The sequence below is a fragment of the Sutcliffiella horikoshii genome (assembly GCF_008180725.1).
In the GTDB taxonomy this organism is placed as follows: Bacteria; Bacillota; Bacilli; order Bacillales; family Bacillaceae_I; genus Sutcliffiella_A; species Sutcliffiella_A horikoshii_B.
This window is the reverse complement of sequence record NZ_VTEV01000005.1, coordinates 173,015-230,685: the sequence shown is the minus strand read 5'-3', so window position 1 is coordinate 230,685 and position 57,671 is coordinate 173,015. Positions and strand designations below refer to the sequence as shown.

The following is a 57,671-nucleotide window of genomic DNA, read 5'->3' as shown; positions in this document are numbered from 1 at the left end:
GTTGTTCTTTTAGCTGCCACTTACTTTGGGGTGGTCAGAACTACTCAAGTAGCATGGAATTTGGGGGATATTGGACTTGGACTGATGGTATGGCTCAATCTGATTGCACTTCTCCTGCTTGCGAAACCTGCCCTTGCAGTGTTGAGGGATTATGATGAACAAAGGAAGCAAGGTGTGGATCCTGTATTTAACCCTGACAAATTGGGTATTAAAAATGCGGAATTCTGGACAGAGGAATACAAGAAAGACGATGAAAAAGCTTCATAATACATGATTAGAAAATCCCTCACAATTGCGGTGAGGGATTTTCTTCGTCTACAAGGCTAAAACTGGCGTTAATATATTTGGGGCGGGCTTACCAATCAGATAGCCTTGTCCATAATGGATTCCAATATCGCGGCAGAATTTCAATTCTTCCATTCTTTCAATTCCTTCTGCCAACACTTTGATATTCAGTTTGGTGGCAACATTAAGGACGCTTTTTAAGAAGAGTTGCTTTTCTAGTATCGTATCACAGTGGGAAACATAATCACGGTCAATTTTGACAAAGTCTGGTTGTAGCTTTTCGAGTATTTCCAAAGTAGAATATCCTGCACCAACATCATCTAGTGCCACTTGCATTCCAGATTTCTTATATGTTTTAAATATTGATTCTAAATGGTCGATATCATGAATTTTTTCTGATTCTACCACTTCAAAAACGAGCTGATCAGGTGAAATATGATTTTCTCTTACAATTTTGAAAGTATGTTGCAGGCAATATTCTGGATTGTAAATGGATGATGGCAGGAAGTTGATAAATAATTTTACGTGAGAAGGAATCTGTTGCTTACTACCTGAAACAATGGAACTTTCTCGAGCCTTTTGGTCTAAATAGTTATGTAGATTCGTTTCACGGGCGAATTCAAATAGTTTAAATGGTGGAACAGACTGCCCCTTAAAGTGTGGGCGTAACAAACACTCGTATGCAATTAGTTCATCGTTGTTCTGTAAATCTATGATTGGTTGAAAATGTGTGGTAAAGGAATTGGATGTAATTAACTCTAATAGATCATAATTTTTCACCAATTCCAACAATTGATCTGGTGGATAAAAGCCCCGTTGAGAAGAAGTTTTCACCAAAACGTCTGATTTTTTATTTTGGTTATCTATTTCTTGAAGGAGCTGCTCTAAATCTTCAAGAGATTCATAAAGGTATTCTTCTTGAATTTCCTCTCTTTTTATAAAAAGTACTCCAGAATGTTCAATCTTGTCAGGTACCCCGCAATCCGTACAGTGCATATAAATCACCCCTTCTCATATATAGGATAATTTTACTATTAATTTATTGTTCGCATAAGTTTTTAGACTGAAATGTTGAAAAAAAGGTTTGAATAGATGGAAAGTAGTAGAATTGATACATTTTTTGACGGATTGTACAAGGGATTTCTCTAATGTTGTCGAAACATAACTATACGATACAATTTGAGTGTATGGTTAGGAGCGGGCTTGTATGTTGGCGGAAAAACTACTTTTACATGTATTGATCATTTTAGCACCGGTGCTGATTTATTATGTTGTTTCCGAAAATAAAAGGTTTGGTCAATCGCCATATTTTATTGGGATCTTGCAGGGGATTTCTGCGAGTCTATGTTTACTTTTTGCGTTCTATGATTATGGCCTCTATTGGGACTTGAGATATATACCGTTGGTGCTAGCCATCCTCTATGGTGGACCAAAGGCCGGGGTTATTGTGCTCGCTGCCACTCTTGGGACAAGAACATACCTTGGAGGCGATGCTTTGGCATTTGGCTATATTAGCGGTCTTGTTGCAGCAGCCATTCCATTTTTGATGCTAAGGCGATTTAATAAAGTGCAAACGAAGAAAAAAAGAATCGGTGTTGCTGTGCTTGTAGGGTTATGGCCAAACTTTGTCATGCTAGCAATCTTAATAGCATATCTGGTCAGTTCACCAACTGTAAACGATGGACCAAATCTACTATTATACATCTTTTTATTCGGACTGATTCAAGTAGTAGGTGTCGGTTTCGCGTCTACCTTACACGAAGCGGTACTTGAACGAGAATTAATGAAACAGGAAATCAGGCGCGCGGAAAAGTTAAATACATTAGGTGAACTTGCAGCGTCCATTGCCCATGAAGTAAGAAATCCGTTAACTGTTGTAAAAGGGTTTCTTCAGCTCATGCATAGAGAGGACAAGGGGAAGAATTATCAATATATTGGACTCGTATTAAGTGAATTGGCAAGAGCGGAGTCCATCATAAATGATTACCTTAATTTTGCCAAACCAGAGTTCAAAAAAATTGAAAAAGTGGATCTGGGAGATTTATTGAATGATGTAAAAATGCTGTTAAATCCATTAGCGGTAAAAGAAGGTATTCATCTTGAAAGTTATCTGGAGAAGAATGTATATATGGAAACGGATAAAAACCAGTTTAAACAAGCACTTGTCAACATACTAAAAAACGCAATTGAAGCAACTCCTCAAGATGGCAGAGTCTATATCAAGTTGTTTTCCAATGCATCAGGTATCCAGATCCTCATAAAGGATACAGGAAAAGGCATGACCAAGGAGCAAGTGTCTCGAATCGGGACCTTATTTTATACGACGAAGGATAAGGGGACAGGTCTTGGCACCACTGTTTCGATGCGAATCATTGATACGATGAACGGGAAGGTTGTGTATTCATCCGAAATTGGGAAAGGGACAGAAGTGAAGATTTCTTTTCCGCCTGTGAGGCAAGAGGTACAGGCTAGGAAGGAATCGGTTGTGTGATATAAAAGAAGAGACTGTCCAAAACTTGGACAGTCTCTTCTTTTTATTTTTACAATTTTTCCAAAGGTTTATCAGCCGGGCCTTCTAGTACATCGCCATAGATGGAGAAGCGTGAGCCGTGGCAAGGGCAATCCCAACTTCTGTCACCGTGGTTCCATTCTACTTCACATCCAAGATGCGTGCAGGTCGTGTCGACGCAGTGCACTTCACCTTTGTCGTCTTTGTAAGCACCTGCACGGCGACCGTTGATCATCACGACTCCGCCTTCATCTAATCCAAGATCTTCTAGCTTTTTTGAAGGACGGTCGAGCTTGCCTTCAATGAGGTGTCCGGCAACATTCATGTTAGAGCTGATGAACTTTTTCAGGCTCGGATCGGCAACAAAACGAGATGGTGAGAACAAGTTTTCATAAGCGTTCTTCCTGCCAAGAATTAAATCCTGTAGGAGCAGTGCCGCTGCCGTTCCGTTTGTCATACCCCATTTCCTATAGCCTGTTGCAATGAAGATATTTGGATGCCCAGACGTAATTCGACCGATATAAGGGACTTTGTCTAACGTATACAAATCCTGTGCAGACCATCGATACATAATTTCCTTGATTCCAAGCACTTCTTCGCCGAAACTTTTCAATGCTTCGTAGTGTTTTAACGTATCTTTGCCTTGACCTGTCCGGTGGCCGTCTCCACCAATTAAGGCAACCTTTTCTCCATTAATCGTCACATAACGTAAAGACCTTGATGGCTGACCAGCACTGTAATACATACCCTCCGGTGGTTCTTTTTCTGTTTTGGCAGCAAGCACATAGGAACGCTCCGCATACATTCTTGTAAAAAAGAAACCATTGCCATCGTAGAAAGGAAAATGAGAGCCAGCAACAATATAATCACACTCAATCTTGGCTCCACTCTTCGTCACTACTGATAATCCACGGGACTCCTCCACATCTGTCGCTACTGTATGTTCATATATTTCCCCGCCCTTTTCTACAATGCCATCTACTAACACCTTCAAATATTGCAGCGGGTGAAACTGGGCCTGATTTTTCATCACGACGACAGATTTAGACTCAATCGAAAAAGGAATGTCATAAGTTAAATCACCATCGATTCCCAGCTTTTGATAAGCCTCGAATTCTTTTCTTACTTTTTGGTCATCCTGCTCTGTTTGAGAATAAATATAGGCATTCTGTTCACTAAAGTCACATTGAATCCGTTTAAGGTCCACAAGGTCTCTGATAAAATGAAGCCCTTCCTGGTTTGCTTGGTAATAAAGTTTTGCTTTTTCCTGACCTAAATGCTGTAGGAACTCATCATAAATCAGACCGTGTTGAGCAGTCACTTTCGCTGTTGTATGGCCGGTTGTGCCGTTAAGGATTTGATCTGCATCAATAAGAATGACCTTTAGGCCTTCCTGAGCAAGCTGATAGGCTGTCGTTATTCCTGTAATGCCGCCTCCCACTATACATACATTCGTTTTTTTATTTTCGTTTAATGTAGGAAAAGAGGGAAGTGATGCTGAGTCCCGCCAATAGGCTTCTGGCCCTTTTGGAAGTTCGTTGAAATTTGATTGATCCATTACGTATTTCCTCCTCAGTGGGATAAAGATATACATAATTTTTCCAAAAGTAAGGAAAACATGTATCTTTTTAGCGGAAATGACAAGGATATTTCTATTGGAACCTCTAAGGAAAAAGGGTAGAATGGAGAATAGCGTAAAACCCCGTATGAGGGTCATAAAGGAGAAAAAAATGTCTACAACTTTTATAAATACATTACAACCTTTTATACAAAACATTTGGGAGAATAGTGAATTTGTCGCTGCAACTCCTGTTCAAGAGCAGGCAATTCCAGTCATTCTAGAGGGAAAAGACCTTCTTGTCGAGTCACCGACAGGTACAGGTAAAACGTTAGCGTACTTATTGCCTATCATTGAGCGTATTGATTTATCTAAACAGCATCCACAAGCGCTGATTGTGGCACCTTCCAAAGAACTTGCCATGCAGATATTAGAACAAATCCAGAAATGGACAGAAGGAAGCGAAATTACTGGCGCATCCTTCATCGGCGGAGCCAATGTGAAACGCCAAATTGAAAAGCTGAAAAAACGACCGCACATCCTCGTTGGAACACCTGGCCGACTGCAGGAGTTAATTCAAATGAAGAAAATTAAGATGCATGAAGTGCAGACCATTGTCATGGATGAAGCGGATCAGTTGTTTGTACCGGAACACAAAAAGACCATTGAAAATATCATTAAATCTTCTATGCAAGAGAGGCAGCTACTATTGTTCTCGGCTACATTAAAAGAGGAGACTGAAAAGCAGGCAGTGGATCTGTTGAAAGAACCTCTAGTTATCAAGGTTACCAAGGCTGACTTGCCGCCAGCTCGAGTAGAGCATTTGTACACAGTGGTAGATCAGCGAGATAAAGCAAACGTCCTGGCTAATTTGCTTCGTGAGCCCGGGATTAAAGCATTGGCATTTGTACGTGATATTGGAAACCTTGCTGTATTAACGGAAAAACTCATTTATAAACAGTTGAATGTCGGATTCTTGCATTCTGAATCCTCCAAACAAGAGCGTGAGAATGCCATGAAAAACTTCAGAAAAGATGAGTATCCGGTTCTGCTTGCAACAGATGTGGCAGCAAGAGGTCTTGATATTAAAGAATTAAGTCATGTTATCCATTACGACCTACCTGAAGAAGTGGAAAGTTATGTTCACCGTTCCGGAAGAACAGGCCGTCAAGGAGCAGAAGGAACTGTTATTTCCATTGTTAGTGAGCGTGAAGAGCGGAGACTAAAGCAGTTTGCACGTGAGCTTGGCTTGATACTTGAAAAGAGAGTGGTGTTCGGCGGAAAGCTTGTTGGTGAAGACCAACTGAAGCCAGGGAAGTCTGGTTCTGGTGGGGGACGCGGCAAAGCTGGAAGTGCGAAAAAATCTGTTGGGAAGAAGGCCAATGGCACGAAGGGATCTTTTGGACAACAGAAAACAAGTGCCAAAGCTGGAGTTGTCAGCGGTTCTTCCAAAGGCGGACAGAATGCTAAACCGAAGAAGCAAGGTTTAAAGAAACAAGGTAAGAAAAAATAAATATAGGATTCGATGTTACATGGACCATTCCGATTTAGGGATGGTTTTTGTTGTTTTAGGAGACTGGGGATTCCGTTCTTCCCACTTTCTGAGGTCTTTGTGGCGTATGAAGAATTGCTGTTTTTTTAGGAAAATGCTGATATTTTTGGTGTAAAAATTTAGTTCGGACATTTACCTTCTCTCTTCGGACAATTGACGACGGGAAAATGAGGGGGTTCGGACAATTCAACTGGGTAGTTCGGTCAACTTTTACTATGGGTTCGGTCATTCAATTTTTTGGTTCGGTCAAATTATGAAAAACTTCGGTCAACAATTCCAAATCTTTGGTCAACTTTCCAAAAACTCCGGTCAACTTTTAAAAATCTTCGGACAATTTAAAAATCACCAGCTAAAACGACCTACTAGAAGCAGCATATTTAAACAAGTGTCAAATCAATTACCATAACGCTTCCGCCCCCGGGTAGCAATCCCCTTTATCTTACCTGTACCTTGTCCTCTGAATGTGTTCTACCCAGAACCTTTAAGACGAGCTGGAATAATATGTATATTGGAAGGAGTGTAATCTATGGTAAGAATATCTTGGTCAGCTGGTCATGGTTTTAATACGCCTGGAAAAAGGACACCTGACGGAATGCGAGAATGGGAATTTAATAGTGCGGTAGTGGTAGAAGCAATAAAATTGCTTGAACAATATCAAGAAGTCTTGCAATTAAGACTTGATGATCCAACTGGAGAAAGAGATGTGCCTCTTCAAGAAAGGTCGAATCGTTCTAATAGTTGGGATGCTGATGTGCATATTGATGTCCATGCAAATGCTTTTGGCAATGGTGGATGGAATGACGTCAACGGAATTGAGACATTTGTATATACAACAAGACCTCCTATGGATGTTACGTTGGCGACAAACGTCCAGAAAAGGTTGATCGCCAATACTAAAAGGCCAGATAGGGGGGTGAAAGCAGAAAATTTTCACATGTTAAGAGAAACTACAGCAGTCTCTATACTAGTTGAATGCGGCTTCATGACGAACAGGGAAGAAGCAGCACTACTGAAGTCAGCTGCTTACAGAAAACTTTGTGCCCAATCTATTATTGAAGGCGTAGTAGAAACGTATAGCTTAAAATTGAAGGAGGAAGACTTTGTGTTAGAAAGAGCCATTGTAATTAATAGTTTTGCAGATTTTCCAGTAGCTGAATTGTTAGCTAATTTTGTAAAAGCGCCTATCTACACTAGAAGGGTAGCGGAGAGTGGTAATTTCGCAAAAGAATTATTAGTAGTGGGTGGTAACGCGAATGGAATACAAGCTGACCGCATTACCTTGCTAGCGGGAAGAGATCGTTTTGAAACAGCCGCTAGAGTAAAAGAGTATATTGGTTAAAATAAAGTAGTATAAGGGAGGTGGTCCGTGTACGGCTGATACAGGACCACTTTTTCCATATTTAATACAACTCCCTACTCCACTCTCCCTTTAAACTTCAACGCCTCAAAGCCCCGAAATACAATATTATTTCTTCTAACCGGTTCTTCAAGTATTTCTACATCATGTACGCGTTGGAGAAGTACCTCCAATGCTATGACAGCTTCTAGTCTTGCAAGTGGGGCTCCTAAGCAAAAGTGAGGTCCCGATGCAAAGGAAAGGTGCTTTACATTTTCTCTCGATACATTAAAAACATCAGGATACTCATGAATGTTAGGGTCACGGTTGGCTGCACCTAGAGCAATAAGTGCCGTCTGTGCCTTTTTTAGTTGTTGTCCGCCATATTCCATATCCTCTCCTACCCACCTTGAGGTAAGCAGGACCGGTGGATCATAACGCAGAATCTCTTCAACCGCATTTCCAATCAAGGAAGGGTTTTCTAAAAGCTTTTTCATTTCATCTACGTGCGTAAGTAACAGATGGTATCCGTTTGTAATTAGATTAACGGTTGTTTCATGACCAGCAATTAATAGCAACAAACAAGTCGCAACAAGTTCGTCTTCGTTTAACTTATCTCCAGAGTCGGAAACAGCAATGAGTCCGCTCAATAAGTCTTCTCCTGGACTCACCCGTTTAGCCGCAATCAGGTTTCGCATGTAACGGTCTGCCTCCTCTAGGTATGGGGCAACCGCTTCTAAATCAGCTTGGGTTGTATTAAAATCAATGAATTTTACGAATGAATCAGACCAGACGCGGAATCGCTCGCGATCCTCTTTTGGTACTCCGATTAACTCTGTGATGACCATGACGGGTAGGGAATATGCAAAGTCACGAATTAGTTCATGTTCCACCTTGCCTTTTCTTGCATCCAAAAGATAGTTTGCCATCTCTACAATAGTTGGTCGCAGGCGCTCGGTCATCCTGGGAGTGAAAGCTTTATTGACCAGCCCGCGGAGCCTGGTATGGTTTGGTGCATCTCGGAAAAGCATCATGTTCCGATTGAGCATCACAACTGGCAGTAATGTTTGTGGGATAGGTGGCATTTGCTCGTCTGGCACAATGTTTCTTATTTCTTTAATAAACCTCGAATCTTTTAAAACAGACTCTACTTCCTTGTATCCAGTTATCAACCATCCATTCACATTGAAGAATGAAACCCACTGGATAGGATTGATATCATGTGCTTGTTTGAACATTTCATATGGGTTGTCAATAAATGTTTTTACCGACTCTGTTTGTACACTCATTAAAGTACCTCCCTAGAATAACTACAAGGCCACTGAAGAAATCTTTGAATTTAGATATTGTTTAGACGCCGCTGTGGATTTCCGCAAATGGCTTCGTTTATCCTTTGGGCGCTGCTTGAGCCTCAGCGGCTTTGCCTGCGGGGTCTCATCCTAGCACTATCTCCCTAAGGAGTCTTCGCCTTTTGCTTTAATCCACAGCGCGAGAATACAAAATACTATATGATATTAGTATTCTAGTGGCCTTGATAACTTCTCCACATTAACCATTCGCTAAAAAGCGGGGAAATCCTTGATGAAAATACAAAAAAGGAAAAAGTTTCTACCTTTTTTCTCCAGAAATACCGACCTCATTTGACACTTATCTAGCAATCTATTGTAAAATGGTGTAATAACTATGATGAGTTAATTACCTAGAGTGATGGAGGCTTATATTGAATGTTTTGTCACAAATGTGGTAGGAAAGTGACGTCCGATGCAAATTTTTGCTTTAATTGTGGAGCGAATTTGAAGGATGAAGTGGAGCAAAATGAAGAGCAATGGTTAGAAGGTAGAGGAAAAAATAAGAAAAAGCGTTTTACATATATGCCATTTTTACCTCCCATTATTAGTTTAGTGTTAATCGCTGGAACCATTGGGTGGTATTACAATCATGAACAAAGTGTCAATGCAGAAGTGCTTGCCATAAAAAAAGAAGCAGAAGACTTGGCCGTGCAAGGGGAATATGACAAGGCAAAGGAAGAGTTGGCCGGTGCCATGGCATTAAGACCATCTTATCATGTGTTAAGAAACAACTTAGAAGTGGTCAAAATTGCGGAAGAGGTTAACGGGGAGTTAGAGGAAGTTAAAGAGCAGATCAAGACGAAGAAATTTGAAGATGCCGAAAAAAACCTGACAAGGCTCCGTGAGAAAATTACTAGGTTGGATGGACCATTGATTCAGCCATTAAAAGAAGATGTGTCTGAAAAGGATGTCATGATTAAAGTAGGAAAAATAAATAATGAACTCGATCAGCTAAAAACGGTGGATGATCTTTCAAGAAAGCTTGCCGTTATTTCTTCCATCCCCTCAGAAGAAGGGAAAGCGGTTAAAGAGCAGATATTAAACCGCATCGTACAAATTACTGTGGAGGATGCGGAAGAGAAAATCGAGCAAAAGCAATTTACCAATGCGATGACTCTAGCTGACAGAGGGCTTCAATATGCGGTGAATGACAAGCGTCTACTATCTTTGAAAGAAAAAATCGAGCAGTCCCGTCAAGAGTTTGAACAGGCGGAATTTGATCGAATAGAAAAGGCTATGGAAGCTGCAGCGAAAGAAGATTTGAAAAATAAAAACGCAGCCCTGGAAATTGTCAACTTTAAGGCAGAAGAGGATGAAGTCGGAGGGATGACCGTCACTGGAGAAGTAAAGAATATCGTGTCAGCAACTGTGTCCTCCATTACCGTCTACTATAATATTTTAAGCAAAGATAAAACTGTTTTAGACACAGGCTTTACTACCGTTTACCCATTCAAATTGGAGCCAGGTAAAAAAGGTAAATTTGAAGACTATTATTATGGTGTATTTGAAGATGTGACAGTGGAAATAGAGAACATCACATGGGTTGTAGAAGAGTAGAACGTTACCGAAACAGCCAAACAAAAAGTAGGTGTAGGAATGAATGTAAGATGGTTCATCAGTATCATCATGACAATAATTTTGATTAGTGGAGGGCTACTTGGGTATTTTCATATAAAAAATACTGTCCCCGCTCAATTAACGGCTCCGTCTAAATTATATCTAGAGTCGGAAGTAGTAGAAAAAGAGAATGTTCCCCAGGCATTAAAGGAAATAATTTTTGAATCTCAAAAGTTGGTTGTGAAGATTGAATTACCCGACGGATCGTTTGGATCAGGATTTTTATACAATAACAAAGGCGATGTTATTACCAATGCACATGTCGTAGCAAATGCAAAAGACGTGAAAGTATCCTCTGCAGATTCTAAGGAACTGACAGGAGAAGTAATAGGGATTAGTATCGATACGGATATTGCTGTAGTGCGCGTTCCTGAGCTTGAAGGCACTAAACCATTCAAACTTGCAGAAACTAGAAAAGCAGAACTAGGCGATGATGTTATCGCTTTAGGAAGTCCTTTAGGTCTGCAAAATACAGTCACAACAGGGATTATTAGTGGTGTCGGCCGGGAGTTTGAAATTGATTCATTCAAGTATGAGGATGTTTTTCAAATTTCTGCACCAATTGCTCCTGGAAATAGTGGCGGACCGCTTATTGATACAAAAACAGGGGAAGTGGTAGGAATCAACTCCGCTACGATGGATCAAGGCGTTATTGGCTTCAGCATTCCTTTAGTTAATGTCATGCCGATGGTAGAAAGCTGGTCAGAGTCTCCAATGGAATCACTGCCAAGGATTGGAGCCAACACAACTGGCAATAGTGCGGGAGAAACATCAACTAATGTTGATATTGCAGAATACCTTGTCAATTATTTTTACGAAAGCATCAACTATCGAGACTATGTGACAGCCTACTCGTTGCTAGGAAGCAGTTGGCAATCTAAAACGGCGTATGAGGATTTTCGTGCCGGGTATTTGGATTTCTTAACCATTGAAGTTGATGATTTGCTTTCTAAACAGAATGGCAACAACGTGGAAGTTATCACGGTCATTACGGCCCAAGAACGTTCGGAAAAAGGAGTATCTTACAAAAAATTTAAGGTTACCTTTGAATTGGGACTTGAGAATGATCAGATGAAAATCCTCTCAGAGAAGCGGGAGAGTATGGAATAGAAAAATAGAAAGGCCAAGCGATTTATGCTTTGGCCTTTTTGATTACTCATTTTGACTTAGAATTCCCGATTATCCGTCTTGCGCCTACCAGTCTTGTTCTCCAATAAGGATCCAAAGAGGCAATTGCCACTTTCTTTTCTACCCTGGATGTGTGTAAGATGGAATTATTCCCAATGAAGATTGCAACATGACCGATCTTGTTTAGTCCTTTCAATTTTGCACGTTTGGAAGTGGTGAAGAACAGAAGATCTCCGCGCCTGACAGAAGAGAGTGGGACAGTTTTTCCTAAAAGATACTGTTGTCTAGAAGTTCTCGGCAAAATAATGCCATGTGCACCATATACATATTGAACAAAGGAACTGCAATCAAATCTGTCCGTCTCCCCGGTATGCGCACCAAAAACATATGGCGTACCAAGTAAATCCATGCCACTTTTAATAATTCGTCTTGCCTTTTGTAGGGACATATTAAATACTCCTTCTTTCATCATCTGCTATATTAATAGATGAAAGATGATAGAGGTTTGCTTGGACAATCTGGAAGATTTTTTATATTGGAGGTAGGAATATGAGTGTAAAAGATAGATTCCTGGATTATCTAGGTGTAAAGGAAAAAGAAACGAGTCTTGAATTTTTAAATGAATTGATTGCAGCTCACCAGACCAAGGTAAGATGGGAAACATGGACAAAGTTCCTTGATTTTGAGGAAAGGAAGCAGGAGGATTTTTATCTGCCAAGTATGGAGGAATATGTAGACAGAGTCATAAAGACGGGAACTGGTGGTACTTGCTGGACATTGGCAATTGGTTTTCATTATTTGCTGAAGGAGCTTGGATTTAAAGTAAATTACTTGTATATGACGCCTGGTCATCTCTGTTTACAGGTAGAGCTGGATCAGCCCTATTATGTGGATGTTGGTTACTGTGCTCCGTTTTTTGAGGCGTTTCCATTGCATACCTCATTTGAAGTGTGTACGGATATGGAAACCTTCCGTTATCAGGTAAACGGGGATGAGGCGTTGGTAGAGCGTACCCCAGGCCCCACAAAATCGTTAGGATTAAAGCCTGTTACATTTGATGATGTGAAGGGTCCTTTGCTAGACTCCCATAATTGGGAAGAGGGGTTTTCTTTTCATAGCCTGAGGATGTTTGGTTATATTGATGGGGTCCCTTATCAGTTGCGTGAAAATTCCATTCGACGATTTAAGGATCAAACACATGTGGAAGAAGAATTGACCGACGAGCAGATGCGTTATTGGATAGAAGAAAAGTTTGGTGCAGATTACGGTGTATACTTGCGAGCGAAGGAGATATACCGAAAGCGTAAGGGATAGGGAAGCTCACGGTATTTTTATGGTGGTGGAGCAAGTCTAAAGGAAAATGTTTTTCTCTTTGGACTCGCTTAAGGAATGACTCCCACTCCGGTTGAAAACGAGGAGACATTGTCCTCATAGAAGGCGAATGACTCCCGCACAGAGCGAAAACGAGGAGACATTGTCCTCATAGAAGGCGAATGACTCCCGCTGAGAGTGAAAACGAGGAAACATTGTCCTCATAGAAGGCGAATGACTCCCGCTGCGAGTGAAAACAAAGGAACATTGTCCTTATAGAGGGCGAATGCCCCCCGCACAGAGTGAAAACGAGGAAACATTGTCCTCATAGAAGGCGAATGACTCCCGCACAGAGTGAAAACGAGGAAACATTGTCCTCATAGAAGGCGAATGACTCCCGCACARAGTGAAAACGAGGAAACATTGTCCTCATAGAAGGCGAATGACTCCCGCACAGAGTGAAAACAAAGAAACATTGTCCTCATAGAAGGCTAATGACTCCCGCACAGAGTGAAAACGAGGAAACATTGTCCTCATAGAAGGCGAATGACTCCCGCCGCGAGTGAAAACGAGGAGACATTGTCCTCATAGAAGGCGAATGACTCCCGCACAGAGTGAAAACGAGGAAACATTGTCCTCATAGAAGGCGAATGCCCCCCGCACAGAGTGAAAACGAGGAAACATTGTCCTCATAGAAGGCGAATGACTCCCGCACAGAGCGAAAACGAGGAGACATTGTCCTCATAGATTACGAATGACTCCCGCCACGGACGAAAATAAGGAAGCATGGTCCTCATTCACCGATAACCCCATCATATAAAAATGTAACTAATCTTTCTTACCTACCTTACCTCCAAGCAACGTCATTACCAAAATCACGGCAGCCAGGGCATACGCAACATATGCGACATTGCTATAGTCTGCCATATTCTTAACACCGATTCCAATAAATGCCCATACGAACACAAGCGGATAAATCCAGTCTTCTTGAGAAATTCGGAACCAAACTGCTAAAAGCGTGGCAACAACGAGCATGATGACCGTCCATGTCACATCTGATAATCCAAATCCATCCCAACCCTTTTCAACCAAAACATAACTGATATTGGCAATGGTTGCGACACTAATCCAGCCAAGATAAATGGAGAACGTTGCAAAATCCAGCTTGCCTGGGTTAGATGCGCGCATTTTCGTATATAGTGCGATAAGTGTTAGCAATAAGCTAATCATCACAACCACCGTTGTCACCCAGAATCCGTAATGCCACAAAACCACCCAGGCACTATTTAATAAGCAACTTAAGACAAAAAGGCCACTGGTGTTCACGTATATCGGCAGGTCCCTGCGTGATTTCGGAAACTGACGAATTATCCAAATACCAAGCAACAGATAAATCAAACCCCAAATAGAGAATACATAGCCTGCCGGTTGAAATAGTACGGTGATACGGTTGGCGATATCGCCTGTAGTAAGCCCATTAAGCGGGAGGGCATTAGCAAGATAATTTACAACTATGACCAATATTAATGCTGCGATGTTCAATAAAAGTCTCCACATCCGAAACACTCCTTTCTTCTCTCTACTATTACTATTCCTTTTGTCGAACATACATAACCATCCTGATATGCCTGGGATAAAGAATAAGTAGAAGGACTCACAACATTCCAGCCATATTTTCACAACTTGTCTCATAAAATATGAAATGGATTTTTAAGAGTGAGAGTTGGAGAGGGGACAATTTTGGCTATGAATAAATTTTTCAAAGGGACACTCCTTCTGGCAATCGCCGCCTTTCTAGGAGAAAGTATAGAATTTATCGTAAATATGGTATTGGCAAAAAACCTTGGAGAAGAAGGTATGGGGCTTTATATGTCTGTCCTGCCAGTTATTTTTCTGGTAGTGGTCATCTCGAGTTTGGAGTTGCCTATATCTATCTCCAAATATGTCGCTGCCAAAGAAGAGAAGTATCATCAAAGCATGCTTCATCATGCCATGAGACTGACCATTGTTTTTACCATGATGGTGCTGTTTGTTGCAGTTATCATCTTGCCATTTGTTCCGGTATTTCAGCACTATCATCCACTTGTAAAATGGTTGATTCTGATTTTGATACCGGTCATTTCCTTCTCTTCTATCGCGAGAGGATACTTTATGGGCCTTCAGCATATGGGTAAAATTGCAATCTCTAACTTTCTAAGAAAAATCATGCAACTTAGTCTACTTGTTCTTGTATATCACTTCTTCCATTTTACGTTGGAGGTATCCATCCTGATTGCCCTTTGCACACTGGTGGCGACAGAGCTGATTGTCTGTTTGTATCTTCTATATATGTACAGGCTCCAGTATATCGAATTAAAAACGAAGGCTGCCGCCCGAATTGATGGAAGAACAGTGAGGAAGAGCTTGCTTGAGGTTTCCATTCCTACAACAGGGATGAGACTTTTCCATGCGGTAACCAATGCGATTCAACCTTTTCTTATTAAAATAGCACTTGTAAAAGCAGGACTCACCCATACAATTGCTCTCGAGGAGTTTGGGCTTCTTGCAGGGGTGGCACTGACCATTGGCTTTTTTCCTGGATTTATTACCCACTCTTTGTTGATAGTCCTTATTCCCACAGTGTCTGAGGCCCATGCGAATGATGATTATAGGAAGATGCAGAGGCTGTTAAAGCAAGTGATGATCATCACCTTTTTTTATGGCATCCCTATTGTGATGGTCTTTTATCACTTTGCTATCCCGCTGACCAATGTCTTTTTTGAAAATTCCCATGCTGCATCTTATGTGCAACTATTATGGCCTTTCTTTCTCTTTCATTTGTTTGTTTCGCCACTACAGGCATATTTGATAGGTTTAGGGTTAATTAAGGATGCTTTTTTACACTCCATCTGGTCAACATGTATTTCATTTATACTTATGTTTCTTCTCGGTTCACTTCCTAGTCTGCAAATGAACGGGGTGATCCTTGGCATGAATACGGGGATGGTGCTTTTAACGTTGATGCATTATTTTACTGTTTGTAGCAAAATCCATGTCACGCTATGGTTGAAACGGATTGATTCTCCCTCTGTTTAAGGAAGCCACTGAAAGAATCTTTTTTTAAGATATTATTTAGACAACCGCTGTTGATTTCCGCAAATGGCTTCGCTTTCCTAGGGGCGGTGCTTGAGCCTCCTCGCTCTGCTGTGGGGTGTCTCAAGCTACCGCTATTTCCCTTAGGACAAGGAAGGCTCCGGCAGCGATACATCGCACGAAGAAAATGCGTAGCATTTTCGAGGAGTCTTCGCCTTTTGCTCCAATCAACAGCTAGAATTCACTAATTACATAATATTTAAGTTTTTCAGTGGCTTGCGTATAAGCGAAAAGAAATGTTTAAACAAACGTTTGTTTCACGTGAAAAGAATTAATCCGCTTTCAATTGTGCAACTTCTTTTTTATGTGTTTACATGCTTGGTCATGGTCTTTATAATCCCAACTAGACTGTAAAATACTAGAGGGAGGCTGATCGTTATGAACAAACACTTGAAAACACTCTTATTCTTGCACGTAGGTCCTCTTTTTGTTGCGATACATGTACACTTTTTTCTCTCTCCTAATAGCTTGGCAACAGGGGGAGTAAGTGGACTTTCTATTATATTAAACGATGTGTTCCCGATGGTTTCTATCGGTGTGTTAATGTTGATCGTCAATTTACTTTTATTTGTTGTGGGTTTTTTACTGCTTGGATTCGGATTTGGAGCAAAAACGATTTATACGAGTGTCATGCTGTCTGTAATGGTATGGCTCTTAGGGGCTCTTTTTCCTATTAGCGGGCCTATTAGTGAGGACATTTTAATTCAATTAATTATAGGGCAATGCATTGCGGCTCTTGGAATGGCGCTTGTATTCAATCAGCGTGCTTCCACAGGAGGAACTGATATTATTGCATTGATTTTAAATAAGTATTTTTCGGTTGATATGGGCCGCGGCGTCCTGTTAGCAGATATCTTTATTGCCTTGTCTTCCATCTTGGTTTTCGGACCGGAAGTAGGGATGTATGCTGTTTTCGGTGTCATTCTAAATGGCTTGGTTATTGACTACGTACTTCAGCAGGTGAACGAAATGCGTGAAGTGGTCATCATAAGTAGTGAAAGTGATCAGATTCGCTCCTATATCGTGGGGCAGTTGGGCCGTGGGGCAACCATACACTATGCAAAAGGTGCTTTTACCTCTGATGAAAAAGAAGTAATTACTACCATCTTGAACAAAAAAGACTTCTCTAAATTGAAAAAGTTCATCGGTGCAACGGACGAACAAGCGTTTATCACCGTCCATAATATGAAAGAAATATTAGGACAGAACTTTAAACAATTGGTGACGAAGTGAGTTTTGGGGACAGCCCCCTCGACCCATTTGCGGGTGAGGAGCCTGTCCCTATTTATTACCAGCACCCAAAAGTTTCATTTCCTATGCCAAAAAGCTACAATAGGAGAAGGGAAATTTAGTTGAGGTGGACATATTGTTAGAAAAAAAGGAAGTTCTTACAAAAAAAGCAGAGGAATTCATCCTGCAATGTTATCAGGAATTGGGAAAATCTGAGGACGAAATGAATTCCAGGTTGCAACTGATAAAAGATGAAATAGACCTATATGGATATTATGAACATACATATGAAGAGTTATCACATGGTGCAAAAATGGCTTGGCGCAATAGCAATCGTTGCATAGGCAGGCTATTCTGGAATTCGTTACATGTAATAGACCGTCGACACTTAGAGGACGAAGCGGATATTGCAGAAGCGTTGATGCATCACATTGAATTTGCCACAAACAATGGGAAAATAAAGCCTACGATCACTGTTTTTCGTCAGCAAAAAGAAGAAGGTAAACAGGTGCGTATATGGAATCATCAACTCTTGCGATACGCTGGATATGAGAATGACTACGGAATTATCGGGGACCCTGCTTCCATTGATTTCACGAGAAAATGTCAGGGACTAGGATGGGAAGGGGCAAAGACTCACTTTGATATATTGCCATTAATTGTGCAGGTGGATGGAGCGGAGCCGCAACTATTTACCATACCAGATGACATTGTGCTTGAAGTGCCGATTGTGCATCCTACTATGCCCGCGTTTGATGATTTGGGTTTAAAATGGTATGGAACTCCATTAATTTCCGATATGCGATTAGAAATAGGAGGCATTCACTATACTGCTGCCCCATTTAACGGCTGGTATATGGAAACAGAGATCGGTGCGAGAAATTTTGCCGATGCTGATAGATACAATATGCTCCCAAAAGTTGCTTCCCTTATGGAGCTTGAAATGAGTACGAATGCGACGATGTGGAAGGATAAGGCGCTGATAGAGTTGAATCTAGCGGTGGTCCACTCCTTTAAGGAAAAGGGCGTCAGCATTGTCGATCATCATACGGCAGCGATGCAGTTTAAGCATTTTGAAGAGAAGGAAGCGGAGAGCTGCCGACATGTAACAGGAGAATGGGCATGGTTGATTCCACCGGTGTCACCTGCTGCCACACATATCTTCCATAAGTCGTATGATAATAAAATCGTGTTGCCCAATTATTTTTATCAAGATAAGTTGTATTGAATTTGGCCTCAAGTTTAACGTGATTTCTAGCTGTTGATTAGAGCAAATGGCGAAGACTCCAGCGGGGGAGAAACGGTAGGTTGAGACCCCGCAACGAAGTGAGGAGGCTCAAGCGCCGTCCCGCGGAAAGCGCAGCCATTTGCGGAAAGGAACAGCGGCGTATGGCAAAAAAACTAAAATCCTTAACACACAAAAAACCGAGCCCTGAGATAGGAGCTCGGTTTTGTTGTATTTTTAAAATTAAGTAGCGGCCTTTTGCAGCTTATGAATAACAGTCAATGATTTCCCGGTACCGATCGCAACAGACTCCAATGGGTTTGGTGCAACATACACAGGCACAACGATCTCATTACTTAACCATTCCTGCATGCCGTTCAACAGAGCTCCGCCACCAGTGATAATAACCCCTCTGTCAACAATGTCCCCACTTAGTTCAGGAGGGCAATCTTCGAGCGTTGCACGGATAGCTTCAAGGATGTGCAATAAAGATTCTTTGATTGCTTTTTGAATTTCAGTAGAATGCAATTCGATTGTTTTTGGTAGACCTGTTACAAGGTCACGACCGCGGATTTCCATTGTGATTTCTTCATGGTCCACTAGTGCATAACCAATCGTCATTTTGATTTGCTCAGCTGTACGCTCACCAATCAACAGGTTGTAGTTTTTGCGTACGTGATGCACGATATCGTCATCAAACTGGTCTCCACCTACACGGATAGAGTTACAAGAAACTACGCCACCGTAGGAGATGATGGCAACTTCCGTTGTACCGCCTCCGATGTCTACTACCACGTTAGCCACAGGCTCGTCTACCGGTAAGTCTGCACCGATTGCAGCTGCTACAGGTTCTTCAATCAAATGTACATGTTTAGCTCCACAGTTTTTTACCGCGTCTTGAATCGCACGACGCTCAACAGACGTAGAGCCAGATGGTGTACATACAACCACACTTGGCTTACGGATGGAGAAGCCCATCGCTTTGCCCGCTTTTTTCATGATTTGCTTTAACATGCTTGTCGTGATGTCGAAATCTGCGATAACGCCATCCTTCAATGGTCGAACTGCTACGATTCTTCCTGGAGTCTTCCCAATCATGTTTTTTGCTTCTGTACCAACAGCAAGCACGGCCTTTGTTTCTAAATCAATTGCTACAACGGACGGTTCATTGAACACAATCCCTTTACTTTTACTATAAACCAGCGTATTCGCTGTACCTAAGTCGATCCCAATTTCAGTTGTTGAAAACATAATCCATTCACCCAATCTTTTAGTTAGTTAGTTTAGGTCTCTTATATACTTTCTACGAAGAATGTCGTTTTGTGGGGGTGAAATAACTAGAATAATATGGTAATATATTTAGGGGGAATGTAAGGAGTAAATACACTATCAAACTATTAGAAACTCATGGATTTTACTGGATAGTTATGTTATATTCTAGAAAAAAACGGGGATATACTGCCTATGATTTTTCGTAATGAGCAAAAAGAAATAGAAGAAATAGAAGACGATCGCTTTTGGGATATTAATCCTAGAACGGTTACTTTTTTCTTAATGGCGTTGGCCCTAATTGTGGGGGGCATCACTTTTCTAAGCTTTTATGATGGGATGAAAGTGAAGAGTCAGGAAGAAGTAGCGAATTATGTAAATGAAATGAATCAACTTTTGTTAAAAAGTAAACATTATACCGATTCTGTGGAAGACTCCCTGAAGAATGGTACCGTATCTGATTTTGCCAAAGAAGACGAAAAGGAATTTCGTTCCCTTATGGTTACTGCAAGTAAATTGTCTGTTCCACTAAAGTGGAAAGAGCATCAAGAAGCAGCAGCAGGGCTAATAACTGCGAGGTATATGTTTTTCTATCAATATCAGCAGAATGTTAGGCTTGGGGAAGAAGACATTGAGGAAAAGTTGTCTGAACTTGAAAAGCTTGAAAAGGTAGAAAAAGAAGTGCTTCTTTCTTCGTTTGATGCTTCAGGTATTACTTATCGTGAATCTGAAGAAGGAAAGATCACCTTCTCCATTAAAACCTATTAAAAAACCTGAAGTTCTCTCTTTTATAGAGGCGCTTCAGGTTTCTTTTAATTCCGTGTAGACAACCAGGCGTTCTTGATGGTTGTTTGTTTTACGATCATATAGACCTGTGCAAGTAATCAAGTTTAATCGTTGCTTGTTTGTTGGTCCAAATATGGTCCGAATCGGTGCTTGATTGTACGGATAAGCTTCCTTGCCAGTTACCACAAAGGTTAAGGTTTGGTTACCATCTTCCACAATAATCTCATCACCAATCTCCAAATCTTTCAAATAGAAAAAAATGGCGGGGCCAGTGTAGTCGTCAACGTGTGCAGCCAACACTGCATTTCCTTTTGCACCAGGTTTTGTTCCAGGTTCAAACCAAGCGACAGTTTCTCCATCTTCAGGAACAGCCATCGCACCTGATTCATCGAGCCCGTATGGTTTCACATTGGCATCAACATTGATGGCAGGAATGGTGAGCCTAGTAGGAATGATGCCTTTGGGAGGAATAGTCATTTCTGGTTTGTTAGAGTTAGCTTGATTTTTATCATCAGGTTTGTTGTCATTTTCATCTACTTGTGAAGCTATTTCTTCCGCCGGAGCTTTGACTGACTCCGGCGGAAGATTTGTATCAGCTTCATTTTGTGTAATAGGTGTACATGCTGTGGTGAAGATTAGTAGGCTTCCCAACAGACCTATTAGTTTCTTATTATTTTTGTGCCGCAAAGCGACGCACTCCAACAGCCGCTGCTCCAACTACTAGAAGGCCAGCAATTAAAGCCCAAGAGTTGATTCCGTTAGATTGTGAAGCACCACCCATACCTGTTTGAGGCATTTCGCTTGGCATCATCGTGTTATCTTCTAATAATAGTACTTCAATGCTGTCTACTGTGTTGATTGCATATACAGAGTAAACTTTATTTTCCTCAAGCATTGTACCAGACAAGTCTAATACTTGCTCTCCACCATCAGCAGTACGAACTTCCAAATCATACGTTCCAGCATCCAATGTCATGTAATCTGTTACTGCTTTAAATTCAGCACCAGAGAAAACGTCATCTCCACCAATTAATCCAACATTTACTGCAGGTGCATCAGGTGAGAAGTGACCTACACGAATTTTTGATTGACCTTCAGCTACCATGTTGTCATCAGTAGTAACGGATAATTCAAGGTTTTCCACTGTGTTGATTGCTGCAACAGTATAAGACATTCCAGCTTCAACTGTTAAATCAGTAGCGATAACCGGATCTGCTTCGCCCATCGTTCCAGCTGCATAGATTTCAACTTTGTGCGTTCCTGCTGGCAGGTTCATATAATCAGTAGCTGCTTTGAATTCTGCATTTTCCACTGTTGCTTCGCCATTTACATAAACATCAACTGCTGGAGCATCAGGTGAAGCGTGAATGATACGAACCATTGCGTGGTCATCTGCACTTGCAAAGCTTCCTAATACCGAGAATGCCAAAATACTTGCGATACCTGCAATCAATAAACGTAACTTTTTCAATCAAATCTCTCCCTTTTGTATAATTTATGTACAGGTGATGTGCATCTCCTGTATAACTACTATATACCACAATACTTTGAATTAAAACTAATAATATGCTCTTGAATGTGCTCAAGTGAAAAATGAATTTGTTTTATGCGTTAAGACTGCGGGTATTACAACACTATAAAAACAAGGAGGCGATAGAATGAGTAAACTATTTAAAAGAGTATTTATTGCAGTGTTACCGATATTGGTGAAAGAAGGATTCCGTTATTATAAAGAAAGAAAAAGCACGTCCACCAGCACAAAAAGTGCGTAAGGATATGGTGTTTGAAAGGAGGAAATTCCGTTGGACAAGTTTATATACTATGTAACAATGGAAACGGGTCAAATTCACCGGGAACCATTTGACGAACAGGTTAAATATTATGAAGTCCTTGCAACGCAGGAAGAAATTCATGAGATTGAAAGACTTTTTGAGGAACTGCATAGGACAGAATATAGTCCAGATGCATTTAAAAGCCCGTTAAATGAAAAAAGCACGCAAGAGCATCGGGACAAGCAACAATTAATCCTCGATAAAATTATCGTAGCCATTTATGAACTGGGTACGGACGTGACAAAAGAAGAGATTCGAACGATGAATGGAATGAACCAGCGTGTTTAATTGGGCGCTGGTTTTTTTATGGGGGTAGAGTGTGAGATTGGTAGCATCTAACCATAAATAAGAACAATATGGAATAAATAATTTGGAATAAAGACCTATTTTTGGCTATACCTCGGGCTTTCCGTTGAAAGTGGCGTGCGACCGCGTTAGACTAGTAAAAAAGCAGTGTTAGGAGTATTCCTATGATGAATAAACAAAAACAGATCAGTATGTATCCTGCAGTGGCAGTGATCATCTTTGATGAACAAAAAAGAATCTTATTGCAAAAGCGAGCAGATGTGGGGTTATGGACTATTCCAGCCGGGCATGTTGAGCCGGGTGAGACAGTGGAGGAAGCGGCTGTGCGCGAAGTGTATCAAGATACAGGACTGGTGGTCGATCCGTACCGCCTGATTGGAGTCTACTCTGACCCAGAATCACAAACCTTCGAATACCCGGATGGGCGCTTAGTCCAGTTTGTTACATCCTATTTTGAAGCCGAAATTACGGGAGGGACTACAACTAAGAAGGACCCTTCATTAATAGAGCTAGAATTCTTTGCCCCAAACAAATTGCCGCATGACCTGTTGCCCATGCATCCAAGATGGCTCGTCGATGCATTTTCAGATCGACCTGAGGCGTTTGTAAGGTGAAGACAGAATAGAAATAAAGGAAAATTTGGAGTAACTGTTAAGTATTCGACGCTAACTTAAAAAATCCTTGAGGGGTCTGACCCCCTCAAGGATTTTTTTCAATATCTTTCTACTTATATATATCAATCAATCTAAAATCAATCTTCGAACCATTAATGCACATTTGTTAGAAACGTCAGGAAGAAGAGCGCCGCAATCACGTAAAGTGGGGCGGAGACTTCTTTTGCTTTGCCTAGTACCAGCTTCATTAGCGGGTAGGCGATGAATCCGAATGCAATTCCGTCTGCGATAGAGTAAGAGAATGGGATCATTACAATTACTAGAAATGCAGGGAAACCTTCTGATAAGTCTTGGAAGTCGATTTGCTTTACTGATTGAAGCATCAGTACACCAATGATCATCAAGATTGGCGCGATCGCACTGCCAGGAATTATTTTAATGAAGGGAATTGCAAAAATGGAAAGCAAAAATAGGCTTCCTGTCGTTATTGCTGTTACACCGGTTCTTCCGCCAGCCGCAATACCTGCTGCCGTTTCTACTGTTGAAACGGTAGGGCTGGTACCGAAAAGTCCACTTGTTAAGATAGAAATTCCGTTCGCCTGGAAGGAACGTTTGAACTTTTCGGGGCGGTTAATCATTCCAAGGTGCCCGTTGATAAGCCCGATGTTCTCAAACAGGAGAACCATCGTTAAAGAGAAGACAGCCACTAAAAATGTGAACTCTCCAATCTTTGCAAATGAAACGGCACCAAATAAGGAAAGATAGCTATCCATCGGTAAAGCACTTCCTCCAACATCAGAAAAGCTTACCACTCCTAATACAGCTGCAATAATGGTACCAGCAACAATACTAATTAAAAAGTTGGCTGGGACATTTCGCATAAATAACGTAACGGCTAAAATAACAGTCAGAATTGTGGCAACCACATAAGGATTAGAAACATCTCCTAGTGATAATAGGGAGTTTTCACCCTTAACGATAAGACCGCCTTTTTCTAAACCGATCAGGGTTAAAAATAATCCCAACCCAACCGTAATCGCATGCTTTAAAGAGCTTGGAATCGCCTCGAGTAGCACTTGTGCAAGTTTTGTAAACGAGATAATCGTTACTATCACACCAGAAACTACTACAACGCCCAATGCTTCTTGCCAGGTTAATCCCATAGAGTGAACCAGCGTATAGGTAAACATAGCGTTGATTCCCATACCAGGAACGAGGATGATCGGCGCATTTGCCCAAAACCCCATCAGCCAACAGCCCACTACACAAGTGAGGATAGTGGCGATGATTCCGGCTTCCATCGGAATACCTGCTTCTGCAAGAATCGTTGCATTAACAGCAATAATGTACACAATGGTAAAGAAAGAGATCATTCCGGCCATCATTTCACGTTTTAAAGTCGTCTCATGACCAGCCAAATCAAATGAATTCTTCATCCATTGAAGCATATAAAAACACCTTATTCAGTTTCCCTCTCCCACCCGGCCGCACAGGACCCACAAACATGTATTATAACGCGCAAACACCCTTCCGACAATAGTAAATTTTGTTGGGGGTTGTTAGAATGTTCAGAAAAAATACACACTCTTTTGGATGGAAATGGGGTAAACTGGTAGTAATGAAATGGAAAAGGGTGAGTGCGGTGGACTTTTTTCGACTAACAGATGAAAAAATCAAAAAAGCTTATGAAGATGGAGAATTTGAAAACCTGCCAGGATACGGAAAACGTTTGGAGCTTGAGGATTTATCGAATGTACCTCCAGAAATGAGAATGGCCTACAAAATGATGAAAAATGCAGGAATGATGGAAGAACAACAAGTGCGGACAGAAATTGAATATTTGGAGGACCTTATTGATGGTGCAAATAGTGAAGCGGAGGAAGCTCGTTTGAACCAAAGATTGACTGAAAAACAGCTTCGGCTTCAGCAACTCATCCAAAAGAAGAAAAAAGAAGCCAATTCAGCCGTTTTTAAAGATTATCAATCACAAATCATGAGAAAATTCGATTAAAGTATAACGTAATTGGCCGGCTAGACCTTTAGTATCAGGAATAGCCGGCTTTTCTGTGAAGAGTTTCTGGTTGAAGCTGAAGAGGTCCTAGAAGTTTAGCCTAATACCACCCCATCTGGTATATCGCTATTGATTAATATATCTAATTCCTTAACACGTTGGACATGATAGCTGGAGTTTTCTAACAAAAATGAATCTAAATAAGCCGGATGGCACATCACCTCGACAGTTGTTTCGTCTGCCACATAATGAGGGAGTCTTTCAAAATAATTTGGCTCGATAGAATCTCCATAAAAGTCCAGTAAGCATATGTCGGTAAAAGATTTTATTTTAGGTAGTGTAAATAAACCATTTGCTCTAACAGGAAGATTATATTGTTTGGCAAGTTTTTGTATGACCGGAAGCAGTTGAGGCAATGTGTGAACATGATGGTGACTGTCCAGATGAGTGGGATGGAGGCCACTAGCTAGAAACTTTTTGATTTGGGCATCCCATTCCCGTTCCACTTCTTTCAGCTTCCACGGAATTTCACCTGTATTACTATTAACAGCAGATAACCGCAAAAAGGCACCCTTTTCATCAACTAGTGAAGGCACATCCTGATTAATTGGGTAGCCTCCGGTTAGAACGAGATGGATGCCTACCCCTAATGCCGGATGAGCCTTTGCCAGTTCAATGGCATGCTCAGTGCCAGGCATGTTCATCATCATGGTAGTAGAGGTGACAATTCCATATAAATGGCTGTCCAAGATTCCATAGTTCACACCTTGGCATAAACCAAAATCATCTGCATTTACAATCAATCTGATCATAAACTGCTCCCATCTTTGAAAAAGTTAGGTAAAAAATCTTTATGTGCCACAAGCATTTCATCTAAAATTTGTTTGGCGAGCTTATCAGACCCAATAAGAGGGTTGATGGTCAACGCAAGGAGTGCTTGGTTATAGTCACCATTGATAGCAGCTTCAATGGTTATCCGTTCAAATGATTTGATCGTATGCACTAATCCTTGAACTGCAATAGGAAGTTCGCCTACCGCTAATGGCTTCGGTCCATCTTTAGTAATGACACAGCTCACCTCCACGGCAGAATCTGCAGGAATTCCCATAATAGCTCCATTGTTCTTTGTGTTTACCGGTTGGATGTCGCGTTTATCTGTATAAATGGAATGAATGAGGCGACATGCTGCGTCGCTATAATAGGCGCCACCTCTTTGCTCCAGTTGTGGTGGCTTAACAGAAAGGTCAGGATCTTTGTATAGTTCAAACAAGGAAGTTTCCAATGATTTGACGACGTCTGCGCGTGTACCAACATTTTTGCTTGCTTCCCAATCCTTTTCCAGCATGTCTCTTGTTTTGTAATAATAGGTATGATATGGACAAGGGAAGAGGTTAAGTGCTTTCAAAAACGCAGGTTCCCAGCCTAATGCATGGATATTTTTCATTACAATGGAGTCCTTGCTTTCAATCAGCAATGACAACAAATTTTCCTTTACACTGATGCCATCCACAAAAACATCTAAGCCATAAACAAGGTGATTAAGGCCGGCAAAATCAATACGAAGGCGGCTGGCATCAACACCGAGAACCTGTGCGGCACCCATCTCCATTCCGATTGGAACATTGCACAATCCTACAACCTTTTGAATGCGGGAATGACGCAGAACAGCTTCTGTTATCATTCCCGCAGGATTGGTAAAATTGATGAGCCAGGCATCGGGGCAAAGGGTTTCCATCTCCTTGCAAATTTCCAGGATGACGGGAATGGTGCGAAGGGCTTTGAAAAAGCCTCCTGCACCATTAGTTTCTTGGCCAAGTACGCCATATTTCATTGGAATACGTTCATCCTTTGCTCTGGCCTCAAGCATCCCTACACGGATTTGTGTAGTGACAAAATCAGCATCTTTTAAGGCTTCCTTACGATTTAAAGTTAGATGAACTTTTATTGGTAACTTTGCTTTTTCCACCATTCGTTTTGCCAAACTGCCGACTATCTCTAGCTTTTCTTTCCCTTCCGCTATATCTACAAGCCAGATTTCTTCTACAGGTAATTCGTGGTATCGTTTGATGAACCCTTCCATTAATTCAGGGGTATAGCTGGAACCGCCCCCAATGGTAACAATCTTCAATCCTTTTTTCTTCATCGACTCCAACCCTTCTTAGTTGAGCTTCTGATATAGTGCGATGAATTCCTGTGTTAAGTCTTTTACAGTGAGTGCATTCATCAAATGGTCCTGGGCGTGGACAAGTAAAACTGGAATATCATACTTATCGCCTTTTGCCTCCGCTTGAATCAAATCTGTTTGAAAACGATGAGCTTTCAGAAATTCCCCATCCGCAGCCTCGATCAGCTCAGATGCTTTGTGGAATTCGCCTTTTTTTGCTTTCTGTAGTGCTTCCATAGCAAGACTACGAGCGTTGCCACTGTGTAATATCAGTTGAAACGACAGGTCATATAATTGCTCTTTTTTCATAATGATATCTCCTTATATCACTTATTTAGTCTCCTCTAATTTTCTATCCTCCGCTCTACCATTGAAGTAAACGAATGGCAGGTAGATCAGGATGGAAATGGCTAGATTTACAAGGGCAAGTACAGCACCGGAAATGTGACCTCCAGTCGCAAGATATCCTCCTATTCCCGCTGGAGTAACCCATGGAATACTTGCGGTGACAACCGGATGTACCAATCCCAGACTTATTGCACTATAGGCGACGATTGTCATAACTACAGGAGCCAAAATAAAGGGAATCAACCAGATGGGATTTAATACAATCGGAAGTCCAAATAGAATTGGTTCATTGATTTGGAAAACTCCAGGTGGTGTACCTAAGGCAAGAAGTTGCTTATGACGTCTTCTTGCTGTAAGAAACATAGCAATAATCAAGCCTAATGTCGCACCAGCTCCTCCTAAATACACGAAAGCGTCCAAGAATGGACCTGCCAATACAGCATATTGATCTAATTCTGTAACACCCGCTGCATATAAATCGGTATTTTTTGTTCCCGTGGAAGTGAAGAGTGGGGTCGTGATTCCACCAAGGATATTTGTTCCATGTAAGCCGACCGCCCAGAAAATATGAACTAAAAAGACGATGAGTACTGCGAAAAAGGGAGTGTCTACTGCATTTGTAAGGGGAGAAACTAAGACGGTGTTTAGCCAATCATTTAAAGGATCGCCATCAGTAAAAATTCGGAACAGTAGTCCGATAATTCCGAACGCTAAGATAGTTAGGATTCCAGGAATCAGTTTTGCAAATGCTCCGGAAACAGCAGGTGGAACACCATCAGGTAGCTTGATTCGGAAAGCTTTTACACGAGTGAATCTGATGAAAACTTCTGTGGACAATAATGCGACAATGATTCCTGTAAATAGAGAGGTGGAGTTGAAATAACCGAAATGGATAAAGCCCCAAGCACCTTCTGTCTCAGGAACCTTTCCAATTTGAGGGACAAATATAAAGAAACAAGCTGCAGCGATAAGCATCGCTTCAAAACCGTCATCCCCGTATGATTTTGCTAATTTGTGAGCGATTCCAAAAACAGCAAAAATGGTCATAAATGCAAAGGTTCCCCACCAGATATCCCCTCCTAGGGTGGTCCATGTAGGCCCGAAAATGGCCTCCATCATTCTTCCGTATGGCTTAATAATAGAACCAAGATTGTTTAGTAGAACAGCGAACGACCCTATCATCGTAATGGCGATCATTCCGATTAATGCGTCCCTTACCGCGAGAAGATGACGATTGTTCCCGAGTTTATAAGCAGAAGGCACAATATATTTTTCTAAGAAGTTTCTCATCTATGAATCCCCCTTTATGAGTGCAATAGCTTGGTTTAATACTTCCTGTCCATTACATAATCCGTAATGCATTGGATTAATCGCTTCAACAGGAATTCTTCCTCCCACATCTTTTTGAAATTGCGTAATCAAAAACCTGACTTGAGGTCCAACAAGCAATACATCTGCCTGATTTATATAATTTTTCACCTCTGAACTTCCTACAGCCCAAATCTTGCAATCTATCCCTTGATCAGCAGCGCTTTTTTCCATCTTCGTTACAAGTAAACTTGTTGACATTCCAGCAGAACAGCATAATAGGATATTCATCTTCCCCCTCCTTATCAATTAATAGTGCAAGTATTTTACTAACTCTAGCTCCTTTCTGGTAATATTTGAAAATGTTTTTGGTGCTAAAACTTTGTAGTAATAAATATATGTGGTAGTAAGACAAATATTATTTGTCATGACAAATTATTTTTTGGAGGGCGATGAAAATGACTGCAAAAGAAGATAGTACCTTACATACAAAAGTAAAGCAGATGATTTTAGAAAAAATTAAATCAGGGGAGTATAAATCAGATTCAAAACTACCGACCGAAGCAGAATTTTGTAATGCATTCAAGGTAAGCAGGACTACGGTCAGAACGGCGCTTCAGCAACTGGCCGCGGAAGGATATGTGTATAAACAGCAAGGAAGTGGAACTTTTGTATCCGGGAAAAAGGTAAAACAAAAGCTCACTTCCACTGTGGAAAATTTTTCAGAACAAATTACATTACAAGGGAAAAATCCGTCTATTAAAGTATTAAGTCTAGAAGTTGTTCCTGCGGATGTTTTCTTGGAAGAAGTATTTGATTTAAAGGCTGGTGATCCTGTAAATAAACTGGAGAGAATACGGAGTGTCAATGGGGAACCTCTTCAATATGAAGTTGCCTTCTTGCCTTGGAAAAAGACCCCTGGACTGAATATAGAAGCATGCGAAAATTCTCTTTATAATGTGCTGCAAAAAGAACATGGACATTTCATAAAAAAAACAGTGGAAAACCTTGAAATAGTGGCAGCTTCAAAAGAAGTTCAAAAAAAACTAGAGATACCAGCCGGCTCCCCTTGCTTTTCATTGGAAACCTACGCTTATCTTGAAGATAGTACGGTAATAGAATATTCTAAGACCATTTTTAGAGGAGATATGGCCAACTTTGTAATAGAAAGGAATTATTGAAGCACTATTCTTATTTTACAAGGGGATTACAACAGCGTTACACTTTCAATTCTCATCAAATTCTCATCCCACCAACACCAATATTTAGGTAGTATAAAAGAGAGACTCAAAATTAGGCAATTCGTCTAAAATAAATCATAGAACCCACACTTAAAGTGGAGGTGCAACCATGTGCAAAGTACTTATAATAGAAGACGAAAAAAATCTTGCTCGCTTTATTGAGTTGGAATTACAATATGAAGGTTTTGAAGTTGCCACATCCTATGATGGGAGAGAGGGACTTGATCTCGCATTAAAAGAAGAGTGGGATATAATCTTGCTAGATCTGATGCTACCTGGACTTAGTGGGATGGAAGTTTGTCGGAGAATACGTGCAGCCAAAGAAACCCCTATCATTATGTTGACTGCAAGGGATAGTGTGATGGACAAGGTATCAGGTCTTGATAGTGGTGCCGATGACTATATGTCCAAACCATTTGCTATTGAGGAGCTACTCGCAAGAATTCGTGCACTTTTCCGCCGTATGGATGGAAAGAAGGAAGATGCACATAATATCCTGTCATTTAGAGAGCTGAAAGTAGACCTGGATGCAAGAACCGTCACGAGGGCGGAAGAACAGATTGAACTGACAAAAAGGGAATTCGACCTACTTGTGGTGTTCATAACCAATATTAACAGGGTGCTTACAAGGGAACTATTGTTAGATAAAGTATGGGAGTTAGGCTCGTACGCTGAAACTAATGTTGTAGATGTCTATGTCCGTTATTTGCGCAATAAGATTGATAAACCAAACGAAGAGAGCTATATCCAAACAGTGCGAGGGACAGGTTACGTGATGAGAAAATGACTAAATTGCAAAGATATATAAAGCAACTGCCAATCAGGTGGAAAATTACTATTTGGTCATCATTAGTTTTATTCGTCCTTTTTGTAGCCTATAACTCTGTACAATATTATGTAATGAGAACATGGATGATTGAACAAGAGGAACGAAATATCCAGGAAAAGATGAAAGAAATACAAGCATATTTCTCTGAACAACCATTTTTTGTAGGAAGGTCTGAGATAGTAAATAGCAGCGGTTTCATAGAGAAAGTAAATGAAACAAATGAACTTATCCGTGTCATCGACAGAGAGGGAACGCTGCTGGTTGCAGTTGCAACAAATCTCCCGCGAGAATTACTTATCACTCCAGTAGAAAGCAAAAACCTTGAGCATGTGAAGGTAAATGGAAAACATTATCTCATTCATCGAAAACCTGTGATTACCAATGGATTTATTGGGTACATAGAAATAATAAGAGACTTAAAGAATTATGAGCGGCTTCGAGGGTTGATTTTTCTAGTCACCTGGTCTGCTGGTGCTGGAGCCATCCTTTTGAGCGGAGTGGGCGGGATGCTTATTGCCAAACAACTCCTGGCCCCGATCCAAGCACTAACGGATACAATGAAACGAATTAAGATGCGCGGCTTTAAAGAACGGGTGCCGCAAGATAAAAACCAAAAGGATGAAATAGCAGATCTGTCCAATGTTTTCAATGAAATGATGAATGATGTAGAAATTTCTTTCCAAAAACAAAAACAATTTGTAGAGGATGCCTCCCATGAACTTCGTACTCCAATATCTATCTTAGAGGGACATCTGAAATTGCTTAACCGTTGGGGGAAGAATGATCCTGAGGTGTTGGAAGAGTCACTAAAGGCTTCACAACAGGAAGTAGAACGGCTCAAAATGCTTGTCTATGAGTTGCTGGAACTCACTAGACTTGAATCAGACAGATTGGAATTAGCAGAGGACTTCATACAGCCTGTCCATGTCGTAGAAGAAGTTGTGAAAAAATTCACCTTACTCTACCCTTCTCTCTCATTTAAGTATGAGAATAACTTATTAAGTGGTATGAAAGTAGCCATAGCAGAAAGGCATTTGGAACAGGTTCTCATCATTTTACTTGATAACGCGGTGAAATATTCTAAAGGTTCAACAACTGTTGAGATTGTTACAGAACAAATTGAAGACCAATTTACATTATCCATAAAAGATTATGGCATTGGAATTCCAAAAGATGATCTAGAAAAAGTTTTTGATCGTTTTTATAGAGTAGATAAAGCACGGAGCAGAGAAAAAGGTGGTCAAGGACTTGGACTCTCCATCGCAAAACGAATGGTGACAAATTACAATGGTACCATTATAGCGGATAGTGTAGAAGGAGAATGGACGATGATTACTGTTAAGTTAAATGGTGTACTAGAAGAAACACAACAAGAGTAACACAACTGAATTTTCTCATCATATTCTCATTTTTCTTTAAGATTACTTTCATCCTAATAGGGTTAAATAAAAGTAGATAAAAATTGATGAGGTGAAGCGAGTATGGGTTATTATGACGATCATGTAACTCAAAAGAGAACTAGGAAAGAAAAAAGCTTCGGAAAAGTAGTGTTTGCGGCAGTTACAGGTGGAGTTGTAGGTGCGCTTGGAATTGTAGCCATGTTACCTGTCCTTTTGGACTGGGGATTTTACATGGATAACAACGAGACCGGTGCAGCTGAATCAACACCAATGAGTGTAGAAACCAACTCGGTAGTACAAACAGACCAAGTGGAATACGAAAAGATACAAACAAACATCACAAATGCGGTAGAAAACGTTTCTGAAGCTGTAGTTGGGGTAGTTAATATACAAAGTGGAGGAAATTCCTTGTTTGACCCACGTGGTGGACAGGGAGATCAAGAGGCTGGAACCGGCTCGGGTGTTGTTTACAAGAAGGAAAACGGTAAAGCTTATATTGTAACTAACGCACATGTTATTGACGGAGCATCAAAAGTGGAAGTGAGCTTGGTGGATGGAACAAGAGTGGAAGCTGAAGTAGTTGGCAGCGACGCATTGACAGATTTGGCCGTCTTGACGGTAGATGATGCAAACATCAAACAAGTTGCAACTTTCGGTGACTCTGATGCAATCACTCTGGGTGAACCAGTCATTGCTATTGGTAACCCTCTAGGACTTGAATTTTTTGGATCTGTAACACAAGGAATCATTAGTGGAAAAGAGCGGATTATTCCCGTTGACATAGATCAAAATGGTCAGCCTGACTGGGAAGCGGATGTTATCCAAACCGATGCAGCCATAAATCCTGGGAACAGTGGTGGAGCACTTGTTAACCTTCGTGGGGAAGTTATTGGAATCAACTCCATGAAAATTGCTCAATCAAGAGTAGAAGGAATAGGATTTGCCATCCCTATTCGTGCAGTTCAACCAATCATCGAAGATTTAGAGAAGCATAAAGAAGTGCAAAGACCATTTATGGGAGTAGGCTTAGCTTCCCTATCTGATGTCCCTCTTGAAGCACAAAGGTCTACTTTAAAGCTTCCTGAAGAAGTGAAAAGTGGAATCGTCGTTACAGGAGTAGAACCAACTTCTCCGGCGGATAAGGCTGGTCTTAAACAATACGATGTAATCGTTAAATTAGATGACCAAGAAATTAAGGACGCACTTGGTTTAAGAAAATTCCTTTATAGTCAAAAGAATATCGGCGATACGATGAAAGTTACTTATTATCGTGACGGCAAGTTGGAAGAAACAGAAATGAAACTAGTCAAGCAAATGTTCTAGTGTAGAACATAGATTAAAAATGTATGTGTGAAAGTCCAAAAATCTAATGAATAGAGGGATTGAAACATGCAAAAAACTGTAGAAAAAGCCAAAAAAGGAATCGACGTCAGGAAGATTGTCGATAAGTACAAAGCTAAAGGTATTAAGGTAGAAGTAGTAAAACCAAGGTTAGATCTCATTAAAGGTTTAAGCCCACAATAACCATATATTCTCCCCCCTTAAATATATATAGGCGACCGTTATCAAGATTGGTAACTGGTCGCCTTTTGTGATGTTTATCATTATTGAAAAAGGCTCTGTTAAACACACCGCTGTTGATTTACGCACTAGGCTTCGCTTTCCTAGGGGCGTTTGGGGAGCCTCCTCGGCTTGCGCCTCCGGGGTCTCCCCTAAACGCTATCTCCCTCAGGAGTCTTCGCCTATTGCTCCAATCAACAGCTAGGTTGCTGCAAAAACCAACAGTATGCTTTAACAGAGCCTTGAAAAAAGAAATATTAATGAGGTCAAACTAAAAAACCGGACATTTGTCACGGTTTTGTAAGGGAAATCTATTTATTTGGTAATTAGTTCTTGAACCATGTATTTTTGATAGATATGAATGATTTCTTCATCATCCATTCCTAGAACTTCTTCGCGCAGGTGGCCTTTGTTAGTTAATGTTTGTTCTACACTTTCACGTTCCATGTCCGTTAAAAAGTATCTCTTTGAAACTATCATCTTCTAGCACCTCGTTTGTTTTTTAGTATTTAATGATAGTATTCCCAGTTTAGTAGAATAATATACATGAAAACCTAAAAAAAACGAAAAAATTATAAAATCTCCTTAAACGCCGCTGTTGATTTCCGCAAATGGCTTCGCTTTCCTAGGGGCGCTGCTGGAGCCTCATCGGCTTACGCCTGCGGTGTCTCAAGCTACCGCTATCTCCCTCAGGAGTCTTCGCCTTTTGCTTCAATCAACAGCTATAAATTATTTAGAACAGCAGGGGTTTCGCGTCTTTCACTTCAACAAACAAGCAACAAGATGGATGTTAATAGTTCAAATTTATTGTTTTTCTATATATTCAAATAGGAATGATTGGCCGTTTCGGTAGAATCTTGGGTCGTAGATGCCCAGTTTTTCTTCATCATCGACAATTACTACAAATGGAGACCATTCGTATAAGGTTTTTGCTTCTGGAACTTCGGCAAATAGTGTGTCCAGGTCGGCTTCTTCTGCGGATTTTAATGTGTATTGCAATTTAGGTTTTGTGAAAAGTGCATCATCAAAGATTTCCACGGTATGTTCATTTTTACCTATGACAGAAAAATGCCAAGGGAGGAAACTTGCAGACAATGCGACTTGTTCGTATTTGTCTTCATATTGCTTGTACAACAGATATCCCTGGCTAGTTTGTAAGGTAATATGAGCAATTATTAGAACCCACACCAAGCGATAAAGTTGATGTCTTTCCTTATTCCAAAGCTTTTTGGCAAAAAAGGCGATAGCAATAATTATCCAGATGACAAAATCTACGATTGGGATGGTGCCAAAGGTTACTCTTATGGTAGAGAAGGGCTCTAGGTATCCTGTTCCCCAAGCATTAAATAAGTCTGATGTGTTATGGATGAAAACAGCAATAAGCGGGACCCAGAGAAAACGCCAATCTTTTCTTTTTAAAAACCAGATACTAATTAGAAAGAAAAGCAATGCCCAAATCGGAACCATAAACAATGAGTGGGTAATGCCCCTGTGCCACATTTGATACATGCCTTCTGTATCCCAGAAGCTGGAGATGACATCACTGTCCGGAATTTGGCTTGCCCCAACAGCTGAGACAAACATTGCTATTTTCGTTTTTTTGTCATCTTGGCGCTTGTCGACTGCGCCGTATATGGTCATCCCAAAAAGTGTATGGGTAATCGTATCCAAAGTAAGCCACCTCATCGTATGTCTATTCCTTATTTATTTTACCTTATTAAGTCCAAATAAAAAAAGAAACAACCTTCTGGAGGCTGCTTCATTTTGCATTTATGGATTCATTTTCTTCTGTCGGATCTGGAGGCAGAGGATCAATTTCGATGGCGTCTTTTTTGTTAAGTCCTTGTGAGACATTATAGAGAAAGATGCCCATCAATAAAAATAATAATAAGACAAATCCTATGGTTGCTGCGTATAGAAAAACCATGCTTATCCCCCCTCTGTACACTTATATGCACAAGGAAGGGGGGCTAGTACTATGTTTAATTAAAGGTTGAATGTTGAAATGTAAGTTTTTAGCTGTTGATTGGAGCAAATGGCGAAGACTCCTGAGGGAGATAGTGCTAGGTGGAGACCCCGCAGGCGTAGCCGAGGAGGCTCCAGCAGCGCCCCTAGGAAAGCGAAGCCGTTTTGCGGAAATCAACAGCGGTGTTTAACAAAGTATTTAACATAAAAAACACCTACCGAAGTAAGTGTTTTAGAAATCAAGTTATTGTTTACGCAGGTTGCCTAGTTCTTCGGCGATTGCTTGCATTTCGTTCGGGCTGAATGATGGTTTTCTCATGACAAGTTCATAAATATCTTTTAACTCTTCATACATTTCTTCATCAAAATGGGAAGGCTTAATGGCGCCAAGGTTTAATACTTTTAATTTCCCTTTGATGGCTTCAATCATATATTCTACATTTTCGGTTGATTTTTCTGTTAAGTTCATCTGAACCGTCCTTTCGTTCCATAGCTTTTCCTTATTTTATCATGAATGGAGAAAAAACAGTATCTTCTTCTGGAAACTGGGGTATTAAACCAGTACAAGATTCGTGAAAGTTTCGAAATATGTTTATAATAAAGGTATGATTGACGGAAGATGTATGTAAGAGAAAAACTAATGGATAGGAGAGAGATTATTATGGGGAACAGAAATAAATTAGTGGATGGTATGTTAATTGGGGCGCTTATCGGTGGGGCCATTTCTTTATTAGATAAAAATACAAGAACTACAGTCATACATAATGGCAAGTGTGTTGGTTCAAAATTAAAGTATGCGATGCAGCATCCACAGGAAATTGCTGATTCAGTACGACATCAAATTGAATCTGTGAAAACAACAGTGGAAGATGTATCAAAAGATATTGATTATCTTCGTTCTAAAGTGAATGAGTTAAAAGAAACGACACCTCAGATGCTTGAGATAGTAACGGAAACAAAAGAAGTGATTGCCAAGCATTTAGATTCGGCAGAGCGAAAAAATAAAAACTTGTCGTAAGGTGGACTTGCTCACAATAGAATAGAGTAAATGATATGTGCTGGAGGAGAGTGAATGGGAATATTACGTTTTGGAAAACAGCTGTTTCATCGCCTAGATCGGAATGAAGCATTGGGAATGTCAGCAGAGTTAGCGTATTTTTTCTTATTATCTCTTTTTCCGTTTCTTATTTTTTTACTCACCTTAATTGCTTATGTGCCGATTACACAGGATGATGTGTTGGGAATGATTCATCAATATGCTCCTGGGGACACGATGCTTCTTATTGAATCGAATGTTGTCCGAATACTAAATGAACAACGCGGGGATCTATTGTCATTTGGTATCATTGCTACTATCTGGTTTGCTTCCAATGGAATCAATGCGGTTGTTCGGGCATTCAATAGGGCATTTGATGTGAATGAAAACAGGCATTTCTTTATAGTAAGAGGCACAGCGATTTTATTAACCCTTGCAATGGTATTTGTCATTATTGTGGCGTTATTATTGCCTGTTTTTGGTAGAGAGATCGGTTTGTTTATTTTTTCTTCCTACGGTCTGTCAGAAGAATTTATCACCATTTGGAATACCATTAGGTGGGGAGTAAGTTTTGTCATTTTGTTTTTTGTTTTAACTTGTTTGTATTTGGCTGCACCGAACATCCGTCTCCATTTAAAGGATGTGTTGGCAGGTTCTTTTTTTGCAACAATCGGGTGGATGTCTGTGTCGGTGTTGTTTTCCTATTATGTGAGCAACTTTGGGAACTATACAGCGATGTATGGGAGTCTTGGAGGAATCATTGTTTTGCTTGTATGGTTTTACCTTTCAGGTCTGATGATTATCATTGGTGGAGAAATCAATGCAATTTTGCTGCAATGGAAGAAAAGCTTTGTGCGATAAAAATTCCCAGACAAATTTTTCACTCAAAGGGGAAATCTATTGTTGAAAGACACTCTAACCAAATCGGAGGGACCTTTCATGACAAAGCATACGAAAAAAGATGGCGGTACAAAACAAAACTCTAAGCACAAACCGAAGAATAAAACTTCAGGAAGTGCGAACGGGCAAAACGGGTATCACTAGATAGCAAAAAGCAGCGGGGACTGGCCTCGCTGCTTTTTTATCGTGAATTTATCGTAATAATCTTAACCCATTTAGGATAACTAGTATGGTACTGCCTTCATGGCCTATGACACCGAATGGAAGGTCAATGAATTGAAGGAAATTGGAACTGATTAAAAGCATAATAACGGTGATAGAGAATATGACATTTTGTTTAATGATTTTGTTCATTCTTTTGGATAGTTTTATGGCTTCCGCAATTTTCACTAAATCATTTTTCATCAGTACCACATCAGCAGTTTCCAATGCTACATCTGTGCCTTCTCCCATTGCTATCCCCACATTGGCTGTTGCGAGTGCCGGAGCATCATTTATCCCGTCACCAACCATGCCGACCATGTTATATTCCTCTTTTAAATTTTTTACAGTTTCTACTTTTGTCTCTGGCAAGCATTCCGCTACAAATTTTCCAATAGCAGCCTGATCTGCAATGGCTGCCGCTGTGCGTTCGCTGTCACCAGTAATCATAATGGTCTGAACCTGAAGAGTTTGAAGTTGCTTGATAGCTTCTACGGTTTCCTTGCGAATAACATCTTTTAAAGCCAGAATGCCGACAATTCCAGTTTCATCTTTTACATAAACGACTGTTTTTCCTTCATTGGTGAAGGATTCTGCAATCCCATTCCCAAACAATTTTGCAGTATCTATCCCAACATAATCTGCCTTGCCGACAAGATATTCCTTTTCATGTAAGTTTCCTTTTACTCCCCAGCCTGCTTTATCGTCCAAATGATCCGGACGTATTAGCGGTTTAGTGCAATTTTTTCGGGCATATGCTGTGATTGCCTGTGCCAGCGGATGGTTAGAATAGCTTTCAATGGAACCGACAATATATAAGAATTCGTCTTCTGTTATATTTTCACGGACTACCACGTCTGTTACTTCAGGCTTTCCTTTCGTAAGCGTCCCAGTTTTATCAAAAGCGATGGCTTGCAGATGGCTTAGATTCTCCAGGTGCACGCCGCCTTTAAACAAGATTCCTTTGCGCGCCCCATTCGAGATGGCCGACAAAGTTGCAGGCATAATGGAAGCAACTAATGCACAAGGAGATGCAACAACAAGTAAAATCATCGCCCGGTAAAAGGTTTCGTTCCAGCTCCATCCGAGAAGAAAATGGGGGAGAACCATCATGACGGCTACGACCCCGAGGACAATTTTCACATACGGTCCTTCAAACCGTTCCAAAAATTGTTGAGAAGGAGATTTTTCACTTTGAGCGTTTTGGACAAGGTTGATAATTTTTTGGAACAACGTTTCTGTAGAAAGTTTGGTGACCCCCACCACTATTGAGCCGTTAACGTTCATGGTTCCTGCATAAACCCCATCGCCTTGTTTTTTCTCCAGAGGGATCGATTCGCCTGTGATGGCAGCTTCATCTATCGCAGATTCTCCTCTGACAATGTTTCCGTCTGTTGGAATGCGTTCACCAGGTTTAACAAGTACGTATTCCCCTTTGGCAAGCTCGGAAATATGCACTCGCTCTTCCTTGTCATCCACTATTCTTAATGCTTCCTCAGGCTGAATGTCCATGAGGGCGGAAATTTCTTTTTGACTCCGGTTCATTGTGTATGTTTCTAAAGCGCCACTTAATGCGAAAATAAAGATAAGAATGGCGCCCTCCATCCAATATCCGATGATTGCAGCACCAATGGCTGCGATGATCATCAGCATTTCTACATTCAGTTCTTTTTCTTCAATGGTATCTTGTATGCCTTCTTTTGCTTTAAAGTACCCACCAATTAAAAACGAAAGAATGAAAATAGGGACAGCAGCAGTTTGGATATCAAACTTTAGTAGAATCCAACCTGTAAAAATTAGTATCCCTGAAATTATGGCGAAAATTAGTTCTATATGAGTGGTGAACCTATTGAGAACGGATTCTCTCTGTAGACTTTCTGTCATTTCTTTCATATTAACCAACCTCCTAATTGAGAAAAATAATCAACATCATTAAGCTTATTAAACGATGAAAGCTGCCATCTATGTGATAGCAGCAACACTTACAAAGAGTATTTTCTACTGAGAGTAATTATCAATAAATTATATTAATTATTATCTAGTTATTATTATAGATTAATACAGTGGAGATTGCCAGTATTTTTTCTTTTCCAAGACTATACAGTATGTATGATGTAAATCTTGTGTGTATAATGTAGCTTGGAGAGAAGGTGAATGGCCGTGAAAGCTGAAAAATTTTTTACAAGCAAGCTTGGTATCATTGTAGCAGCGATGTTTGCGACATTTCTGTGGGGCAGTGCATTTCCTGCCATTAAACTAAGTTATACGGCTTTAGATATAGGGGCGAGTGATTATGATAAGCAGCTTTTATTTGCTGGCTATCGATTTTTCCTTGCTGGTGTTATGATCTTTATATTTTTTACCCTATTGAACCAACCGCTTAAACTGAGAAGAGCGACTATCATTCCATTGGCACAACTAGGATTAGTCCAGACATTCTTGCAATATTTATTGTTCTACTTTGGCTTAAGTTATTCAACGGGAATGCAGGGAGCGGTAATTGCTGGAACGGCTTCGTTTTTTCAAATACTGTTTGCTCATTTTTTATATGCCGATGATTCCTTGTCTGTCAGGAAATGGCTTGGCATAGTATTGGGGTTTGGCGGGGTGTTGGTGGTAAATTTGCCAAAAGCCGGTGCGGGTGTTCAATTTGGGATAGGAGAGTTACTTCTGTTGCTGGCGATGATGGCTTCTGCTTATGGAAACATTATGGCAAAAGAACGCGCGGCATCCATGAATGTATCCTATCTAACGGCGTATCAAATGTTGTTCGGGTCAGTAGGATTAATTGTCGTCGGTGGAGTAAGCGCAGGGTTTCTTCCATTTGTCTTTGATGGGTATACGCTGTTGCTTGTGGTGTATCTTGCATTTCTATCGGCAGCAGGCTTTATACTGTGGAACAACGTTATGAAATATAACAAGGTTGGCAAAGTGTCGATGTATCTGTTCCTAGTACCAGTGTTTGGTGTAATGCTATCTGGTTTGTTTTTAGGAGAAGTTATGCACTATACCATTTTGATTGGCTTAATGCTTGTGGTTGTAGGAATCATTATTGTCAATGGACAGAAAAAAGCAAAAGTAACACAAAAAGAAAAACTGCAACCTTCCGCTTGATGTGGAAGGCTTGCAGTTTTTTTGTTTGTATGAGGCTTTCGATTTAGAGACTTTGATGAATCATCATTTGCTCGTAAACATTATTGTATAAATGCTCGATGTCGGCATCTGTCATAAAAGCCAGTGACTCACGATCTGCCTTCTTCATCACTTCAATAAAATTAATCATGTTTTTGCGTTCCTGTCTGCTCATGTTCTTTTCTCCTCCTTTGTATTAGTACAGTGTATGTTCGATTGATATTATTATATAACAGAATATTTAGAAATGGAACAACTTTTTGAAAGTTTTTTGAAAAAAAGGGTCAGACCCCTTTATGTCGCGGTAATAGGGTGATGTGACAAAGGAAAATGGTGTTATAAGGAGTGTATTCCAGAAGTTAGTAGTATGGTAGGATTAAACATTAGATAGAGTTTTTTAATTCAGGAGGATAATATATGGTGAATGTTACAACGGAGATTATCATTAACTGTTCGAAGATGCAGGTGGCGGACTATGCGGCAAATCCGGATCATGCGCCGGTTTGGTATGATAATATCGACTCATCCGATTGGAGGACACCCAAACCTTTGCAGTTAGGTTCGCAAATTGCGTTTCGAGCAAAATTTCTTGGCAAGGAGCTCGCGTATATATATGAAATTGTTGAATTCCTACCAGGCGAAAAATTAACAATGAAAACAGCACAAGGTCCCTTCCCAATGGAAACAACTTATACATGGACTGCAATAAACACCAATACAACTAAAATGACACTTCAAAACAAAGGAGAGCCAAAGGGCTTTTCCAAATTGTTTTCACCTGTAATGGCAACCATGATGAAAAAGGCAAACGAGAAAGATTTGATGAAAATAAAGGATATCTTGGAAAACCAATAAAGTTTATGCAGAAAAAAGGTGACTAATAATGTTTTTCAAAAAGACATGTTATTTTTGTAAGAAAAAAGTAAGAACCTATTTCGTTTATAAAGAAAAGAACAAAAAGGTATATTGCTGTTCCCTTTGCAAAACTTATGCGGATAGGAGAGCTTTTGTACCATATTAATAATTGCATAAAAAAGTTGATATATTTTTAAAAAGAAGCGGACTCCGTAAGGGTTCCGCTTCTTTCTTTTAATGATTTATCCTTTAACCGCAACCAATCCACGATCTCCAAACGAATACGTTAACAAGAATATCACAAACAGCAAAAAGCTGATGATGTGGAAAAAGCTGATGTCAGAAAAGAACTGGATAAACAATCCGCCAAAGAAAGGCCCACCCAAACTTCCGATACTAAAGGCAATTCCGCACATTAGGTTACCAGTAGGGAGAAGGTTCTTCGGCATAAGGTCTGTCATATAGCTGATGCCAAGAGAGAAGGTGGATCCCACAAGCATCCCTGCAATAAAAATACATACTGCTAAAGCAATGAAAGTCCCTTCCAAAAAGCTTGCAGTGACAAAACTTAAGCACCCGAGTGAAAGAATAACCAGTAAGATATTCCGACGACCAAATTTGTCGCTCAATATTCCAAGGGGCAACTGAAAAACGATTCCACCGATTGCAAAGGAAGCAAGTAATACAGAAACACTTCCAACCTCAATCCCAGTACGCAAAGCGTATATAGGAAAACTACCGTTCAGAGAAGCTTCCAAGAAGCCATAGCCTAGAGGTGGCAGGAAGGCAATCCATCCATATTTCCAGGCTTTACGGAAGCGTTTGATGGTTTCAAAGAAAGAGTTTACTCCAAGCTCCTGTTCAGGATGTTCATTTTTCAGAAAGAAGAGAAATACCCAACCTATCAAACAAAGAATGGAGGATACAATAAAAGGAAGTGCCTGGTTGATCTCCACCAAAGGAGTCATTAAAGGCCCAGTTGCAAAACCAATTCCAAAAAACACCCCGTATAGAGAAATATTTCGACCTCGTACATTTTCAGCCGAAAACGATGTAATCCAAGTTTGAGTTGCAAAGTGCAAGGCATGGTCCCCAATTCCAATCAGCAACCGCAAAATAAACCAGAACCAAAAGCTCTGCCATAGTGGAAAAAGTGCGAGAGACACAACAACTAGAAAGCCGCCGACCAATATTACTGGACGGTAGCCATATTTACGTAAAGGTTGTTCCATAAAAGGGGATGCAAGTAATATTCCAATATATAAGGCTGTGGCGTTTAGTCCATTTAAAGTCGAGGATACGCCACTATTTTCAAATATGACAGCAATTAAAGGTAACAGCATTCCTTGGCTAAAGCCGGAAACTGCTACAATGGATACAAGGATCCAAAAACGGAAACGATTCATAAGATGCAACCTCGAAATGTTAGTATTTTCACCACCCCTAATTCTACATAACTTATTACGATTTTGGAATGGATAATATGTAGCAGACAAAAAACTGGCAAGGTTATTTGTAGATTTGCTATTCTAAATGTAAGAAGGAGATGAAAGCCAAATGGAATTCAAAATGAGAGAAGTCGGATTTAAGACGAATCTAGAATACGGAGAGTTACATGTTGCCGGAGATGAGCAATACGGTTTCCGTCCGTATCAGTTAATGGTATCTTCCATCGCAGTTTGCAGTGGCGGCGTTCTAAAGAGTATTCTGAAAAAGAAGCGCATGGAAATTGAGGATATCACGATTAATGCAGAGGTTACACGTAATGAAAAAGAAGCGAACCGAATTGAGAAAATACATATTCATTACACAATAAAGGGGCAAGACCTGGTAGAGAGCAAAATTGAGTCCGCCATTGAGCTTGCCAGCAAGAACTGTCCGATGGTTCAATCTGTTAAGGGCAGCATGGAAATTGAAGAGTCATTTGAATTGGTTTAACACATTTGGGAGTACTATCCATTAGGTTGGATGGTGCTTTTTTAGGTTGTGGAATTAGGGTTTGCACTTACTAGAAGTGGTTTTAGTTAATTGGTCTGTTTTAATTAGGGTAGACATCCGAAGTTCTTAAAATGCAGCTAATTTAGTAGAAAAATTAGCAAAAACACTACTTTTATTGACCTCCAAATTGTTTCGGTCATTCTGGTCCCTGTTTCGGACACTTTCCTTGTATATTAGCAGGAGTTCGGACATTTGATAGTAGGTGTTCGGTCAATTTTTGTACACCTTTGGACATTCAAAAATTTCGTTCGGCCATTTAACGTCAATCTTCGGTCAACTTCGCCAAATCTTTGGTCAAAATTGGGGAAACTTCGGTCAAAAATCCGAAATCTTCGGACATTTAGACTTACGAAACAAATATATGGCACTAAAAACCCCACTAAAAACCCCACCAAACACTTTACCACATGACTTTTCATAAACTAACTAACATCTTAAAAAAGGAAAGTTTTATAAAATATAGAATTTAAACAGACAAGGGTGCAAAAACAATGATAATTCTAAAATCGACTCGGGAAATTGAAGCAATGGCAAAGGCTGGCACACTATTGGCTGCCTGTCACAGACAATTGGCGAAAATGATTAAACCCGGAATAACCACCATGGAAATTGATAAGTATGTAGACGCATTTTTAAAAAAGAATGGTGCCAAATCCGAACAATACGGTTACAGGGGATACCAGTTTGCTACTTGTGCCTCCATTAATGATGAGATTTGTCACGGATTCCCGAGGGAGACATCTCTAAATAAAGGAGACCTTGTCACCATTGATATGGTAGTCAATCTCCATGGGGCACTCGCTGATTCTGCCTGGACCTATGCAGTCGGTGAAGTAAGTGATGCAGCACAAAAACTGATGGATGTAACAAAAAAATCCTTATATCTAGGAATTGAACAGGCGGTTATCGGCAACCGGCTTGGAGATATCGGTCATGCAATCCAAACGTATGTAGAAAAAGAAGGGTATTCAGTAGTCCGTGATTTTACAGGACACGGCATTGGCAAAAGCATTCATGAAGAGCCGCAAGTTTTCCACTTTGGTTTGCCTGGGCGTGGTGTCCGTCTGAAGGAAGGGATGGTCATCACCATTGAACCGATGGTAAACGAAGGCACCTGGCACAGTAAGATGGATGATAATAGATGGACGGCTAGGACAGTAGATGGAAAACTCTCTGCCCAATATGAACATACTATCGCAATCACAAAGAATGGGCCGATTATATTGACTGAGCAATAGGAAGAGGAGGTGAAACTGATTAATAGAATAATGGACTTAACGGCCTATGAGTGGATAAAAGAAAATACCGTAAGTGTTAATTTTGAAAATTGGAATGGGGGTAGAGTCTGCAATTTGATTCCGAATGGCTATACCCATTATTGCAAAATCATGAATTCGACCTTTTATCGAGACCAAAGTATCAAAGATGAGAAACTTTTCTGGAGTCAGTTCCATCTACTTGACCATGAAATAGAGATCGATTTAGGGGAAGGAATTACTCTAAAGGAGCTCGCAACAAAGTACAATATCTCATATGACAAAAAAATTAGCAGCAAGGCGATTGAAAGAAAGCTTGGTGGCTGTCCAAGATATTTAATTTATCCTGATGAAGGTCGTATCAATCTAGATGTGCTTAAGGAAATGACCAAGGTTATGGCACCCTTCACGAAAAATGAAACATGCTATTTCTTTTATCATATCCTGAAACTAATTGGCAGGATCCCCGAAGTTGAAGTGGAAAACGGGCATCTGTATGCTGGTCAACTCAGCGATATATTCACTATTTACAACAAAGGGGAAATGGACGGCTTAGCATCCCCCACCTATTGGTGGCCAGAAGATCGCAGCTGGTGCATGTCAACCGACTATGATCTTGATTTCACGATTTTCGGAGGAAGTAAACAAATATACGATGCATTAATGTCCAATGATAAGTTGGAATGTATAGAAGTGGACTTAGAAACACGAGTTGATAATTTCTAACAATAGAGACCACTCTCCCCGAGTGGTCTTTTTAGAACCATTTTTGAAATTAAATTTCAATATTGAAAATAATTGTTGACACTAAAAATCAGAAAATTTATACTAATATTAATAAAAGTGTTAGGGGATTAACAATGATTATAGGCATTGACGGGGGAGGCACCAAAACTACCGGAGTGGCTGTAGACGAGGATGGAAAGATCCTTGCAATAAAAACGGTAGGTCCCTCTAACCCGAATAGTTCGCCGGAAGAAACAGTTCGTCATGAAATCAAAGAGTTGTTTTCTGTTTTAACAAAAGAGAAAGCGCTTACAGAAGAAGATGTGGTTTTTGCCGGTATATCAGGTGTAGAAAGTGGCGGAAAAAAAGAGTGGTTCATCGAGTTGTTAAAAGAATTCGCAGGTCCTTATGCCAAAATTTTTGTTGATAACGATGCTGTGACAGCACTATATTCGGAAACAAAAGGTCAACCAGGAATCGTGTGTATCAGTGGAACAGGTTCTATCGTCTATGGAATTAACGCCATGCTCGAACGTGACCGTGTTGGTGGCTGGGGGTACCTGATTGGCGATGGGTATAGTGGATTTGCTCTAGGGAAAAAAACGTTGGATCATATTTTCTCTCTATATGATCAAGGCGAGTCACCGGGAGAAATGACCGATAAAATACTCAACCAATTTAAAGTAGAGACGGTCCCTGAATTGGTACCTGTTGTGTATGAGATGGGGAAAACACGTGACAGAGTAGCTGCCATTGCTAAAATCGTGATAGAGCTTTCCTGTATAGGGGATGAAAAAGCGATTGGATTCTTACATGAAGCAGCAGACTCTATGATGAAAGACATTACTTTATTATTTCACAAATTATACGGGCGGGAAGGTGAGCATACGCAAATTCCTATCGTCTTAACAGGCGGAATTAATCAACATTCCAAAGAGATTATTACTTATTTGCTAGAAAAAGGATTGAAAGAGCGTTCGCCGTTTTCTTTCAAGCTGGCAGCCCAACATCCTGTGGCAGGTGCAATATACGCTGCTCATAAGGCAATGGGGAAAGACATCACTCCAATCTTTATAAAAAGGTTGGAAGCAGAGTTAACAAAATGGATGAAAACGGATGTAAAAGGATGATAGAAAATGAATGGTGGACTATTACGGTTACGTGAAGCATTATCAACAATCAATCCCGCGGAGAGAAATGCCGCAACTTTCATACTCGAACACCCTGAAGAAGTTTGTACCTTATCAGTGAAAGAATTGGCTGACAAGAGTAATTCCAGCCAAGCAGCCATCATCAGGCTTTGTAAGAAAATTGGTCTGGAAGGGTACAAAGAATTAAAACTTCGTATCGCAGGAGATGTTACAAGCATCTCATCCAACAACCTAGAAGCCTATCATGAATTTAAATATAATGCAGATATTCCGACATTTATGAAGACCATTACCGAAAACAATATTAAGTCTTTACGTGACACGTTGGAACTACTTGATAAAGAGGAAGTAACCAAAGCCGTTCAGATGTTACATACAGCACATCGGATAGACTTCTACGGAGTGGCTGCATCACAGTTGATTGCACAGGATGCTCAACAGAAGTTTATGCGAATTAATAAGCTTTGTACAGCGTACAGTGATTCCCACCTGCAACTTACATCTGCTACAACCATGACAAAAGGGGACGTAGCTGTTGGGATATCTTATTCAGGAGAGACAACACAGACGATTGAGGCAATAAGGGAAGCGAAGAAGGCTGGGGCATTGACAATCGCTATTACGAAATATGGTATGAATTCTTTGAAGGAGCTTTCTGATATTTCTTTATCCATCTCTTCCATGGAATCTTCCATTCGAAGTGCGGCTACTTCTTCTAGAATCTCGCAATTGAATGTAATAGACATTCTATTCACGGCAGTAGCAGCGATTGACTTCGAGCAATCGGTAGAATATCTGAAAAAATCAAGAGAGACAATCAAAAACACTTACAGATAATAAGAGATACATAAAAAAGGTGATGGTGATGATGGGATTAGAAAATTTACAAGATTTAGTGACTGAACAACAAAACTTGAAAACATTGAAGATTGATCGCAAGTCTACTGAAGAAATCCTTGGAGTCATCAATGAGGAAGACCAAACAGTACCACTTCATATAAAAAGGGAAATCCCAAGCATTGCTGCAGTGGTAGATCAAGTGGTGAAATCCTTTGAAATGGGCGGGAGGCTCATATATGTTGGCGCAGGAACGTCGGGTAGAATCGGAATCTTGGATGCCTCCGAGTGTCCCCCGACTTTTGGCACCCCTTCAGAAATGGTGAAGGCAATCATTGCTGGTGGGGAATCGGCAATTTTTAAAGCAGTGGAGGGTGCTGAAGATAGTGAAGAACTTGGAGCATCCGACATGCATAGTAACGGGGTAAGGCTTCATGATGTGGTTATAGGCATCACGGCGAGTGGAAGAGCTCCTTATGTAATAGGTGCCCTAAAGGAAGCAAAAAAGCTTGGTGCCAATACGGTTTCATTCACTTGCACAAAGGATTCCGCCCTTAATAAAGTAGCAGATTACAAGATTAATATAGAGGTTGGCCCAGAAGTTATCACAGGTTCTACAAGAATGAAAGCTGGTACCACGCAGAAGCTGGTTCTGAATATGATCACAACCACTTCGATGGTGAAACTGGGGAAAGTATACAATAACTTAATGGTGGATGTTCAACCATTAAATAAAAAACTGGTAGATCGTGCAAAAAGGATAATCCAAAACGTGACTGGCTGCACATTTGATGAAGCTAGTGAGCTCTTTGATCAATCAGAAGGCAATCCGAAAATCGCTATTATCATTTTTACCTGCCAAGTCGACAAGGATAAGGCGGCTGAATTACTGAAAGACGCAAATGGATTCGTTTATAAGGCTATTAAGGCTTATAATAAATAAAATTATCAAGGGGGAATTGGTTGTGAAAAGGGGTTTAAGTTTATTGATGGTCATGTTGCTTGTAGCTGCCGTGGTTCTTGGCTGCTCCAACAATTCATCGACTTCATCAGATGGAAAAGACGTTGTAACAGTTTGGACATATCCTGTTCATGCAGAATATGAAGCGGAACTAGAAGAGCTAATTGCTTCATTTGAAAAAGAAAACGAAGATATTAAAGTAGAATATGAAGTGCTAAGCTGGGCGGAAGGTCCACAGAAGTTTGATATAGCTTTGAACTCTGGTAATCCACCGGATGTTTATTTTGGAAAACCACAAGGTAAATATGTGGATTCCGGTTTAATTGTAAACCTTAATGACAAATTGAATGTTTCTCAAGAGGATTATAATGAAGTTGCTTTGGACTATATGAAAATTGAAGACAATCTTTATGGATTGCCAATCTACATGTTCTTACATGTATGGGGTGGAAACAAACAAATGTTAGAAGCAGCTGGCGTTGATTATGAAAAGATTCAACAAGAAGGCTGGACGTGGGATGAGTTTGAAGAACTAGCATCTAAAGGTGTTGGGAAGAAAGACTCTGGTGAAGATACTTACGGATTTGTATTTCAAGGCAACAATGAAGAGCTTCTTGTTCATTTAGCGATGAACAATGGTCTTCCAAGCCGTTATAATGAGGATGGAACGACTTGGAATGACGATAAAATCTTAGACACAATGAAGTATATTACTAACTTAGTTGATTCTGGCATTATGCCAAAAGAAACGGCAGCAGTTGATCCTGCAAAACGTATGGAGCTTTTCTATAACCACCAAGCAATGTTCTTTGGTCGAGCTATTCCTTATTTTGATCCGGTAGTAGAAGCTCATAATGAAGAAATCAAAGCAGGGAAAATTGAAGGGGAAGAAGTAGATTTCGTTTTATTACCAATCCCACATAACGAAGGGGAAGAGCAAGTATCATTTGGTGGATCTGAAGGATACATGTTATTCACTCAAAAGAATGCGAAAGAAGAACACTTGAATAATAGCGTAAAAGTATTAGAGCATCTAACAAGTGCAGAAGCTGGTAAAGCAGCAGCGGCATTGGCGTTGCCACAAGTTCATAAAGATGCGGAAGGCAAGTTTGAAATGCCATTAGCTCCTTATAATGAAACGGCAGCAGAAGTTTTAGCTTCTAAAGTTTTACCACCTGCAAACGCAAATGCTGAAATGGCAGCAAAAGATGATCGCTTCCGTACAGAGGTAGTCATCCCAACATTCCAAGGTCTACTAAGCGGTGAAGTGACACCTGAAGAGGCATTAGAAACGTTCAAGACCAAGGGTGAGGAAATCTTTAAGTAAGGAAGAAGGAATAGAGGAGGGGGTAACGCTCTTCCTTTTTTATTTTTAAGGAGGTGTAGACATGTCAGCGAAGCCAGCAGTAGCCGCAACTACCAACAAATTTAATTTCTCCCAGTTTATAAAAGATTATGGATGGTGTTATGCCTTCATAGCTGTTCCTATCATTCTCTTTTTAATGTTTACACTCTTTCCAGTAGGTTACGCCTTTATTATGAGTTTTCAAAACTATCATGTATTAGGCTCCACTTGGGTAGGGTTGGAAAACTATCAAACGATGGTAAACGATGATATCTTCTGGAAAGCGATGTGGAACACATTCATATTTACAGTCGGTACCGTACCTGTGAATGTTGCCATCACTCTATTTTTGGCAGTGTTAATCTTTCCTCGTGCAAAAAAAGCTCAAACCTTCTTCAAAGCATCGTTATATCTTCCAACGGTAGCTTCAGGGGTAACCATTGCATTAGTATGGTTCTGGATTTATGATCCAACCACTGCAGGACTATTTAATATGTTTCTAGGTCTTTTTGGTATCGATAACATCATGTGGCTCGGTCAGAGTAGTACAGCACTATTTTCTATCATGCTAATGTCTTATCTGACAGGACATGGCGCCGGTATTATTCTTTACCTTGCAGCACTTGGAGGAATTCCTAAATCGCTTTATGAGGCAGCAGACATCGACCATGCATCTGAGTGGTCCAAATTTCGAAATATCACTTGGCCATTACTGAAGCCTACCACTTTATACCTTTTAGTAACGGGAATCATCATGAGTTTCCAAGTGTTCATGAGCATCTATCTTATGACGCAAGGTGGTCCAAACTTTGCGACAACGACCATTGCCTATTTAATTTACACACATGCTTTTGAGTATTATAAATTCGGCTTGGCGGCGGCGGAATCATTTGTGCTTGGAGCAGTCATTATTGTGGCTTCTGTCATCCAATTTAAAGTGATGTCATCTGATGTAGAGTTTTAGGAAAGGAGGAAACATCTTTTGGAAACGACAACGGTAAGCAATCAACATTATGCGGAAATCGCTTTGAAAAAAGAAAAAGCAAGAAATCGTAAAAAGAAGATTTATAGTGTAATCAGTTATAGCATTCTTATTTTATGGGTTATTATCACGATCATCCCGTTATACTGGATGTTAATATCCTCCTTTCGGGATACCACTGTCAGTGTCTCTTTTAAGCCTGAATGGTTTCCTTCTGAAGTGACACTTGCGACGTATGTTCGGTTTTTGACAGAAACGGATGCATTACGTTGGTTATTTAATAGTATTTTCGTATCATCCGTGTTAACGATAACTAATGTTATTTTCTCTTCTCTAGCAGGTTATGCATTTGCAAAACTGCGATTCCCGGGGAGAAACACTATTTTCTGGTTACTTCTTGGTACGATGATGATTCCAGCACAGGTTACATTAATTCCTGTTTATATCATGATTGTAAACGTATTCGGGCTAGTAGATACATATTTAGCCATTATGCTCCCGATGTTTACAGTAGTGGGCAACATCTTTTTGATGAAACAATACATGTCTACACTTCCTACCACTCTCATTCAAGCAGCCCGTATTGATGGGTGCAGTGAGATTGGCATATTCAGAAAGATTATCTTGCCGATATCAAAGCCCGGTGTTGCTGTGTTAGCAATCTTCACGTTTGTCTCTACATGGAATGAATTCTTTTGGCCGTTCCTTGTTACGCAATCGAGTTCCATGAGAACCATACAAGTTGGTTTGGCTAGCTTTAAATTCCAAGATGCAACAGACTATGGAGCAATGATGGCAGGCTCTATGCTTGCGGCCCTGCCAATGTTCATATTGTTCTTTGCATTACAACGTTACTTCCTACAAGGAATTACAATAGGTGCAGTGAAAGGATAGGTGGAAGAAATGGCAAGTATCATTATGGAAAACATCACAAAAACCTTCGTAGACGAAAAGCGTGGCGGAACCTTCACTGCTGTTAATGATGCCAGCTTTGAAATAAAAGATAAAGAATTTCTTGTATTTGTAGGACCTTCAGGTTGTGGAAAGACGACTTCATTAAGAATGATAGCAGGTCTAGAAAGACAAACTTCAGGAAACATTTACATTGGAGATAAAGTAGTAAACAATATGCATCCAAAAGACAGAGATATCGCGATGGTGTTCCAGGATTATGCGCTATATCCGCATATGACCATCGAACAGAACCTAGAATTTGGATTGAAAAACATGAAGGTTTCCAAAGAAGAAATTAAAAAGAAAGTTCAATATGCTTCTAGAATTCTTGGGCTTGATGAGATGCTTGATAGAAAACCAAAAGAATTGAGTGGAGGACAACGACAACGTGTGGCTGTAGGTAGAGCCATCGTCCGCGACCCGAAAGTGTTCCTTTTTGATGAACCTTTATCTAACTTGGATGCTAAGTTACGTGTGCAAATGCGTATTGAACTGGCAGAATTGCATCAGAGATTAGGCGCGACAATTGTATATGTAACGCATGATCAAGTGGAAGCAATGACACTTGGAGAACGAATTGTTGTCATGAATAAAGGGGAAGTCCAACAGATCGCTTCACCGAGAGAACTGTACCGTAACCCCGCAAACATGTTTGTTGCAGGATTCATCGGATCTCCTCCAATGAACTTTTTCGATGCTGTGCTTGAAACGGCCTCTACCTTAAGAATTGGTGATATTACCTTCACTATTCCAGAAGGACTTGTAAAACAATATTCAGATTATGTTGGAAAGAAAGTAATCCTTGGTTTAAGACCGGAAGATATATATGATGAAGAGTTTGCGTTTACCGTTCCAACCAACAATAAAGCGGCCATAAAGGTTAAGGCGATGGAACATTTAGGTGGAGAAAACCTTGTGTACTTCTCGATTGGAGACCGAATGATTACAGCGAAAGTACATGGGGAGAGTTTTGTTCGTCCTGGAGAAGCTAAAAATTATGTATTCAACCTAGATAAAATGCATCTGTTTGATCCAGCAACAGAGAAAAGAATATTTTAATAGAAATTACCACAACGAAAAGAGTTTAAAGGAGAGAGTACAATGGATGGATTAACACAAATTATAAGAGTCACAGGGAGAGAATATTACAAGCATATAGTTTCTATGGTCATGATCAGCCTTATAATGGTGACGGTACTTAGTCCATCCTTCTTTCTTATTAAACTACCTTTTTCCATTGTATACGTCATGATCGTTATGGGGCCGCTGTTTGTTGGTGCAGCCTGGGCAGTTCAACAGCTATTACTTGATAGAAGTACATCTGTGATCAAGAGTTTCTTTCAGGGGGTAAAAAGATACTTACTTCCAAGTATCGGCTATAGCTTGTTTTTATCCTTTTTCGTCATCATTATTGCAGCTTCATGGTGGCATTATAATCAAGTGGGTGGAACCTTTGCCTTTGCATTAGCGTGCTTTCAGACTTATTTCTGCGGTATGGTTTTCTTAAGTCAGATCTATACGGTTCCTTTATTGGTGAAATTTAAATATTCATTAAAAGATAGTATTTTCACCAGTGTGAAGCTTTTGGTGAAGAATCCTTTGTACACCATTCTATCGTTCTTTCAAATCTTATCGGTATTTGCTTTATTGTTATTAACCGTCGTGGGACTTTTTTTGATTTTCCCAGCCCTTGCGACACTTTTTAATAACATCGTGACAAGCTCTGTCATTGCTACGGAAGAAAACATCGATAGTTGGGAAGCGGCAAATATTTAGGAGGGGAACATGGCCAAAGTATTATATGGAATTGACCGTTTTGTAGAAGAAAAATCAGATGCGTGGAACGGGAAAAGACTTGCGCTGGTTACAAATCAAACAGGAATCACGTCTGATTTCCGCTCTACGATAGATGTTTTAAATGAAATGGAAGGAATATACCTTCATAAACTATTTGCATGTGAACATGGAGTAAGAGGAGATGTTCAGGCAGGTGTGCATGTAGAAGATTTTATAGATGAAAAGACAGCATTGCCTGTTTTTAGCTTATATGGTTCATCCAAAAAGGTATCTACAGAGTTGTTGGAGGATGTAGATGCCATTTTTTTTGATATTCAAGATGTTGGAGTAAGATTTTATACATACTTGGCTACCGTTAAGTACATCATGGAGGCTTGTCATAAAAATGGGACGGCATTTGTCGTCTTGGACCGTCCAAATCCCATTGCTCCCTTAATGTCAGGAAATATCCTTCAGTCGGAGTTTATATCCTTTGTCGGCCCCCATTCCTTGCCAATATGCCTTGGATTGACGATTGGGGAATATGCAAGGCTGATTCAAAAGGAATTATTCCCCGAGGTCGAATTGCATGTGTATGAAGTGAAGAACTGGGACCGGAAGATGTGGGGAGATCAATGGCAACAGCATTGGATTCCGCCATCCCCAAACATTCCGCACTTCTCCACCACGTTGGCCTATCCCATCACATGCTTTATCGAAGGGTCGAACCTATCAGAAGGAAGAGGAACGACCAAACCGTTTGAGTGGATAGGCGCGCCATGGTTTAAGCCGGAAGAGATGATTAAGCATTTCTCAGATAAGAATATCGATGGTGTAGAGCTTATTCCCGCTTATTTTACACCAAATATGAGCAAGCATGTAGGTGAGCTTTGTAAGGGAGTTCAACTCTTGATTACGGATCGGGACTCTTTTGAAGTTTCCAAAGCAGCATATGAGTTTTTGCATTCTATCTTTTCCGTTCATGAAGAGGCAGCGTGGTTAGAACCTTTTAAAGAAGGCATGCACCCTTTTGCCGACCTATTATGGGGAACGGAAAAAGTAAGGGCGGGAATCGACACCCGTTTGCCATATGCAGTAGTAGCACAAAGCTGGAACAAAGGGTTAGATGGCTGGAAGAAGCGAATAGATTCCATATTACTATATGACTGATAGAGGAGGACTTGGAATGAAGAAAATTCACGAGATGACATTGCAGGAAAAAGTGGGTCAATTGTTTGTTGCGGGATTTCAGGGTACTTCGCCTTCTGAGGAAATAGTGGAATTAATAAAAGACTATCATATTAGCGGAGTCATATATTTTGCACGAAATGTGGCTGAGCCTGAACAGGTTCATGCGCTTTCCAAAGGGTTGCAGAAAGTTGCAAAGGATGCGGGAGCAGTTCCACTGTTCATTTCTATTGATCAGGAGGGAGGAATGGTTGCCCGTATAACAGAGGGTGTTACGTTAAGCCCCGGGAACATGGCACTAGGCGCAGGACGTGATGAGGAAGTCGTTCATCAGCTAGGAAAAGTAGTGGGGGCGGAACTCCGCATGTTGGGGATAAACATGAATTATGCGCCGTGCATCGATGTGAACAACAACCCATTGAATCCTGTTATCGGGGTGCGGTCTTATGGTGAGAGTGCTGAGTTTGTTGCAAAGATGGGCGTTCAAGCGGTAAAAGGATTGCAGGATGCCAATGTATCAGCTGTTGTAAAACACTTCCCGGGTCACGGGGATACTAGTGTTGACTCCCATTTGGACCTTCCTGTAGTCAATCATGACATTAAGAGATTGAAAGAATTAGAATTGGTACCATTTTATAAAGCCTTTAAGCATGGAGTGGATGCTGTCATGGTTGCGCACGTCGCCTTTCCTTCCATCGATCCAGAGAAAGTTCCTTCTACGCTGTCTCGTCCTGTTGTAACAGATTTGTTGAGAAAGGAAATGGGTTTTAACGGAGTCATCATGACAGATTGCATGGAAATGAATGCAATTATTGATTATTATGGCATGGAAGAAGCTGCTATCCTGGCAGTCGAAGCAGGAATCGATCAAGTCTTGATCAGTCATACATTTGAGCGCCAGACAAGAGCGATAGAAGCGGTAATAAAAGCAGTAGAAACTGGCCGGATCTCCTTGCAGCATATTGAGGAAGCGGTGGAGAGAATTCTTAAATTGAAGGAAATACGTAAGCTCAAAGAAGACATTCCTGAATGGACAAAGATTAGTAGTGAAATTGGATCTAGTAAACATATAGAGATTGCGCAAAAGGCTAGTGAAGCAAGTATCACCCTGGTGAGAGAAAGTGATGGACTACTTCCACTTCGTTCTGAAGAAAAGATTCTCCTCATTTCTGTAGATCCTTATGTCACTTCAGGAGCAGATGAAACCTTATATTCTAACGTTACGATTGGTAGTTACTTAGAGGAAAAGCTTCCAAATTTAACAGAATTCATCATTTCTGTCTCTCCTGAGGAAGAAGAGGTGGATAGATTAGTAATTGCAGCTTCAGATGTGGATAAAATATTTGTGGCAACTTACCAGGCTATCCAACACGATTCTCAGGCAAAGCTTGTCCAAAGACTTGTAAACGAATTTGTGGATAAAGTAGGAGTCATCGCTTTACGGAGTCCATATGATGTGGAAAAATTCACAGAGGTTTCCACCTATATTCTTACGTATGAAAGCAGAAAGCTTGCCCTTCAATCGGTTGGCAAATTCCTATTGGGAGAGATAGAAGCAAAAGGCAAACTGCCCATCACCCTTGGAAAAGCTCAGGTAAATTAATCATGCTTACCAAATTATTAAACGTTACAAGTAAATCAGAACGGATGGGAATTGGCATTATGTCTGGAACGTCTGTAGATGGCGTCGATGTTGCTATCATATCTGTAAAGGGGAGCGGTGAAGAGCTTAGTTATAAACAACTTGCCTTTGATACTGTGGATATTCCTCAAAACTTAAGAAAGAAGATTTTTGAACAGTTTAGCCCTGCTGAGAGTTCTGTGGATAAACTGTGCAGTCTTAATTTTGAACTCGGGCAGCTATTCTCCACAGCTGCCCATACAGTTGTGGAAAAAGCAGGTTTGCGCAGGGAGGATATTGACTTCATTGGATCTCATGGTCAAACAATTTATCATATACCTGTGGATCAGCATGATATGGGTTTAGTAAAATCGACCATGCAGATAGGAGAAGCATCCGTTCTGGCAGAGATGTTTCAGTGTCCTGTCGTTTCTGATTTCAGGGTACGCGATATGGCGGTCGGTGGAGAAGGTGCACCATTGGTTCCATATGTTGATTATCTGCTTTTTCGGTCTGATACCGAGAATATTGCCTTGCAAAACATTGGAGGTATTGGCAATGTAACCTATTTGCCCAAAGGTGGCTCTGCCTCTGATGTGATTGCATTTGATACTGGGCCGGGGAATATGATTATGGATGAGGCGATGAATATCCTAACTCAGGGGAAATCTCTTTTCGATAAAAATGGCGAGATGGCTGCGAAAGGAATTGTCCAGCATGAGATTTTGAAAGAATTGATGGCTCATCCTTACTTTACGTTGCCTGTACCGAAAAGTACGGGTAGAGAGTTGTTTGGGGCTTCTTATACGAGGATGCTAATCGATAAAATGCTTGGTGTGGGACTTACTTCAGCTGACATTTTGGCAACCGTCACGATGTTTACTGCT

General features: G+C 40.5%; 58 protein-coding genes (2 of these 58 running past the window's edge). 37 read left to right on the top strand and 21 right to left on the bottom strand.

From position 1 onward, the window contains the following. Positions 1-267, top strand: partial view of an alanine/glycine:cation symporter family protein gene (locus FZC76_RS13440; RefSeq protein ID WP_148989038.1) — the final stretch only. The gene continues 1,197 nt to the left of window position 1, outside the view; 267 of the gene's 1,464 nt are visible here — the last part of the coding sequence; its start codon lies off the left edge, out of view; it ends in the stop codon at positions 265-267. Between the two features lie 48 nt (positions 268-315). Here the strand turns inward: FZC76_RS13440 and FZC76_RS13435 are convergent, their stop codons facing one another. Beyond that, positions 316-1,281 carry an EAL domain-containing protein gene (locus FZC76_RS13435; protein ID WP_148988687.1) on the bottom strand — a complete coding sequence of 322 codons (966 nt, stop codon included), beginning with the start codon at positions 1,279-1,281 and terminating at the stop codon, positions 316-318. A gap of 211 nt (positions 1,282-1,492) precedes the next feature. Here FZC76_RS13435 and FZC76_RS13430 point away from each other — a divergent pair, with 211 nt between their 5' ends. Further along, complete coding sequence (locus tag FZC76_RS13430; RefSeq protein ID WP_148988686.1) at positions 1,493-2,776, top strand: ATP-binding protein; 1,284 nt, start codon at positions 1,493-1,495, stop codon at positions 2,774-2,776. Positions 2,777-2,825: 49 nt separating this feature from the next. On the opposite strand, the gene FZC76_RS13425 is transcribed toward FZC76_RS13430, so the two are convergent. Continuing rightward, positions 2,826-4,352, bottom strand: a complete 1,527-nt coding sequence (locus FZC76_RS13425; RefSeq protein ID WP_148988685.1) for an FAD-dependent oxidoreductase — start codon at positions 4,350-4,352, stop codon at positions 2,826-2,828. A 172-nt stretch (positions 4,353-4,524) separates the two neighbouring features. Here FZC76_RS13425 and FZC76_RS13420 point away from each other — a divergent pair, with 172 nt between their 5' ends. Together FZC76_RS13420 and FZC76_RS13415 are read left to right on the top strand one after the other, a co-directional pair. Continuing rightward, on the top strand, positions 4,525-5,865 hold the full coding sequence (locus tag FZC76_RS13420; RefSeq protein WP_148988684.1) for a DEAD/DEAH box helicase: 1,341 nt from the start codon (positions 4,525-4,527) through the stop codon (positions 5,863-5,865). Between the two features lie 565 nt (positions 5,866-6,430). Continuing rightward, positions 6,431-7,243, top strand: coding sequence for an N-acetylmuramoyl-L-alanine amidase (locus tag FZC76_RS13415; RefSeq protein ID WP_148988683.1), 813 nt, complete (start codon positions 6,431-6,433; stop codon positions 7,241-7,243). A gap of 74 nt (positions 7,244-7,317) precedes the next feature. Here the strand turns inward: FZC76_RS13415 and FZC76_RS13410 are convergent, their stop codons facing one another. Then, positions 7,318-8,529 (bottom strand): cytochrome P450, encoded by a 1,212-nt coding sequence (locus tag FZC76_RS13410; protein WP_148988682.1) that lies wholly within the window; start codon positions 8,527-8,529, stop codon positions 7,318-7,320. Positions 8,530-8,964: 435 nt separating this feature from the next. Between FZC76_RS13410 and FZC76_RS13405 the strand changes: the two genes are divergently transcribed. Then, a complete protein-coding gene (locus FZC76_RS13405; protein WP_148988681.1) occupies positions 8,965-10,146 on the top strand; it encodes an FxLYD domain-containing protein in 1,182 nt (393 codons plus the stop codon). Between the two features lie 39 nt (positions 10,147-10,185). After that, a complete protein-coding gene (locus FZC76_RS13400; RefSeq protein WP_148988680.1) occupies positions 10,186-11,316 on the top strand; it encodes a S1C family serine protease in 1,131 nt (376 codons plus the stop codon). Between the two features lie 46 nt (positions 11,317-11,362). Here FZC76_RS13400 and FZC76_RS13395 read toward each other — a convergent pair whose 3' ends face one another. Then, on the bottom strand, positions 11,363-11,782 hold the full coding sequence (locus FZC76_RS13395; protein WP_187442070.1) for a C40 family peptidase: 420 nt from the start codon (positions 11,780-11,782) through the stop codon (positions 11,363-11,365). A gap of 101 nt (positions 11,783-11,883) precedes the next feature. Here FZC76_RS13395 and FZC76_RS13390 point away from each other — a divergent pair, with 101 nt between their 5' ends. Then, complete coding sequence (locus FZC76_RS13390) at positions 11,884-12,648, top strand: arylamine N-acetyltransferase (RefSeq protein WP_148988678.1); 765 nt, start codon at positions 11,884-11,886, stop codon at positions 12,646-12,648. Between the two features lie 825 nt (positions 12,649-13,473). Here FZC76_RS13390 and FZC76_RS13385 read toward each other — a convergent pair. After that, the gene (locus FZC76_RS13385) at positions 13,474-14,202 is read right to left on the bottom strand and encodes a TspO/MBR family protein (RefSeq protein ID WP_148988677.1); all 729 of its coding nucleotides are present in this window, start codon (positions 14,200-14,202) and stop codon (positions 13,474-13,476) included. A gap of 189 nt (positions 14,203-14,391) precedes the next feature. On the opposite strand from FZC76_RS13385, the gene FZC76_RS13380 reads away from it, so the two are divergent. From FZC76_RS13380 to FZC76_RS13370, 3 genes are all read left to right on the top strand, one after another. Next, entirely contained in the window at positions 14,392-15,720 is a 1,329-nt protein-coding gene (locus FZC76_RS13380; protein ID WP_148988676.1) for a polysaccharide biosynthesis protein, read from the top strand. A 435-nt stretch (positions 15,721-16,155) separates the two neighbouring features. Further along, entirely contained in the window at positions 16,156-17,010 is an 855-nt protein-coding gene (locus FZC76_RS13375) for a YitT family protein (protein WP_148988675.1), read from the top strand. Between the two features lie 133 nt (positions 17,011-17,143). Next, positions 17,144-18,235: a nitric oxide synthase oxygenase gene (locus tag FZC76_RS13370; protein ID WP_148988674.1), complete on the top strand. Its 1,092-nt coding sequence runs from the start codon at positions 17,144-17,146 to the stop codon at positions 18,233-18,235. 240 nt (positions 18,236-18,475) lie between these two features. Here FZC76_RS13370 and mreBH read toward each other — a convergent pair whose 3' ends face one another. Beyond that, positions 18,476-19,483 (bottom strand): rod-share determining protein MreBH, encoded by a 1,008-nt coding sequence (mreBH, locus tag FZC76_RS13365; protein WP_060664306.1) that lies wholly within the window; start codon positions 19,481-19,483, stop codon positions 18,476-18,478. A gap of 213 nt (positions 19,484-19,696) precedes the next feature. Between mreBH and FZC76_RS13360 the strand changes: the two genes are divergently transcribed. Further along, positions 19,697-20,269, top strand: a complete 573-nt coding sequence (locus FZC76_RS13360) for a hypothetical protein (RefSeq protein WP_148988673.1) — start codon at positions 19,697-19,699, stop codon at positions 20,267-20,269. A 33-nt stretch (positions 20,270-20,302) separates the two neighbouring features. Here the strand turns inward: FZC76_RS13360 and FZC76_RS13355 are convergent, their stop codons facing one another. After that, positions 20,303-20,974: a class F sortase gene (locus tag FZC76_RS13355; RefSeq protein WP_148988672.1), complete on the bottom strand. Its 672-nt coding sequence runs from the start codon at positions 20,972-20,974 to the stop codon at positions 20,303-20,305. Then, positions 20,958-21,758, bottom strand: a complete 801-nt coding sequence (locus FZC76_RS13350; RefSeq protein ID WP_148988671.1) for a DUF4397 domain-containing protein — start codon at positions 21,756-21,758, stop codon at positions 20,958-20,960. The genes FZC76_RS13355 and FZC76_RS13350 overlap by 17 nt, the downstream gene beginning before the upstream one ends. A 331-nt stretch (positions 21,759-22,089) precedes the next feature. On the opposite strand from FZC76_RS13350, the gene FZC76_RS13345 reads away from it, so the two are divergent. Beyond that, positions 22,090-22,407, top strand: a complete 318-nt coding sequence (locus FZC76_RS13345) for a hypothetical protein (RefSeq protein ID WP_148988670.1) — start codon at positions 22,090-22,092, stop codon at positions 22,405-22,407. 182 nt (positions 22,408-22,589) lie between these two features. After that, positions 22,590-23,039 (top strand): NUDIX domain-containing protein, encoded by a 450-nt coding sequence (locus FZC76_RS13340; RefSeq protein ID WP_262372601.1) that lies wholly within the window; start codon positions 22,590-22,592, stop codon positions 23,037-23,039. Between the two features lie 152 nt (positions 23,040-23,191). Here FZC76_RS13340 and FZC76_RS13335 read toward each other — a convergent pair whose 3' ends face one another. Next, positions 23,192-24,487 (bottom strand): NCS2 family permease, encoded by a 1,296-nt coding sequence (locus FZC76_RS13335; protein WP_148988669.1) that lies wholly within the window; start codon positions 24,485-24,487, stop codon positions 23,192-23,194. Positions 24,488-24,603: 116 nt separating this feature from the next. On the opposite strand from FZC76_RS13335, the gene FZC76_RS13330 reads away from it, so the two are divergent. After that, entirely contained in the window at positions 24,604-25,050 is a 447-nt protein-coding gene (locus FZC76_RS13330) for a DnaJ family domain-containing protein (RefSeq protein ID WP_262372600.1), read from the top strand. Positions 25,051-25,145: 95 nt separating this feature from the next. Here the strand turns inward: FZC76_RS13330 and chbG are convergent, their stop codons facing one another. Genes chbG through FZC76_RS13305 form a run of 5 tightly spaced genes read right to left on the bottom strand, consistent with a single transcriptional unit; the run spans position 25,146 to position 29,161 of the window. Next, a complete protein-coding gene (gene chbG / locus FZC76_RS13325) occupies positions 25,146-25,862 on the bottom strand; it encodes a chitin disaccharide deacetylase (protein WP_148988668.1) in 717 nt (238 codons plus the stop codon). Further along, the gene (locus tag FZC76_RS13320) at positions 25,859-27,193 is read right to left on the bottom strand and encodes a 6-phospho-beta-glucosidase (protein WP_148988667.1); all 1,335 of its coding nucleotides are present in this window, start codon (positions 27,191-27,193) and stop codon (positions 25,859-25,861) included. The genes chbG and FZC76_RS13320 overlap by 4 nt, the downstream gene beginning before the upstream one ends. 15 nt (positions 27,194-27,208) lie before the next feature. Beyond that, positions 27,209-27,523: a PTS lactose/cellobiose transporter subunit IIA gene (locus tag FZC76_RS13315; RefSeq protein ID WP_148988666.1), complete on the bottom strand. Its 315-nt coding sequence runs from the start codon at positions 27,521-27,523 to the stop codon at positions 27,209-27,211. Positions 27,524-27,544: 21 nt separating this feature from the next. Further along, on the bottom strand, positions 27,545-28,852 hold the full coding sequence (locus FZC76_RS13310) for a PTS sugar transporter subunit IIC (RefSeq protein ID WP_148988665.1): 1,308 nt from the start codon (positions 28,850-28,852) through the stop codon (positions 27,545-27,547). Beyond that, positions 28,853-29,161, bottom strand: a complete 309-nt coding sequence (locus FZC76_RS13305; protein ID WP_148988664.1) for a PTS sugar transporter subunit IIB — start codon at positions 29,159-29,161, stop codon at positions 28,853-28,855. 167 nt (positions 29,162-29,328) lie between these two features. On the opposite strand from FZC76_RS13305, the gene FZC76_RS13300 reads away from it, so the two are divergent. From FZC76_RS13300 to FZC76_RS23485, 5 genes are all read left to right on the top strand, one after another. Next, entirely contained in the window at positions 29,329-30,051 is a 723-nt protein-coding gene (locus tag FZC76_RS13300; RefSeq protein ID WP_262372597.1) for a GntR family transcriptional regulator, read from the top strand. A 169-nt stretch (positions 30,052-30,220) separates the two neighbouring features. Beyond that, positions 30,221-30,898 carry a response regulator transcription factor gene (locus FZC76_RS13295; protein ID WP_148988662.1) on the top strand — a complete coding sequence of 226 codons (678 nt, stop codon included), beginning with the start codon at positions 30,221-30,223 and terminating at the stop codon, positions 30,896-30,898. Next, the gene (locus tag FZC76_RS13290) at positions 30,895-32,319 is read left to right on the top strand and encodes a sensor histidine kinase (protein WP_148988661.1); all 1,425 of its coding nucleotides are present in this window, start codon (positions 30,895-30,897) and stop codon (positions 32,317-32,319) included. Before FZC76_RS13295 ends, FZC76_RS13290 begins: the two co-directional genes overlap by 4 nt. A gap of 102 nt (positions 32,320-32,421) precedes the next feature. Continuing rightward, on the top strand, positions 32,422-33,663 hold the full coding sequence (locus tag FZC76_RS13285; RefSeq protein WP_148988660.1) for a S1C family serine protease: 1,242 nt from the start codon (positions 32,422-32,424) through the stop codon (positions 33,661-33,663). 66 nt (positions 33,664-33,729) lie between these two features. Further along, positions 33,730-33,864 carry a hypothetical protein gene (locus FZC76_RS23485; protein ID WP_010191666.1) on the top strand — a complete coding sequence of 45 codons (135 nt, stop codon included), beginning with the start codon at positions 33,730-33,732 and terminating at the stop codon, positions 33,862-33,864. A 351-nt stretch (positions 33,865-34,215) separates the two neighbouring features. On the opposite strand, the gene FZC76_RS23080 is transcribed toward FZC76_RS23485, so the two are convergent. The 4 genes from FZC76_RS23080 to FZC76_RS13275 form a co-directional block, all read right to left on the bottom strand. After that, positions 34,216-34,380 (bottom strand): hypothetical protein, encoded by a 165-nt coding sequence (locus FZC76_RS23080; protein ID WP_187442069.1) that lies wholly within the window; start codon positions 34,378-34,380, stop codon positions 34,216-34,218. A gap of 324 nt (positions 34,381-34,704) precedes the next feature. After that, positions 34,705-35,571 (bottom strand): metal-dependent hydrolase, encoded by an 867-nt coding sequence (locus FZC76_RS13280; RefSeq protein ID WP_148988659.1) that lies wholly within the window; start codon positions 35,569-35,571, stop codon positions 34,705-34,707. Positions 35,572-35,659: 88 nt separating this feature from the next. After that, on the bottom strand, positions 35,660-35,827 hold the full coding sequence (locus tag FZC76_RS23075) for a hypothetical protein (RefSeq protein WP_187442068.1): 168 nt from the start codon (positions 35,825-35,827) through the stop codon (positions 35,660-35,662). A gap of 282 nt (positions 35,828-36,109) precedes the next feature. Then, complete coding sequence (locus tag FZC76_RS13275; protein ID WP_010191662.1) at positions 36,110-36,334, bottom strand: DUF1128 domain-containing protein; 225 nt, start codon at positions 36,332-36,334, stop codon at positions 36,110-36,112. Between the two features lie 192 nt (positions 36,335-36,526). On the opposite strand from FZC76_RS13275, the gene FZC76_RS13270 reads away from it, so the two are divergent. Together FZC76_RS13270 and FZC76_RS13265 are read left to right on the top strand one after the other, a co-directional pair. Continuing rightward, positions 36,527-36,883, top strand: a complete 357-nt coding sequence (locus tag FZC76_RS13270; RefSeq protein ID WP_148988658.1) for a YtxH domain-containing protein — start codon at positions 36,527-36,529, stop codon at positions 36,881-36,883. Positions 36,884-36,937: 54 nt separating this feature from the next. Further along, positions 36,938-37,762: a YihY/virulence factor BrkB family protein gene (locus FZC76_RS13265; RefSeq protein ID WP_148988657.1), complete on the top strand. Its 825-nt coding sequence runs from the start codon at positions 36,938-36,940 to the stop codon at positions 37,760-37,762. 231 nt (positions 37,763-37,993) lie between these two features. On the opposite strand, the gene FZC76_RS13260 is transcribed toward FZC76_RS13265, so the two are convergent. Then, positions 37,994-39,895 (bottom strand): heavy metal translocating P-type ATPase, encoded by a 1,902-nt coding sequence (locus tag FZC76_RS13260; protein ID WP_148988656.1) that lies wholly within the window; start codon positions 39,893-39,895, stop codon positions 37,994-37,996. A 267-nt stretch (positions 39,896-40,162) separates the two neighbouring features. Here FZC76_RS13260 and FZC76_RS13255 point away from each other — a divergent pair, with 267 nt between their 5' ends. Further along, positions 40,163-41,116 (top strand): DMT family transporter, encoded by a 954-nt coding sequence (locus FZC76_RS13255; protein WP_148989035.1) that lies wholly within the window; start codon positions 40,163-40,165, stop codon positions 41,114-41,116. Between the two features lie 43 nt (positions 41,117-41,159). Here the strand turns inward: FZC76_RS13255 and FZC76_RS13250 are convergent, their stop codons facing one another. Then, a complete protein-coding gene (locus tag FZC76_RS13250; RefSeq protein ID WP_010191652.1) occupies positions 41,160-41,309 on the bottom strand; it encodes a BH0509 family protein in 150 nt (49 codons plus the stop codon). Between the two features lie 242 nt (positions 41,310-41,551). Between FZC76_RS13250 and FZC76_RS13245 the strand changes: the two genes are divergently transcribed. Next, entirely contained in the window at positions 41,552-41,989 is a 438-nt protein-coding gene (locus tag FZC76_RS13245) for an SRPBCC family protein (protein WP_148988655.1), read from the top strand. A 242-nt stretch (positions 41,990-42,231) separates the two neighbouring features. Here the strand turns inward: FZC76_RS13245 and FZC76_RS13240 are convergent, their stop codons facing one another. Next, positions 42,232-43,485, bottom strand: a complete 1,254-nt coding sequence (locus FZC76_RS13240; RefSeq protein ID WP_392396836.1) for an MFS transporter — start codon at positions 43,483-43,485, stop codon at positions 42,232-42,234. A 61-nt stretch (positions 43,486-43,546) separates the two neighbouring features. Here FZC76_RS13240 and FZC76_RS13235 point away from each other — a divergent pair, with 61 nt between their 5' ends. From FZC76_RS13235 to FZC76_RS13170, 14 genes are all read left to right on the top strand, one after another. Beyond that, positions 43,547-43,927 (top strand): OsmC family protein, encoded by a 381-nt coding sequence (locus FZC76_RS13235; RefSeq protein WP_148988653.1) that lies wholly within the window; start codon positions 43,547-43,549, stop codon positions 43,925-43,927. Between the two features lie 551 nt (positions 43,928-44,478). Beyond that, positions 44,479-45,225, top strand: coding sequence for a type I methionyl aminopeptidase (gene map / locus FZC76_RS13230; RefSeq protein WP_148988652.1), 747 nt, complete (start codon positions 44,479-44,481; stop codon positions 45,223-45,225). Positions 45,226-45,234: 9 nt separating this feature from the next. Further along, positions 45,235-45,969, top strand: coding sequence for a hypothetical protein (locus FZC76_RS13225; protein ID WP_148988651.1), 735 nt, complete (start codon positions 45,235-45,237; stop codon positions 45,967-45,969). A 134-nt stretch (positions 45,970-46,103) separates the two neighbouring features. Then, a complete protein-coding gene (locus FZC76_RS13220; protein ID WP_148988650.1) occupies positions 46,104-47,099 on the top strand; it encodes an N-acetylglucosamine kinase in 996 nt (331 codons plus the stop codon). 6 nt (positions 47,100-47,105) lie between these two features. Further along, a complete protein-coding gene (locus FZC76_RS13215) occupies positions 47,106-47,957 on the top strand; it encodes a MurR/RpiR family transcriptional regulator (protein WP_148988649.1) in 852 nt (283 codons plus the stop codon). A 31-nt stretch (positions 47,958-47,988) separates the two neighbouring features. After that, positions 47,989-48,900 carry an N-acetylmuramic acid 6-phosphate etherase gene (gene murQ / locus FZC76_RS13210; RefSeq protein WP_148989034.1) on the top strand — a complete coding sequence of 304 codons (912 nt, stop codon included), beginning with the start codon at positions 47,989-47,991 and terminating at the stop codon, positions 48,898-48,900. Between the two features lie 22 nt (positions 48,901-48,922). Then, the gene (locus FZC76_RS13205; RefSeq protein ID WP_262372596.1) at positions 48,923-50,245 is read left to right on the top strand and encodes an ABC transporter substrate-binding protein; all 1,323 of its coding nucleotides are present in this window, start codon (positions 48,923-48,925) and stop codon (positions 50,243-50,245) included. 61 nt (positions 50,246-50,306) lie between these two features. Continuing rightward, positions 50,307-51,227, top strand: coding sequence for a carbohydrate ABC transporter permease (locus FZC76_RS13200; protein WP_082380769.1), 921 nt, complete (start codon positions 50,307-50,309; stop codon positions 51,225-51,227). A gap of 18 nt (positions 51,228-51,245) precedes the next feature. Beyond that, entirely contained in the window at positions 51,246-52,139 is an 894-nt protein-coding gene (locus FZC76_RS13195; RefSeq protein ID WP_231687692.1) for a carbohydrate ABC transporter permease, read from the top strand. A 9-nt stretch (positions 52,140-52,148) separates the two neighbouring features. Continuing rightward, on the top strand, positions 52,149-53,258 hold the full coding sequence (locus FZC76_RS13190; RefSeq protein ID WP_148988648.1) for an ABC transporter ATP-binding protein: 1,110 nt from the start codon (positions 52,149-52,151) through the stop codon (positions 53,256-53,258). A 42-nt stretch (positions 53,259-53,300) separates the two neighbouring features. After that, positions 53,301-53,975: a hypothetical protein gene (locus FZC76_RS13185; RefSeq protein WP_148988647.1), complete on the top strand. Its 675-nt coding sequence runs from the start codon at positions 53,301-53,303 to the stop codon at positions 53,973-53,975. Between the two features lie 9 nt (positions 53,976-53,984). Continuing rightward, entirely contained in the window at positions 53,985-55,145 is a 1,161-nt protein-coding gene (locus FZC76_RS13180) for an exo-beta-N-acetylmuramidase NamZ family protein (protein ID WP_148988646.1), read from the top strand. 16 nt (positions 55,146-55,161) lie between these two features. Continuing rightward, a complete protein-coding gene (gene nagZ / locus FZC76_RS13175; RefSeq protein WP_187442067.1) occupies positions 55,162-56,766 on the top strand; it encodes a beta-N-acetylhexosaminidase in 1,605 nt (534 codons plus the stop codon). A gap of 2 nt (positions 56,767-56,768) precedes the next feature. Continuing rightward, on the top strand, positions 56,769-57,671 hold the 5' portion of the coding sequence (locus FZC76_RS13170; RefSeq protein ID WP_148988644.1) for an anhydro-N-acetylmuramic acid kinase. Its footprint extends 279 nt past the window's final position; 903 of the gene's 1,182 nt are visible here — the first part of the coding sequence; the start codon lies at positions 56,769-56,771; the stop codon falls past the right edge of the window.

Excerpts from the sequence above, each read along its gene's own strand:
- FZC76_RS13305 (WP_148988664.1), bottom strand. The coding sequence starts at position 29,161 with ATGAATATCCTATTATGCTGTTCTGCTGGAATGTCAACAAGTTTACTT.
- FZC76_RS23485 (WP_010191666.1), top strand. The coding sequence starts at position 33,730 with ATGCAAAAAACTGTAGAAAAAGCCAAAAAAGGAATCGACGTCAGGAAG.
- FZC76_RS13245 (WP_148988655.1), top strand. The coding sequence starts at position 41,552 with ATGGTGAATGTTACAACGGAGATTATCATTAACTGTTCGAAGATGCAG.
- FZC76_RS13410 (WP_148988682.1), bottom strand. The coding sequence starts at position 8,529 with ATGAGTGTACAAACAGAGTCGGTAAAAACATTTATTGACAACCCATAT.
- FZC76_RS13270 (WP_148988658.1), top strand. The coding sequence starts at position 36,527 with ATGGGGAACAGAAATAAATTAGTGGATGGTATGTTAATTGGGGCGCTT.
- chbG (WP_148988668.1), bottom strand. The coding sequence starts at position 25,862 with ATGATCAGATTGATTGTAAATGCAGATGATTTTGGTTTATGCCAAGGT.
- FZC76_RS13275 (WP_010191662.1), bottom strand. The coding sequence starts at position 36,334 with ATGAACTTAACAGAAAAATCAACCGAAAATGTAGAATATATGATTGAA.
- FZC76_RS13360 (WP_148988673.1), top strand. The coding sequence starts at position 19,697 with ATGATTTTTCGTAATGAGCAAAAAGAAATAGAAGAAATAGAAGACGAT.
- FZC76_RS13430 (WP_148988686.1), top strand. The coding sequence starts at position 1,493 with ATGTTGGCGGAAAAACTACTTTTACATGTATTGATCATTTTAGCACCG.
- FZC76_RS13400 (WP_148988680.1), top strand. The coding sequence starts at position 10,186 with ATGAATGTAAGATGGTTCATCAGTATCATCATGACAATAATTTTGATT.
- FZC76_RS23080 (WP_187442069.1), bottom strand. The coding sequence starts at position 34,380 with ATGATAGTTTCAAAGAGATACTTTTTAACGGACATGGAACGTGAAAGT.
- FZC76_RS13405 (WP_148988681.1), top strand. The coding sequence starts at position 8,965 with ATGTTTTGTCACAAATGTGGTAGGAAAGTGACGTCCGATGCAAATTTT.
- mreBH (WP_060664306.1), bottom strand. The coding sequence starts at position 19,483 with ATGTTTTCAACAACTGAAATTGGGATCGACTTAGGTACAGCGAATACG.
- FZC76_RS13315 (WP_148988666.1), bottom strand. The coding sequence starts at position 27,523 with ATGAAAAAAGAGCAATTATATGACCTGTCGTTTCAACTGATATTACAC.
- nagZ (WP_187442067.1), top strand. The coding sequence starts at position 55,162 with ATGAAGAAAATTCACGAGATGACATTGCAGGAAAAAGTGGGTCAATTG.
- FZC76_RS13265 (WP_148988657.1), top strand. The coding sequence starts at position 36,938 with ATGGGAATATTACGTTTTGGAAAACAGCTGTTTCATCGCCTAGATCGG.
- FZC76_RS13340 (WP_262372601.1), top strand. The coding sequence starts at position 22,590 with ATGATGAATAAACAAAAACAGATCAGTATGTATCCTGCAGTGGCAGTG.
- map (WP_148988652.1), top strand. The coding sequence starts at position 44,479 with ATGATAATTCTAAAATCGACTCGGGAAATTGAAGCAATGGCAAAGGCT.
- FZC76_RS13375 (WP_148988675.1), top strand. The coding sequence starts at position 16,156 with ATGAACAAACACTTGAAAACACTCTTATTCTTGCACGTAGGTCCTCTT.
- FZC76_RS13290 (WP_148988661.1), top strand. The coding sequence starts at position 30,895 with ATGACTAAATTGCAAAGATATATAAAGCAACTGCCAATCAGGTGGAAA.
- FZC76_RS23075 (WP_187442068.1), bottom strand. The coding sequence starts at position 35,827 with ATGGTTTTTCTATACGCAGCAACCATAGGATTTGTCTTATTATTATTT.
- FZC76_RS13390 (WP_148988678.1), top strand. The coding sequence starts at position 11,884 with ATGAGTGTAAAAGATAGATTCCTGGATTATCTAGGTGTAAAGGAAAAA.
- FZC76_RS13330 (WP_262372600.1), top strand. The coding sequence starts at position 24,604 with ATGTTCAGAAAAAATACACACTCTTTTGGATGGAAATGGGGTAAACTG.
- FZC76_RS13420 (WP_148988684.1), top strand. The coding sequence starts at position 4,525 with ATGTCTACAACTTTTATAAATACATTACAACCTTTTATACAAAACATT.
- FZC76_RS13415 (WP_148988683.1), top strand. The coding sequence starts at position 6,431 with ATGGTAAGAATATCTTGGTCAGCTGGTCATGGTTTTAATACGCCTGGA.
- FZC76_RS13320 (WP_148988667.1), bottom strand. The coding sequence starts at position 27,193 with ATGAAGAAAAAAGGATTGAAGATTGTTACCATTGGGGGCGGTTCCAGC.
- FZC76_RS13380 (WP_148988676.1), top strand. The coding sequence starts at position 14,392 with ATGAATAAATTTTTCAAAGGGACACTCCTTCTGGCAATCGCCGCCTTT.
- FZC76_RS13235 (WP_148988653.1), top strand. The coding sequence starts at position 43,547 with ATGGAATTCAAAATGAGAGAAGTCGGATTTAAGACGAATCTAGAATAC.
- FZC76_RS13250 (WP_010191652.1), bottom strand. The coding sequence starts at position 41,309 with ATGAGCAGACAGGAACGCAAAAACATGATTAATTTTATTGAAGTGATG.
- FZC76_RS13285 (WP_148988660.1), top strand. The coding sequence starts at position 32,422 with ATGGGTTATTATGACGATCATGTAACTCAAAAGAGAACTAGGAAAGAA.
- FZC76_RS13395 (WP_187442070.1), bottom strand. The coding sequence starts at position 11,782 with ATGTCCCTACAAAAGGCAAGACGAATTATTAAAAGTGGCATGGATTTA.
- FZC76_RS13435 (WP_148988687.1), bottom strand. The coding sequence starts at position 1,281 with ATGCACTGTACGGATTGCGGGGTACCTGACAAGATTGAACATTCTGGA.
- FZC76_RS13335 (WP_148988669.1), bottom strand. The coding sequence starts at position 24,487 with ATGCTTCAATGGATGAAGAATTCATTTGATTTGGCTGGTCATGAGACG.
- FZC76_RS13425 (WP_148988685.1), bottom strand. The coding sequence starts at position 4,352 with ATGGATCAATCAAATTTCAACGAACTTCCAAAAGGGCCAGAAGCCTAT.
- FZC76_RS13300 (WP_262372597.1), top strand. The coding sequence starts at position 29,329 with ATGACTGCAAAAGAAGATAGTACCTTACATACAAAAGTAAAGCAGATG.
- FZC76_RS13310 (WP_148988665.1), bottom strand. The coding sequence starts at position 28,852 with ATGAGAAACTTCTTAGAAAAATATATTGTGCCTTCTGCTTATAAACTC.
- FZC76_RS13220 (WP_148988650.1), top strand. The coding sequence starts at position 46,104 with ATGATTATAGGCATTGACGGGGGAGGCACCAAAACTACCGGAGTGGCT.
- FZC76_RS13185 (WP_148988647.1), top strand. The coding sequence starts at position 53,301 with ATGGATGGATTAACACAAATTATAAGAGTCACAGGGAGAGAATATTAC.
- FZC76_RS13190 (WP_148988648.1), top strand. The coding sequence starts at position 52,149 with ATGGCAAGTATCATTATGGAAAACATCACAAAAACCTTCGTAGACGAA.
- FZC76_RS13215 (WP_148988649.1), top strand. The coding sequence starts at position 47,106 with ATGAATGGTGGACTATTACGGTTACGTGAAGCATTATCAACAATCAAT.
- FZC76_RS13385 (WP_148988677.1), bottom strand. The coding sequence starts at position 14,202 with ATGTGGAGACTTTTATTGAACATCGCAGCATTAATATTGGTCATAGTT.
- FZC76_RS13180 (WP_148988646.1), top strand. The coding sequence starts at position 53,985 with ATGGCCAAAGTATTATATGGAATTGACCGTTTTGTAGAAGAAAAATCA.
- FZC76_RS13295 (WP_148988662.1), top strand. The coding sequence starts at position 30,221 with ATGTGCAAAGTACTTATAATAGAAGACGAAAAAAATCTTGCTCGCTTT.
- FZC76_RS13260 (WP_148988656.1), bottom strand. The coding sequence starts at position 39,895 with ATGAAAGAAATGACAGAAAGTCTACAGAGAGAATCCGTTCTCAATAGG.
- murQ (WP_148989034.1), top strand. The coding sequence starts at position 47,989 with ATGGGATTAGAAAATTTACAAGATTTAGTGACTGAACAACAAAACTTG.
- FZC76_RS13200 (WP_082380769.1), top strand. The coding sequence starts at position 50,307 with ATGTCAGCGAAGCCAGCAGTAGCCGCAACTACCAACAAATTTAATTTC.